Origin of the sequence: Stenotrophomonas sp. B2 (genome assembly GCF_014947095.1) — a bacterium.
GTDB classification, from domain to species: domain Bacteria; phylum Pseudomonadota; class Gammaproteobacteria; order Xanthomonadales; family Xanthomonadaceae; genus Stenotrophomonas; species Stenotrophomonas maltophilia_P.
Genome location: NZ_JADCQA010000008.1, coordinates 1 through 53,556, shown reverse-complemented (window position 1 = coordinate 53,556; position 53,556 = coordinate 1). Strand labels below are relative to the sequence as shown.

Annotated in this window: 61 protein-coding genes and 1 tRNA gene (1 of these 62 only partly in view); 35 read left to right on the top strand and 27 right to left on the bottom strand. The window is 67.2% G+C overall.

All coding sequences use genetic code 11. The features are described 5' to 3' along the window. Together IMX13_RS11160 and IMX13_RS11155 are read right to left on the bottom strand one after the other, a co-directional pair. A protein-coding gene (locus tag IMX13_RS11160; protein WP_065174539.1) for an AI-2E family transporter crosses the window boundary here: on the bottom strand, positions 1–895 show its 5' portion. Its footprint begins 278 nt before the window's first position; 895 of the gene's 1,173 nt are visible here — the first part of the coding sequence; it begins with the start codon at positions 893–895; its stop codon lies off the left edge, out of view. After that, positions 892–2,019, bottom strand: a complete 1,128-nt coding sequence (locus IMX13_RS11155; protein ID WP_227255408.1) for a DUF2066 domain-containing protein — start codon at positions 2,017–2,019, stop codon at positions 892–894. Before IMX13_RS11155 ends, IMX13_RS11160 begins: the two co-directional genes overlap by 4 nt. A 112-nt stretch (positions 2,020–2,131) precedes the next feature. Here IMX13_RS11155 and purM point away from each other — a divergent pair, with 112 nt between their 5' ends. The 5 genes from purM (at position 2,132) to IMX13_RS11130 (ending at position 5,943) form a co-directional block, all read left to right on the top strand. Further along, positions 2,132–3,190: a phosphoribosylformylglycinamidine cyclo-ligase gene (gene purM, locus IMX13_RS11150; protein WP_053519430.1), complete on the top strand. Its 1,059-nt coding sequence runs from the start codon at positions 2,132–2,134 to the stop codon at positions 3,188–3,190. A gap of 19 nt (positions 3,191–3,209) precedes the next feature. Continuing rightward, on the top strand, positions 3,210–3,698 hold the full coding sequence (locus IMX13_RS11145; protein WP_053519429.1) for a hypothetical protein: 489 nt from the start codon (positions 3,210–3,212) through the stop codon (positions 3,696–3,698). Positions 3,699–3,717: 19 nt separating this feature from the next. Next, the gene (gene purN / locus IMX13_RS11140; protein WP_065182432.1) at positions 3,718–4,377 is read left to right on the top strand and encodes a phosphoribosylglycinamide formyltransferase; all 660 of its coding nucleotides are present in this window, start codon (positions 3,718–3,720) and stop codon (positions 4,375–4,377) included. A gap of 67 nt (positions 4,378–4,444) precedes the next feature. Further along, a complete protein-coding gene (locus IMX13_RS11135) occupies positions 4,445–5,257 on the top strand; it encodes a DUF3108 domain-containing protein (protein ID WP_065174536.1) in 813 nt (270 codons plus the stop codon). A 2-nt stretch (positions 5,258–5,259) separates the two neighbouring features. After that, positions 5,260–5,943, top strand: coding sequence for a DUF3108 domain-containing protein (locus tag IMX13_RS11130; RefSeq protein ID WP_053519426.1), 684 nt, complete (start codon positions 5,260–5,262; stop codon positions 5,941–5,943). A gap of 86 nt (positions 5,944–6,029) precedes the next feature. Here the strand turns inward: IMX13_RS11130 and IMX13_RS11125 are convergent, their stop codons facing one another. From IMX13_RS11125 to IMX13_RS11115, 3 genes are read right to left on the bottom strand one after another with little or no spacing between them, the layout of a single operon-like run. After that, on the bottom strand, positions 6,030–6,341 hold the full coding sequence (locus tag IMX13_RS11125; protein WP_053519425.1) for a hypothetical protein: 312 nt from the start codon (positions 6,339–6,341) through the stop codon (positions 6,030–6,032). Continuing rightward, positions 6,338–7,609: a UDP-N-acetylglucosamine 1-carboxyvinyltransferase gene (gene murA / locus IMX13_RS11120; protein ID WP_053519424.1), complete on the bottom strand. Its 1,272-nt coding sequence runs from the start codon at positions 7,607–7,609 to the stop codon at positions 6,338–6,340. The genes IMX13_RS11125 and murA overlap by 4 nt, the downstream gene beginning before the upstream one ends. A 22-nt stretch (positions 7,610–7,631) precedes the next feature. After that, positions 7,632–7,862, bottom strand: coding sequence for a BolA family protein (locus IMX13_RS11115; RefSeq protein ID WP_053519423.1), 231 nt, complete (start codon positions 7,860–7,862; stop codon positions 7,632–7,634). 54 nt (positions 7,863–7,916) lie between these two features. On the opposite strand from IMX13_RS11115, the gene IMX13_RS11110 reads away from it, so the two are divergent. The 16 genes from IMX13_RS11110 (at position 7,917) to IMX13_RS11035 (ending at position 20,986) form a co-directional block, all read left to right on the top strand. After that, complete coding sequence (locus IMX13_RS11110) at positions 7,917–8,918, top strand: KpsF/GutQ family sugar-phosphate isomerase (RefSeq protein WP_065174535.1); 1,002 nt, start codon at positions 7,917–7,919, stop codon at positions 8,916–8,918. 66 nt (positions 8,919–8,984) lie between these two features. After that, entirely contained in the window at positions 8,985–9,533 is a 549-nt protein-coding gene (locus IMX13_RS11105; RefSeq protein WP_053519421.1) for an HAD hydrolase family protein, read from the top strand. Then, positions 9,530–10,105: an LPS export ABC transporter periplasmic protein LptC gene (lptC, locus tag IMX13_RS11100; protein ID WP_193396371.1), complete on the top strand. Its 576-nt coding sequence runs from the start codon at positions 9,530–9,532 to the stop codon at positions 10,103–10,105. The genes IMX13_RS11105 and lptC overlap by 4 nt, the downstream gene beginning before the upstream one ends. 105 nt (positions 10,106–10,210) lie before the next feature. After that, complete coding sequence (gene lptA, locus IMX13_RS11095) at positions 10,211–10,744, top strand: lipopolysaccharide transport periplasmic protein LptA (RefSeq protein WP_053519419.1); 534 nt, start codon at positions 10,211–10,213, stop codon at positions 10,742–10,744. Then, positions 10,744–11,463, top strand: a complete 720-nt coding sequence (gene lptB / locus IMX13_RS11090; protein ID WP_065174533.1) for an LPS export ABC transporter ATP-binding protein — start codon at positions 10,744–10,746, stop codon at positions 11,461–11,463. The genes lptA and lptB overlap by 1 nt, the downstream gene beginning before the upstream one ends. Positions 11,464–11,503: 40 nt before the next feature. Then, positions 11,504–12,928 carry an RNA polymerase factor sigma-54 gene (locus IMX13_RS11085; protein ID WP_193396370.1) on the top strand — a complete coding sequence of 475 codons (1,425 nt, stop codon included), beginning with the start codon at positions 11,504–11,506 and terminating at the stop codon, positions 12,926–12,928. A 58-nt stretch (positions 12,929–12,986) separates the two neighbouring features. Continuing rightward, the gene (gene raiA, locus IMX13_RS11080; RefSeq protein WP_005415556.1) at positions 12,987–13,304 is read left to right on the top strand and encodes a ribosome-associated translation inhibitor RaiA; all 318 of its coding nucleotides are present in this window, start codon (positions 12,987–12,989) and stop codon (positions 13,302–13,304) included. Between the two features lie 21 nt (positions 13,305–13,325). Continuing rightward, positions 13,326–13,778 (top strand): PTS sugar transporter subunit IIA, encoded by a 453-nt coding sequence (locus IMX13_RS11075; protein WP_053519416.1) that lies wholly within the window; start codon positions 13,326–13,328, stop codon positions 13,776–13,778. Next, positions 13,775–14,725, top strand: a complete 951-nt coding sequence (hprK, locus tag IMX13_RS11070; protein ID WP_053519415.1) for an HPr(Ser) kinase/phosphatase — start codon at positions 13,775–13,777, stop codon at positions 14,723–14,725. Before IMX13_RS11075 ends, hprK begins: the two co-directional genes overlap by 4 nt. Before the next feature lie 27 nt (positions 14,726–14,752). Continuing rightward, the gene (rapZ, locus tag IMX13_RS11065) at positions 14,753–15,637 is read left to right on the top strand and encodes an RNase adapter RapZ (RefSeq protein WP_053519414.1); all 885 of its coding nucleotides are present in this window, start codon (positions 14,753–14,755) and stop codon (positions 15,635–15,637) included. 136 nt (positions 15,638–15,773) lie between these two features. Beyond that, positions 15,774–16,166 carry a PTS fructose IIA subunit family protein gene (locus IMX13_RS11060; RefSeq protein WP_053519413.1) on the top strand — a complete coding sequence of 131 codons (393 nt, stop codon included), beginning with the start codon at positions 15,774–15,776 and terminating at the stop codon, positions 16,164–16,166. Then, a complete protein-coding gene (locus IMX13_RS11055; protein ID WP_053519412.1) occupies positions 16,159–16,428 on the top strand; it encodes an HPr family phosphocarrier protein in 270 nt (89 codons plus the stop codon). The genes IMX13_RS11060 and IMX13_RS11055 overlap by 8 nt, the downstream gene beginning before the upstream one ends. Positions 16,429–16,430: 2 nt before the next feature. Next, on the top strand, positions 16,431–18,200 hold the full coding sequence (gene ptsP, locus IMX13_RS11050; RefSeq protein WP_065174530.1) for a phosphoenolpyruvate--protein phosphotransferase: 1,770 nt from the start codon (positions 16,431–16,433) through the stop codon (positions 18,198–18,200). A gap of 211 nt (positions 18,201–18,411) precedes the next feature. Continuing rightward, a complete protein-coding gene (mgtE, locus tag IMX13_RS11045) occupies positions 18,412–19,773 on the top strand; it encodes a magnesium transporter (RefSeq protein ID WP_053519410.1) in 1,362 nt (453 codons plus the stop codon). A 57-nt stretch (positions 19,774–19,830) separates the two neighbouring features. Beyond that, positions 19,831–20,097, top strand: a complete 267-nt coding sequence (locus tag IMX13_RS11040; RefSeq protein ID WP_065174529.1) for a hypothetical protein — start codon at positions 19,831–19,833, stop codon at positions 20,095–20,097. Between the two features lie 70 nt (positions 20,098–20,167). Continuing rightward, positions 20,168–20,986 carry a prolyl oligopeptidase family serine peptidase gene (locus IMX13_RS11035; RefSeq protein WP_193396369.1) on the top strand — a complete coding sequence of 273 codons (819 nt, stop codon included), beginning with the start codon at positions 20,168–20,170 and terminating at the stop codon, positions 20,984–20,986. Positions 20,987–21,088: 102 nt separating this feature from the next. Here the strand turns inward: IMX13_RS11035 and IMX13_RS11030 are convergent, their stop codons facing one another. The 4 genes from IMX13_RS11030 to IMX13_RS11015 form a co-directional block, all read right to left on the bottom strand. Continuing rightward, entirely contained in the window at positions 21,089–21,580 is a 492-nt protein-coding gene (locus IMX13_RS11030) for a transposase (RefSeq protein ID WP_193396368.1), read from the bottom strand. Between the two features lie 101 nt (positions 21,581–21,681). Next, the gene (locus IMX13_RS11025; RefSeq protein WP_053519403.1) at positions 21,682–22,632 is read right to left on the bottom strand and encodes an aspartate carbamoyltransferase catalytic subunit; all 951 of its coding nucleotides are present in this window, start codon (positions 22,630–22,632) and stop codon (positions 21,682–21,684) included. Positions 22,633–22,648: 16 nt separating this feature from the next. Further along, entirely contained in the window at positions 22,649–23,116 is a 468-nt protein-coding gene (gene ruvX, locus IMX13_RS11020; RefSeq protein ID WP_053519401.1) for a Holliday junction resolvase RuvX, read from the bottom strand. Continuing rightward, on the bottom strand, positions 23,109–23,675 hold the full coding sequence (locus IMX13_RS11015; RefSeq protein WP_065182436.1) for a YqgE/AlgH family protein: 567 nt from the start codon (positions 23,673–23,675) through the stop codon (positions 23,109–23,111). The genes ruvX and IMX13_RS11015 overlap by 8 nt, the downstream gene beginning before the upstream one ends. Before the next feature lie 89 nt (positions 23,676–23,764). Here IMX13_RS11015 and IMX13_RS11010 point away from each other — a divergent pair, with 89 nt between their 5' ends. Continuing rightward, on the top strand, positions 23,765–24,310 hold the full coding sequence (locus tag IMX13_RS11010; RefSeq protein WP_053519397.1) for a DNA-3-methyladenine glycosylase I: 546 nt from the start codon (positions 23,765–23,767) through the stop codon (positions 24,308–24,310). Positions 24,311–24,436: 126 nt separating this feature from the next. Here the strand turns inward: IMX13_RS11010 and IMX13_RS11005 are convergent, their stop codons facing one another. Next, positions 24,437–25,144 carry a YitT family protein gene (locus IMX13_RS11005; protein WP_053519265.1) on the bottom strand — a complete coding sequence of 236 codons (708 nt, stop codon included), beginning with the start codon at positions 25,142–25,144 and terminating at the stop codon, positions 24,437–24,439. A 158-nt stretch (positions 25,145–25,302) separates the two neighbouring features. Between IMX13_RS11005 and IMX13_RS11000 the strand changes: the two genes are divergently transcribed. Next, entirely contained in the window at positions 25,303–26,205 is a 903-nt protein-coding gene (locus tag IMX13_RS11000) for a LysR family transcriptional regulator (protein ID WP_053519263.1), read from the top strand. Positions 26,206–26,235: 30 nt separating this feature from the next. Here IMX13_RS11000 and IMX13_RS10995 read toward each other — a convergent pair whose 3' ends face one another. The 3 genes from IMX13_RS10995 to IMX13_RS10985 form a co-directional block, all read right to left on the bottom strand. Continuing rightward, positions 26,236–27,219 carry an aldo/keto reductase gene (locus IMX13_RS10995; protein WP_053519261.1) on the bottom strand — a complete coding sequence of 328 codons (984 nt, stop codon included), beginning with the start codon at positions 27,217–27,219 and terminating at the stop codon, positions 26,236–26,238. 157 nt (positions 27,220–27,376) lie between these two features. Continuing rightward, complete coding sequence (locus IMX13_RS10990; protein ID WP_074900446.1) at positions 27,377–28,519, bottom strand: PilT/PilU family type 4a pilus ATPase; 1,143 nt, start codon at positions 28,517–28,519, stop codon at positions 27,377–27,379. A gap of 99 nt (positions 28,520–28,618) precedes the next feature. Continuing rightward, complete coding sequence (locus IMX13_RS10985; protein ID WP_053519259.1) at positions 28,619–29,656, bottom strand: type IV pilus twitching motility protein PilT; 1,038 nt, start codon at positions 29,654–29,656, stop codon at positions 28,619–28,621. A gap of 87 nt (positions 29,657–29,743) precedes the next feature. On the opposite strand from IMX13_RS10985, the gene IMX13_RS10980 reads away from it, so the two are divergent. Further along, the gene (locus IMX13_RS10980) at positions 29,744–30,421 is read left to right on the top strand and encodes a YggS family pyridoxal phosphate-dependent enzyme (RefSeq protein WP_128989763.1); all 678 of its coding nucleotides are present in this window, start codon (positions 29,744–29,746) and stop codon (positions 30,419–30,421) included. Between the two features lie 18 nt (positions 30,422–30,439). After that, complete coding sequence (proC, locus tag IMX13_RS10975) at positions 30,440–31,261, top strand: pyrroline-5-carboxylate reductase (RefSeq protein ID WP_193396367.1); 822 nt, start codon at positions 30,440–30,442, stop codon at positions 31,259–31,261. Positions 31,262–31,321: 60 nt separating this feature from the next. Here proC and IMX13_RS10970 read toward each other — a convergent pair whose 3' ends face one another. Then, positions 31,322–32,197, bottom strand: a complete 876-nt coding sequence (locus tag IMX13_RS10970; protein WP_111187135.1) for a LysR family transcriptional regulator — start codon at positions 32,195–32,197, stop codon at positions 31,322–31,324. Between the two features lie 100 nt (positions 32,198–32,297). On the opposite strand from IMX13_RS10970, the gene IMX13_RS10965 reads away from it, so the two are divergent. Then, on the top strand, positions 32,298–32,900 hold the full coding sequence (locus IMX13_RS10965) for a short chain dehydrogenase (protein ID WP_193396366.1): 603 nt from the start codon (positions 32,298–32,300) through the stop codon (positions 32,898–32,900). A 41-nt stretch (positions 32,901–32,941) separates the two neighbouring features. Here IMX13_RS10965 and soxR read toward each other — a convergent pair whose 3' ends face one another. Next, on the bottom strand, positions 32,942–33,376 hold the full coding sequence (gene soxR, locus IMX13_RS10960) for a redox-sensitive transcriptional activator SoxR (protein ID WP_053519250.1): 435 nt from the start codon (positions 33,374–33,376) through the stop codon (positions 32,942–32,944). Positions 33,377–33,457: 81 nt separating this feature from the next. On the opposite strand from soxR, the gene IMX13_RS10955 reads away from it, so the two are divergent. Next, a complete protein-coding gene (locus tag IMX13_RS10955; protein ID WP_193396365.1) occupies positions 33,458–34,825 on the top strand; it encodes an MFS transporter in 1,368 nt (455 codons plus the stop codon). 45 nt (positions 34,826–34,870) lie between these two features. Here the strand turns inward: IMX13_RS10955 and IMX13_RS10950 are convergent, their stop codons facing one another. Both IMX13_RS10950 and IMX13_RS10945 read right to left on the bottom strand, forming a co-directional pair. Then, the gene (locus IMX13_RS10950; protein ID WP_193396364.1) at positions 34,871–36,895 is read right to left on the bottom strand and encodes an alpha/beta hydrolase; all 2,025 of its coding nucleotides are present in this window, start codon (positions 36,893–36,895) and stop codon (positions 34,871–34,873) included. Further along, the gene (locus IMX13_RS10945) at positions 36,895–37,869 is read right to left on the bottom strand and encodes a DUF4105 domain-containing protein (protein WP_053519243.1); all 975 of its coding nucleotides are present in this window, start codon (positions 37,867–37,869) and stop codon (positions 36,895–36,897) included. The genes IMX13_RS10950 and IMX13_RS10945 overlap by 1 nt, the downstream gene beginning before the upstream one ends. Positions 37,870–38,043: 174 nt before the next feature. Here IMX13_RS10945 and IMX13_RS10940 point away from each other — a divergent pair, with 174 nt between their 5' ends. The 4 genes from IMX13_RS10940 to IMX13_RS10925 all read left to right on the top strand — a co-directional run bounded on the left by IMX13_RS10940 (position 38,044) and on the right by IMX13_RS10925 (position 41,552). Then, positions 38,044–38,448 (top strand): GFA family protein, encoded by a 405-nt coding sequence (locus tag IMX13_RS10940; RefSeq protein ID WP_053519241.1) that lies wholly within the window; start codon positions 38,044–38,046, stop codon positions 38,446–38,448. Positions 38,449–38,815: 367 nt separating this feature from the next. Continuing rightward, complete coding sequence (locus IMX13_RS10935; protein ID WP_193396363.1) at positions 38,816–39,490, top strand: class I SAM-dependent methyltransferase; 675 nt, start codon at positions 38,816–38,818, stop codon at positions 39,488–39,490. Positions 39,491–39,630: 140 nt separating this feature from the next. Beyond that, on the top strand, positions 39,631–40,407 hold the full coding sequence (locus tag IMX13_RS10930; protein WP_065175969.1) for a DeoR/GlpR family DNA-binding transcription regulator: 777 nt from the start codon (positions 39,631–39,633) through the stop codon (positions 40,405–40,407). 11 nt (positions 40,408–40,418) lie between these two features. Then, positions 40,419–41,552, top strand: a complete 1,134-nt coding sequence (locus IMX13_RS10925; protein ID WP_193396362.1) for an MFS transporter — start codon at positions 40,419–40,421, stop codon at positions 41,550–41,552. Positions 41,553–41,561: 9 nt separating this feature from the next. On the opposite strand, the gene IMX13_RS10920 is transcribed toward IMX13_RS10925, so the two are convergent. The 5 genes from IMX13_RS10920 to IMX13_RS18990 all read right to left on the bottom strand — a co-directional run bounded on the left by IMX13_RS10920 (position 41,562) and on the right by IMX13_RS18990 (position 46,863). Next, the gene (locus tag IMX13_RS10920; protein WP_193396361.1) at positions 41,562–43,067 is read right to left on the bottom strand and encodes a PepSY domain-containing protein; all 1,506 of its coding nucleotides are present in this window, start codon (positions 43,065–43,067) and stop codon (positions 41,562–41,564) included. A gap of 11 nt (positions 43,068–43,078) precedes the next feature. Further along, positions 43,079–45,214: a TonB-dependent receptor gene (locus IMX13_RS10915; protein ID WP_193396360.1), complete on the bottom strand. Its 2,136-nt coding sequence runs from the start codon at positions 45,212–45,214 to the stop codon at positions 43,079–43,081. 120 nt (positions 45,215–45,334) lie between these two features. Further along, on the bottom strand, positions 45,335–45,721 hold the full coding sequence (locus tag IMX13_RS10910) for a DUF2946 family protein (protein ID WP_193396425.1): 387 nt from the start codon (positions 45,719–45,721) through the stop codon (positions 45,335–45,337). A 130-nt stretch (positions 45,722–45,851) separates the two neighbouring features. Then, positions 45,852–46,232, bottom strand: coding sequence for a tautomerase family protein (locus tag IMX13_RS10905; protein ID WP_053519221.1), 381 nt, complete (start codon positions 46,230–46,232; stop codon positions 45,852–45,854). Between the two features lie 235 nt (positions 46,233–46,467). Further along, positions 46,468–46,863, bottom strand: coding sequence for a hypothetical protein (locus tag IMX13_RS18990; protein WP_264464675.1), 396 nt, complete (start codon positions 46,861–46,863; stop codon positions 46,468–46,470). Positions 46,864–46,868: 5 nt separating this feature from the next. Here IMX13_RS18990 and IMX13_RS10895 point away from each other — a divergent pair, with 5 nt between their 5' ends. The 4 genes from IMX13_RS10895 (at position 46,869) to IMX13_RS10880 (ending at position 50,048) form a co-directional block, all read left to right on the top strand. Further along, positions 46,869–47,630 (top strand): Imm52 family immunity protein, encoded by a 762-nt coding sequence (locus IMX13_RS10895; RefSeq protein WP_193396358.1) that lies wholly within the window; start codon positions 46,869–46,871, stop codon positions 47,628–47,630. A 177-nt stretch (positions 47,631–47,807) separates the two neighbouring features. Then, the gene (locus tag IMX13_RS10890; RefSeq protein WP_193396357.1) at positions 47,808–48,569 is read left to right on the top strand and encodes an Imm52 family immunity protein; all 762 of its coding nucleotides are present in this window, start codon (positions 47,808–47,810) and stop codon (positions 48,567–48,569) included. Between the two features lie 458 nt (positions 48,570–49,027). After that, positions 49,028–49,432, top strand: coding sequence for a hypothetical protein (locus IMX13_RS10885; protein ID WP_193396356.1), 405 nt, complete (start codon positions 49,028–49,030; stop codon positions 49,430–49,432). Between the two features lie 52 nt (positions 49,433–49,484). Then, positions 49,485–50,048 (top strand): hypothetical protein, encoded by a 564-nt coding sequence (locus tag IMX13_RS10880; RefSeq protein WP_193396355.1) that lies wholly within the window; start codon positions 49,485–49,487, stop codon positions 50,046–50,048. A gap of 84 nt (positions 50,049–50,132) precedes the next feature. Here the strand turns inward: IMX13_RS10880 and IMX13_RS10875 are convergent. The 5 genes from IMX13_RS10875 to mltG all read right to left on the bottom strand — a co-directional run bounded on the left by IMX13_RS10875 (position 50,133) and on the right by mltG (position 53,347). Further along, positions 50,133–50,207 (bottom strand) — tRNA-Val (locus tag IMX13_RS10875). Positions 50,208–50,320: 113 nt separating this feature from the next. Continuing rightward, positions 50,321–50,674: a PilZ domain-containing protein gene (locus tag IMX13_RS10870; RefSeq protein WP_053520428.1), complete on the bottom strand. Its 354-nt coding sequence runs from the start codon at positions 50,672–50,674 to the stop codon at positions 50,321–50,323. Continuing rightward, the gene (locus IMX13_RS10865) at positions 50,671–51,627 is read right to left on the bottom strand and encodes a DNA polymerase III subunit delta' (RefSeq protein WP_111187151.1); all 957 of its coding nucleotides are present in this window, start codon (positions 51,625–51,627) and stop codon (positions 50,671–50,673) included. Before IMX13_RS10865 ends, IMX13_RS10870 begins: the two co-directional genes overlap by 4 nt. Beyond that, a complete protein-coding gene (gene tmk / locus IMX13_RS10860) occupies positions 51,624–52,289 on the bottom strand; it encodes a dTMP kinase (protein ID WP_111187152.1) in 666 nt (221 codons plus the stop codon). Before tmk ends, IMX13_RS10865 begins: the two co-directional genes overlap by 4 nt. Next, positions 52,286–53,347: an endolytic transglycosylase MltG gene (gene mltG, locus IMX13_RS10855; protein WP_164152176.1), complete on the bottom strand. Its 1,062-nt coding sequence runs from the start codon at positions 53,345–53,347 to the stop codon at positions 52,286–52,288. The genes tmk and mltG overlap by 4 nt, the downstream gene beginning before the upstream one ends. Between the last annotated feature and the right edge of the window lie 209 nt (positions 53,348–53,556).

The window sequence follows — 53,556 nt, the reverse complement described above, 5'->3', positions numbered from 1 at the left end:
AACTCTCCAGCAACTGGCCGACCGTGAACACCACGCCGACCAGTATCAGCAGTTTCAGGTCGAAGCCCTGCGCCTGCACCAGCGCGGCGATGATCGCCATCAGGATGCCGGTGGTCGCGCCCAGGTACGGAATGAAGCTGATCAGGCCCGCGATCATGCCGATCAGCAGCCCCAGCTTCAGCCCCACCAGCGACAGGCCGCCGGCATAGATCACGCCCAGTGCCAGCATCACCAGGAACTGGCCGCGGATGAAGGCCCCCAGCACCTCGTTGGATTCGCGCGCCAGCGCCGTGATGGTGCCGATGTGGTTGCGCGGAATGACCGAGGCGACCCGCTCCACCAGCTTGTCCCAGTCGCGCAGGAAGTAGAACGCCAGGATCGGCAGCAGCAGGATGTTGACCACCCAGGTCACCATCGTGAAGCCCGAGCGCGAGACATATCCCATGAAGGTCTTGGCGAAGCCGCCGGCCTGCTGCCAATGGCTGCGCACCCATTCGATCAGGCGATCCGGGTCCAGCCACTGCATCACCTCCAGGCCGGTCTTCTGCTCGAACCACGGAATGCCGGTCTGCATCAGCCAGGCCTGCGCCTGCGGCACGGCCGCCACCAGGGTGGTGATCTGCTTTTCGATCATCGGCACCAGCACCAGCAGCGCGGCGACGATCACCAGCACCATGGCCACGAACACCAGCACCACGCCGGTCATGCGCGAGCGCCCGGTGGCCTCGATGCGGTCCACCAGCGGATCACCCAGCCAGGCCAGCGCCAGCGCCAGCACGAACGGCGTCAGGATCGGCGCCAGCAGCCACACGATCCAGCCGATCAGGCCGGCAAGCAGGATGTATTTGACCCGGCGCAGGAACTGCGCGATTTCAGCTTCCGGCGTCAGGGTCATCGCAGTCGGTACTCGTTGCTGACCGGCGCCTGCACCGGCACGCCGGTGGTGTCATCGATCGGTGTCGGAAGGGCAGGCAGCGGGGCGTTCGGAACCAGTACGCCGCTGTCACCCAGCATGCGGTTGAAGCCGGCCAGGCCGGTGGTCATTTCCACGGTCAGCTCCAGCCGGCCCGCGCTGGCGTGCAGCGGAGTGACATTGCGCACCACCGGCACGTCGCGCAGGCCCGCGGCCAGTCGCAGGTAGTCATCGGCACTGTTGATGCCGGTGACCACCACCCGGTAGCTGCCCGCCTGGCCGGTGGCCACACCCGCCTTGGCATAACGCTTGACCAGCGCGTCGGCCGCGCCGTCGGCGCCCGCGGCCATCGCGCGCATGGCGTTGGCATCCTTGCTGGTCCATCTGTTCAGTTCACGGCCATCGTCGACGAACACCCAGTCCGCCTGCCAGCCGCCATTGGCACGGTAGAGCTTGCCGATCAGCTGCATCGGCGGCGAGTAGCGCGAAGAGGCGCGGGCCACGGCGGCGCTGTCCTGGCGCCAGATGGCACCGGCCAGCGCCTGTTCGGCAGCGCCCCCACTGGGCAGGCCCAGCTTGTAGCCGCGCTCGATGGCGCGGTTCAGCAGCGGGCGCGCGGCATTGGCCTGCTGCACGCTGACCAGGCGCGGGCCGCTGCCGTCATCGACGGCCAGCCACAGCACCGGCTTCGGTCGGGGCTGCGGCCACAGCGGCAGGCCCAGCGCGGCGACCAGCGAATCGACGTCATCCTCGCGGAAACGGGCCACCAGCAGGGTCCGGAAACTGGGCGCACCGCTGGCGCTGACGCTCTGGTCCTGCTTGTAGTCGTAGCTGGCCACGTAATCCTTGGCATTGCGCAGGGCCTGCACCACGCCGGGCCGGGACATCACGCTGCGGTCGCCCGACAGCTTGCCCAGCACTACGCTCAGGGCGCGTGCCAGCCCGCCATTGCGGTCGGCCTCGGCCTGGCTGTTGACCGGCACTTCGGCCTCGTAGGCCCCACTGGCGGTGGCGACATCCCCCTCGGTGCGCAGGCCGCTCTGGGCCATCGTGGCCACCGGCAGGCTCAACGCAAGAAGCAGGGTGAGAATCAGGCTGCGGCGCATCAGGACATCCATTGGCTCGACGTATCCGGGGGGAATTGTTGCCCGAATACGGCCTGTGCGCCAATGCGGCCTGTTAAAATCGCCCGTTCAACCCCTGCCAGCGCCGACGCCCGTGACCAACACCCCGTCTTCCGCCCCCTCCCCCCTCACCTACCGTGACGCGGGCGTCGACATCGACGCCGGCAACGAACTGGTCGAGCGGATCAAGCCCCTGGTCAAGCGCAGCTTCCGTCCGGAAGTGATGGGCGGCCTGGGCGGTTTCGGCGCCCTGTTCGACCTGTCCAACAAGTACCGCGAACCGGTGCTGGTGTCGGGTACCGACGGTGTCGGCACCAAGCTGAAGCTGGCCCACCAGCTGAACCGCCACGATACGATCGGCATCGATCTGGTCGCGATGTGCGTGAACGACGTGCTGGTGCAGGGCGCCGAGCCGCTGTTCTTCCTGGACTACTTCGCCACCGGCAAGCTGGACGTGGATACCGCCGCGGCGGTCGTGGGCGGCATCGCCAACGGCTGCACCGAGGCCGGCTGCGCACTGATCGGCGGCGAGACCGCTGAAATGCCCGACATGTATGCCCCGGGCGAGTACGATCTGGCCGGCTTCACCGTGGCCGCGGTGGAAAAGAGCGAACTGAAGGATGGCGCCAGCGTGGCGGCCGGCGATGTGCTGATCGGCATCGCCTCGTCCGGCCCGCACTCCAATGGCTACTCGCTGGTCCGCCGCATCTACGACCGCGCCGGGCGTCCGGCCGATCTTGAGCTGGAAGGCGGCGTGAAGCTGGTCGACGCGCTGATGGCACCGACCCGGTTGTACGTCAAGCCGATCCTGTCGCTGCTGAAGTCGCACGGCGATGCCATCCATGGCATGGCCCACATCACCGGTGGCGGACTGACCGAGAACATCATCCGGGTGGTCCCGGACGGCCTCGGCCTGGACATCCAGGCGGCCTCGTGGACGCTGCCGCCGGTGTTCCAGTGGCTTCAGAAGGAAGGCGCGGTCGCCGACAGCGAAATGTGGCGCACCTTCAACTGCGGCATCGGCTTCGTGCTGATCGTCGCGCCGGACCAGGTCGAGGCGGTGTCCGCCGCGGTCACGGCCCAGGGCCTGGATCACTGGACCATCGGCCAGGTCGTCACCACCGAAGGCGCCGAGCGCGTCCGCATCGCCTGACCCCTGCAGAGGAGCCCGCATGGACGCAATGCCCCCATCCCCCTCGAACCCGGTGCCGCCGCCGCTGCTGACGGCACCCGTATTCGGCCCGCAGGACGCCAGCCATCTGCGGGCGCTGTCCATCGGCCACTACGTGGTTGGTGCGCTCATCGCACTGTTCTCGCTGATCTTCATCATCCACATCGTGCTGGGCGTGAGCGCCCTGACCGGGGCATTGCCGCTGAGCTCGGAGGGGCAGCCCTCATCGCCCGCCGAGCAGCGGATGTTCGGCTGGATGTTCACCATCATCGGCAGCGTGATCGTGGTGGGCGGCGTCACCCTGGGCGCCTTCGTCGCCTACGCCGGGCGCTGCCTGGCGCAGCGCCGCCGTTACGTGCTGTGCCTGGTGGTCGCGGGCCTGTCCTGCCTGTTCACCCCGGTGGGCACGGTGCTGGGGGTGTTCACCCTGATCGCCCTGCTCCGCCCCCAGGTGAAAGCCGTGTTCGACACTCCGTCGGCAAGCGTTTGAGCCGCCTGGGTTGCCGGTAATGAACGCACCCCGCCGCATCGCCGTGCTCGCCTCCGGGCGCGGCAGCAACCTGCAGGCCATCCTGGATGCCATCGCATCGGGCCGCCTGCCGGCCGACGTGGTGGGCGTGTTCTCCGACCGCCCCGATGCCGCGGCCCTGCAGCGGGTCGATCCTTCCCGGCGCTGGGCGCATGCACCGAAGGAATTCAGCGATCGTGCCGCCTACGAGCTGGCCCTGGGCGACGCGGTTGCCGCCTCCGCTCCGGACTGGATCGTCTGCGCCGGCTACATGCGCATTCTCGGCGCTGGCTTCGTGCAGCGCTTCAACGGTCGCCTGGTCAACATCCACCCGTCGCTGCTGCCGCTGTACAAGGGCCTGCATACGCACGCCCGGGCGCTGGAAGCCGGCGATGCCGAGCATGGCGCAAGCGTGCATCTGGTGGTGCCGGAGCTGGACGCGGGTACGGTGCTGGCGCAGGCGCGCGTGCCGGTGCTGGCAGGCGACGATGCACAGACCCTTGCCGAGCGCGTGCTGGCGGTGGAACACCCGCTGCTGATCGCCAGCCTGCAGCTGCTGTGCGATGGCCGGCTGGCTGAACGGGAAGGACAGGCGTTCTTCGACGGTCACCCCCTGTTTAGGCCGCTGGCCCTAGATTCCGCCGGAAACCTGAACCGATAACGTTCTGCACACGCCCCGCTGACTGCGGGGCTGGCATCCTGCCCCACTCCTGCGGCCCCTGTCCCCCATGAAGACCACGACGCTGCTGTGCACGCCCCTGCTGTTGTCGCTTGCCGTGTTGCCTGGCGTGGGCTGGGGCCAGGCACAGCCCTCTGCCGACCCGGCAGCTCCGTCGCAGGCCCCGGCCGCACCGGCCGTGCCCATGCTGCCCGCGCTGGCCTGGGAACCGCCGCCGCTGCAACCGTTCACCGCTACCTACCAGGCCTTCTACAAGGGCAAGGAAGCCGGCGATGCCACCATGCAGGTCACCCATACCGGCGGCAACCAGTGGCGGGTGGACATGCAGGTGGTGGGCCGCCGCGGCTTTGCCAGCGTGCTCGGCCTGAACATCGAGCAGAGCACGGTGTTCGAGGAGCGCGGCGGCGTCTATGCGCCGCTGAGCCAGAGCACGGTGCGCAAGGGCCTGTTCCTGGGCAAGAAGGCCGTCGGCACCTATAACTGGCAGGCCGGCACCGCGCAGTGGACCGGCGATGTGAAAAAGGATCGCGCGCAGCCCATTCCGCTGCAGGCCGGCGATCAGAGCGCCCTGCTGATCAACCTGGCGATCATGCGTGATGCCCGCCCGGGCGTGGCCATGCACTACCGCTACGTCGACATGGGCAAGGTGCGCCAGCACGACTACCAGGCCGCGCCGCAGACCGAGAACGTCGAGGTCGGCGACCTGTCCTACAACGCGCTGCGGGTATACCGCAGCAACGGCGGCAACAACGAAACCATTCTCTGGATCGCCAACGGTGTCCCCACCCCGGTGCGCATCCTGCAACGCGAAGATGGCGAAGACCGCGTCGATCTCCGCCTGATCGAATACCAAGGAGTCTGAGCATGAACACCCTCTCCCGCCCCCTGACGTGGATCGCCGCTGCCACCCTGTCGATGGCCAGCCTGCCGGCGATGGCCCTGGAGCCGTTCAAGGCCGACTATCTGGCCAGCTACATGGGCATGCAGGCCAACGGCACCATGACGCTGGCCAGTGAAGGCAGCAACAAGTGGCGCTACAGCCTGCAGGTGAAAAACCAGCTGGCCGACCTGAGCCAGAGCACCGTGTTCGAGGAAGTGCGCGGCCAGCTGCGTCCACTCAGCAGCCAGGACCGCTCGGCGCTGCTGGTGAAGAAGCGCAACGTGCAGGCCAACTACAACTGGACCAGCAACCAGGCCACCTGGACCGGCGACATCAAGCCGGACCGCGCCGGACCGATCGCCCTGAAGGCCGGCGACATGGATGCGCTGCTGATCAATCTGGCCATCGCCCGCGACCTGGCAGCCGGCAAGCCGTTGACCTACCGCATGGTCGACGAGGGCCGGATCAAGAACATGACCTACCGTGTGATCGGCAAGGAATCGATCACCGTGGGCGGCAAGAGCTACGAGGCGACCAAGGTGTCGCGTGCCGATGGCAACAAGGAGCTGATCGCCTGGATCGTGCCGGAGTTTCCGGTGCCGGCGCGCATGCTGCAGCGGGAAAGCGGCCGCGACGCGCTGGACCTGACCATCCGATCGATGAACTGAGTGCCGGGGGTCGGATCCCATCCCCTCGGGGATGGGCTCTGACCCCGGCCCCGCACAAGGAAAACGCCCGCTTGCGCGGGCGTTTTTCATTTCTTCTCTTCGGCCGGTTTGAACTCGGTGCGGCAGTCCACCCGGATCTGCTCACCGCTTCCGCGCCAGACGAAGGTGCGGCAATGGCGGTTGCCTTCCTGGCTGTCGTTCACCGACACGGCATAGAACGACTGGATGATCTCGTCACGCGATACCGTGCCGTCACCGTTCCAGTCCATGTCCTTCTGCTCGATGCCGCGGGTGATGGCGATATCGGCGTACCAGGCATACCCCAGCCACGCCAGCACGATCAGCACCAGCGCCAGCAGCGCCTTGCGACGCGGGCTGAATTTTCCGCGAAGGATCATGGCACGCGCCGGATGGTGGCACCGAGCGAAGACAGCTTCTCTTCGATGTTCTCGTAGCCGCGATCGAGGTGGTAGATGCGATCGATGGTGGTATCGCCGCTGGCCATCAGGCCGGCCAGGATCAGCGATGCCGATGCACGCAGGTCGGTGGCCATGACCGGCGCGCCGCTCAGGTGCTCGCTGCCACGCACGATCGCGGTATGGCCTTCGACCTGGATGTCCGCGCCCAGGCGCAGCAGCTCGTTGACGTGCATGAAACGGTTCTCGAAGATCGTTTCGTTGATCACGCCGACGCCGTCGGCCACGCAGTTGAGCGCCATGAACTGCGCCTGCATGTCGGTCGGGAATGCCGGATACGGCGCGGTGGTCAGGTTGACCGCCTTCGGCCGCTTGCCCTGCATGTCCAGGGTGATGCTGTCCTCGGTGGTCTCGATCCGGGCGCCCGCCTCGACCAACTTGGACAGCACCGCGTCCATGGTGTTCGGACGTGCGCGGTTGACCGTGACCTTGCCGCCAGTCATCGCGGCGGCCACCAGGAAGGTGCCGGTCTCGATGCGGTCGGGCAGCACTTCATGACGGCCACCGGAGAGGCGCTCCACGCCTTCGATCACCAGGCGGGCGGTGCCGAGGCCTTCGATCTTCGCACCCAGAGCGATCAGGCAATGGGCCAGATCGGTCACCTCCGGCTCCATCGCGCAGTTGTCGAGGATGGTGGTGCCTTCAGCCAGCACCGCGCCCATCAGCACGTTCTCGGTACCGGTCACGCTCACCATGTCGAAGGTGAAGTGGCCCCCCTTCAAGCGCTTGGCCGAAGCCTTGATGAATCCGTTCTCGACCACGATGTCGGCACCAAGCGCCTGCAGGCCCTTGATGTGCTGGTCGACCGGACGCGAGCCGATGGCACAGCCACCGGGCAGCGACACTTCGGCCGCACCGAAACGGGCCAGCAGCGGACCCAGCACCAGGATCGACGCACGCATGGTCTTGACCAGTTCGTACGGCGCCACATGCTGGTTCACCGCACGCGGGTCGACCACGATCGCGCTGCCGCGCGACAGCGTGCCCTGGTCGATGGTGACCTTGGCGCCCAGTTCGCCCAGCAGCTTCACCGTGGTGACCACATCGTGCAGGTGGGGCACGTTGGTGATCTCCACCGGCTCATCGGCCAGCAGGGTCGCGCAGAGGATGGGGAGGACGGCGTTCTTGGCGCCGGAGATGCTCACTTCACCGTGCAGCGCAGCGCCGCCGGTCACAACGATCTTGGCCATGGAGTTCGGGATCTTCTGCGGTTCAGCCGGCTTCGGCCGGGGTCACGGTTTTCAGCGCCAGCGCGTGGATCGCGCCGCCCATAAGGTCGCCCAGCGTGGCATAGACCATGCGGTGGCGGGCCAGCGGCATCTTGCCGGCAAAGGCGTCGCAGACCACGGTCGCTTCGAAATGCACGCCATCGTCGCCCCGCACATCGGCGCGGGCGCCAGGCAGGCCGGTTTCGATCAGGTTGCGAATGGTGTCGGCGTCCAACGGGCTTTCCTAATAAAATGAACCCTCATTCTACTTCCGCTGCGTGGCGTCCGCATGGCCGAGTCCCTCCCGCCCCCCCGTTCCGTCGAGCCGGCCGCCCTGGTGGCCAGCGGCCGCCGCGTGTTCGAGATCGAGCAGCAGGCACTGCAGGCGGTCGCCGAGCGCCTGGGCGAGCCGTTCCAGAAGGCCTGCCAGGTGATCCTGGGCAGCCGCGGGCGGGTGGTCGCCACCGGCATGGGCAAGTCAGGCCATGTGGCGCGCAAGATCGCCGCAACCCTGGCCTCCACCGGTACCCCGGCGTTCTACGTGCACCCGGGCGAAGCCGGCCATGGCGACCTGGGCATGATCACCGAAGCCGACGTGGTACTGGCCCTGTCCTATTCGGGCGAATCGGACGAAGTGCTGATGCTGCTGCCGGTGCTCAAGCGCCAGGGCAACGTGCTGATCTCCATGACCGGCCGCCCGCAGTCCAGCCTGGCGACCGCCGCCGACGTCCACCTGGACGTCAGCGTGCCGGCCGAGGCCTGCCCGCTGGCGCTGGCTCCGACCTCGAGCACCACCGCCTCGCTGGCGATGGGCGACGCGCTGGCGGTGGCCCTGCTGGATGCGCGCGGCTTCACCGCTGACGATTTCGCCCGCTCGCATCCGGCCGGCAGCCTTGGCCGTCGCCTGCTGCTGCATATCACCGACGTCATGCATACCGGTGCCGATCTGCCCAAGGTCGATGCCGGCGCCAGCCTCAGCGAGGCCCTGGTGGAGATGAGCCGCAAGCGCCTGGGCATGACCGCCGTGGTCGATGCCGAGGGCGTGCTGATCGGCCTGTTCACCGACGGTGACCTGCGCCGGGCACTGGACAGTGCGCTGGACGTGCGCACGGCAAAGATCGCCGATGTGATGACGCGCAACCCCCGCACCATCGGAGCCGACCAGCTGGCGGTGGAGGCCGCCCGCCAGATGGAAACCCAGCAGATCAACGGCCTGATCGTGGTCGATGACCAGGGCCGCGCCGTCGGCGCCCTGAACATTCATGACCTGTTGCGGGCCCGGGTGGTTTAACCGACAGTCCGTAGACCCCATTCAGTCTGTAACCCCACACCTGCCCTGATCGAGTCCAACGTCCTGATGCCCTGGTCCCCCCTGCCCGCCTTCCCTGCCCACCTGCATGCCGCTGCGGCGCGGATCCGCATGGCCTGCTTCGACGTGGACGGCACCCTCACCGACGGTCGGCTGTACTACGACCAGGACGGCAACGAGAGCAAGGCGTATTTCGTGCAGGATGGCCTGGGCCTGAAACTGCTGCAGCAGCACGGCATCCACCCCGTGCTGATCACCGCGCGCAACAGCCAGTCCGCGCTCAGGCGCGGTGCCGATCTCGGCATTGATACCCACATCGCCGTGGGCGACAAGCTGGCCAGCGTGCAGGCCCTGTGTGCCCAGCGCGGCATCGGCCTGGAACAGGTCGCCTTCCTTGGCGATGACCTGCCGGATCTGGCGCCCCTGGGTGCGGTCGGCCTGGCCGTGGCGCCGGCCAATGCCCATCCGTGGATCGCCGAACGCGTGCACTGGCAGACCCGTTCCGAAGGCGGGCGCGGCGCGGCGCGTGAGCTGTGCGACGTTCTGCTGGCCGCGCAGGGTCATGTTGCGTCGGTCCTGGCGAGGTATGGCGCATGAACGCACCGACCGTGAACTGGCGCACCGTGCTCGGCATCGGCCTGCTGCTGGCGGCCCTGCTCAGCAGCTGGGCCGCGCTGCGCAACCGCGACAAGGGCCCGATCCAGAGCGGCCAGGAGGTCGGCGTGGATTACATCCTGCACGACTTCCAGATCGTCGCCCTCGACGAGCAGGGCAAGGAATCGACCACCCTGCGCGCGCCGCGGCTGGAGCGGCAGCGCGGCGACCAGACCATCAACATCGCCACGCCACTGTTCGAGATGCCCGACAAGGACGGCAGGCACTGGACACTGCGCGCGGAGACCGGCTGGCTGAGCGCCAAGGGTGACGAACTGAAGCTGCGCGGCAAGGTGGCGGGTGACAGTCCGGCTGCCCCCGGCGTCGTGCCGACCACCTTCCGCACCGACCACCTGGACGTGTTCCCCAAGGAGAGCCGGGCCCGGACCGACGCCCTGGTGACCATGACCCGCCCCGGCATGGAGCAGTCCGGCGTCGGGTTCGAGGTGGATTCGAAGAACAACACGTATCATTTCCTCAGCCAGTCCAAGGGTCGCTACACGCCCAGACGCTGATTCCGCCGCCCGGCCCGCGACGTCCCTGGACAGGCGCGGCGCCGGCAGCCCCCACCCGCCGCTGCCCTCCTGACCGGGCAGCCACCACCGGCAGAACGGACCCCGATGAAGATCCCCTTTGCAGCCATGCTCGCACTCAGTCTTCTTGTCCCCGCCCTCGCGCAGGCGAAGTCGACCGACCGCAACGAGCCCATGAACATCGATGCCGGTGCACAGAACGGCATGCTCACCGGCGACGGCAAGACCGTGTTTTCGCAGGGCGTGGTCATCACCCAGGGCACGCTGGACCTGCGCTCGTCCGAAGCGGAGATCTATCTCAAGGACGGCGACCCGGTGCGCGTGGTGTTCACCGGCAAGCAGGCGAAGTTGAAGCAGCAGCTCGATGACGGCACCTGGATGGATGCGCTCGCCGACCGCATCGACTACGACATCAAGACCGAGATCATCACCCTCACCGGGAACTACAAGGTCACCAGCGCACGCGGCACCAACGCCGGCCAGCGCATGGTCTACAACACCCGTACCGGCGAGATGAACTCCGGCGGCGACGGCAGCCGCGTGCGTACCGTGATCCCGCCCAAGAACAAGACGCCTGCCGCCACCACCACGCCGGCGCAGCCGGCCGGGAGCCGGAAGTAATGCTCGTCGCCAAGGGCCTGCGCAAGCGCTACAAGCAACGTGAGGTCGTCAAGGACTTCGGGCTCACCCTCGAAGCGGGCGAAGTGGTCGGCCTGCTCGGCCCCAACGGTGCCGGCAAGACCACCTGCTTCTACATGATCGTCGGCCTGGTCGCCGCCGATGCCGGCAGCATCGTGCTCGATGGCAAGGACATCACCGGCGACCCGATGTACACCCGTGCCAAGCAGGGCGTGGGCTACCTGCCGCAGGAGCCCTCGGTGTTCCGCAAGCTGACCGTGGCCGACAACATCCGCTTGGTGCTGGAACTGCGCGAGGATCTGGACTCGGCCGGCCGCGAGCGCGAGTTGAGCAGCCTGCTGGACGAACTGCAGCTGGGCCATGTGTCCGAACAGCTTGGCGCCAGCCTGTCCGGCGGCGAGCGCCGCCGCTGCGAGATCGCCCGCGCGCTGGCGGCGCAACCCCGGCTGATCCTGCTCGACGAACCGTTTGCCGGTGTCGATCCGATCTCGGTTGGCGAGATCCAGCGCATCGTCACCCACCTCAAGCAGCGCGGCATCGGTGTGCTGATCACCGACCACAACGTGCGCGAGACCTTGGGAATCTGCGACCGCGCGTATATCCTCGCCGAGGGCACCGTACTGGCCCAGGGTTCGCCGGAATCGATCCTGGACAATGCCGACGTACGTCGCGTCTACCTTGGGGACTCGTTCAAGCTGTGACCGCAGCTGCCGGGTTCCATTCCCCCTCTTCGGCACAGGCATGAAGACTCGGCAGCAGACATCGTTGGGACAGCAGCTGGTGCTCACGCCCCAGCTGCAGCAGGCGATCAAGCTGCTGCAGATGTCCAGCACCGAGCTGGAACTGGAGATCGCCCAGGCGGTGGAGAGCAATCCGCTGCTGGACTGGGCCGAAGGCAACGAGAGCGATGCCGCTGCCGGCGACGATGGCAACGGCGATGACGCCCCGCCCGAACGCACCGACGCCGGCCAGGAGGACGACTGGGCATCGGCCGAACCGGACTGGAGCACCGCCGGCAGCGGCGGCAGCTTCGACGACGATGACGAAAGCGGCAGCGCGGCCGAACGCGTGGCCGAAACCGAGACCCTGGCCGACCACCTGCTGTGGCAGCTGCACCTGTCGCATCTGTCCGCACGCGACCGCAGCATCGGGGCTGCCCTGATCGATGCCCTGGACGACGATGGCTACCTGCGCGAACCGCTGTCCACCATCGCCGAGACCCTGCTGCCGGCGATCCACGCCGGCGAGGACGAGATCCTCACCGTACTGCACCAGATCCAGCGCTTCGATCCGGTCGGAGTAGCGGCACGCAGCTTGGGCGAATGCCTCCAGCTGCAACTGGACGTACTGGCGGCCGACACACCTGGCCTTGCCCTGGCACGCCAGATCGCTGCCGGGCCGCTGGAGCGGCTGCCGCGCAGCGGCGTGGTTGGGCTGGCGCACGAACTCCGGCAGCCCCTGGCCGATGTCGAGACCGCCGTGGCCCTGCTGCGGTCGCTGGACCCGCGCCCAGGCACCCAGATCGCGCCGCTGTCGCCGGACACCTACGTGGTGCCGGACGTAGTCGTCTGGCGGCAGAACGGCGTGTGGCGCGCCGCGCTGGCCGGCCATGCCGGGCCGAAGGTGGTCATCCACCGCGGTTACGAACAGATGATCCGCCGCTGCGGTGAGGCCGACGCCGGCTACCTGCGCGCCCAGCTGCAGGAGGCGCGCTGGCTGCTGAAAGGTCTGCAGCAGCGTGGCGAGACCCTGCTGCGAGTGGTGCGCTGCCTGATCCTGCAGCAGTCCGGCTTCCTGGAGTTCGGCGAACAGGCACTGCGCCCGCTCACCCTGCGTGAGATCGCCGCCGAACTGGGCCTGCACGAATCCACCATTTCGCGGGCGATCGCCCGCAAGCATGTCCGGACCCCACGCGGCACCCTGCCGCTGCGCGCCTTCTTCGCGTCGGGCATCGATACCGAAGGCGGCGGTGAGGCATCCAGCACCGCCATCCAGGCAATGATCCGGCGCCTGATCGATGACGAAAACCCGCGCAAGCCCCTTTCTGACGCCAAGCTGGCTGACCTGCTCAAATCGTCGGGAATTCCAGTGGCGCGACGCACCGTGGCGAAGTATCGTGAAGCCATGAACATTTCCGCCTCGCACGAAAGGGTCAGAATCGCTTGACGCACCGCCGCGCCCGGCGGAGAGGTTCATTGGCACATCCGAACACAGGAGAAACCCGATGCGCATCGAAACGTTTGGCAAAGACGTCGAAGTCACCCCGGCCCTGCAGTCCTATGTAGAGGAGAAGCTGGCCCGGATCGGAAAGCACTTCGACCAGCACTGCGAAGCGCGGGTGACCCTCAAGCTGCAGAAGACCGAACACCATGTCGACGCCAGCCTCAACATTCCCGGCCAGACCCTGCACGCCGAGGCCGGCGGCCAGACCATGTATGCCGCGATCGACCTGCTGGCGGACAAGCTTGACCGCCTGGTGATCAAGCACAAGGAGAAAAAACAGCAGCACGCACCGCTGCCGGTGGGTGACAATGGCGGCTGATCGCCACCGTTCCCCGCAGACATGCCCCTGACTGACCTCCTGGCGGCCGTGCAGACCCAGCTCTGCACGGCCACCGACCGCGACAGCGTCCTCAAGGCCGCGGCCGGGTTGCTGGCCTGCCGCCAGGCCAATGCCGAACAGATCTATCTGAACCTGTGCCAGCGTGAGGCGCTGGGCAGCACCGCGATCGGTTGCGGCATCGCCATTCCGCATGGCCGCGCGCCGACCCTGGACCGCCCACGCGGCGCCCTGCTGCGACTGGAGACCCCCGTCGACTTCGGGGGCGACGAGCCGGTCGACCTGGTGTTCGCGATGGCCGTTCCGGCCCACTACACCCATCAGCACCTGATGCTGCTGTCCGAACTGGCCGAACTGTTCTCCGCCCCCGCCATCCGCGAGGCGCTGCGCGCCGCCGGCGACGCGCGGGCACTGCGTCAGGCCCTGGATCTCACGCCCCCGGCGAGTGCCGCATGAATACCAGCATCACCGCACGCGAACTGTTCGAACAGCAGCGCGAACGCCTGGGCCTGCGCTGGGTGGCGGGAAAATCCGGCGAGAAGCGCGAGCTCGAGGCCGGCAACACCGTCTCCCGCCGGCCCTCGCTGGCGGGCTACCTCAATGCGATCTACCCCAACAAGGTGCAGATCCTGGGCACCGAGGAACTGTCCTGGCTGGACGCGCTGGAACCGCGCCAGCGCTGGGAGACGATCGAAAAGCTCATGCAGTCGCACCCGCTGGCGCTGGTGATTACCCGCAACCAGCCCTGTCCGGAAGACCTGCGCGCGGCCGCCGACGAGTCGGGCACGCCGCTGTGGGTATCTCCCAAGCGCGGCCACGAACTGCTCAATCATCTGTCCTACCACCTGGCACGCACGCTGGCGCCGCGCGTGATCCTGCACGGCGTGTTCATGGAGATCTACTCCATCGGCGTGCTGATCACCGGCGAAGCCGGGTCGGGCAAGAGCGAGCTGGCGCTGGAACTGCTCAGCCGTGGCCACCGCCTGGTGGCCGATGATGCACCTGAATTCACCCAGATCGCGCCGGACGTGCTCGACGGCACCTGCCCGGAACTGCTGCAGGACCTGCTGGAAGTACGCGGCCTGGGCGTGCTGAACGTGCGCGAGATGTTCGGCGACACGGCTGTAAAGAAGAACAAGTACCTTCGGCTGATCGTCCACCTGACCAAGCCGATGACCGAGCCCACTCCGCATGGCTACGAACGCCTGACCGGCGATTCCGGTACCCGCCATGTGCTGGACCTGGACGTGCCGCTGATCACGCTGCCGGTGATGCCCGGCCGCAACCTGGCCGTGCTGACCGAGGCGGCCACCCGCCTGCATATCCTGCGGACCAAGGGCATCGACCCGGCCGCGATGTTCATCGCGCGCCACAGCAACCTGCTGGAACGGCGAACACCCTGATTTCCCTGGCCTTCGAAGAGTCTGTCCATGAGCACCGCTGCCCCCACCGCCCCGACCCTGATCATCGTCAGCGGCCTGTCCGGCTCGGGTAAATCCGTCGCCCTGAAGACGTTCGAGGACCAGGACTACTACTGCTCGGACAACCTGCCGATCCAGCTGCTGCCGGACTTCGTGCGCAGCCTGCTGGCCCACCATGACGGCGCCGCGCCGCGCCGGCTGGCGGTCGGCATCGACGTGCGTGGCCAGGCTGACCTGAGCCAGCTGGCCAACTGGCGGCAACTGGCCACCGATGCCGGCGTGGAAACAAAGGTGCTGTTCTTTGAAGCCAGCGACGAGGCGGTGCTCAAGCGCTATGCCGACACCCGTCGCCGCCATCCACTCAGCCAGCTCGGTCTGTCATTGCCGGAAGCGATCGCCCGCGAGCGCGAACTGATCGCACCGCTGCGCCAGGAGGCCGACGCCATCATCGACACCAGCGCGCTCAACGTGCACCAGCTGCGCCGCCGGATCATCACCGAGTTCACGCTGGACCATGCAACCCGCCTGTCGCTGCTGTTCGAATCGTTCGCCTACAAGCGTGGCGTGCCGGCCGAAGCGGATTTCGTCTTCGATGCGCGGGTGCTGCCCAATCCGCACTGGGATCCCGAGCTGCGTGCGCTCAGTGGCCGCGAGCCGGGCGTGCGCGACTACCTGGAAGCCCAGCCGGACGTGCAGTGCTACCTCGCACAGCTGATGGGGTTTCTCGACACCTGGCTGCCGAAGCTGGGCGACGGCACCCGCAGCTACGTGACCGTGGCCTTCGGCTGCACCGGCGGCAAGCACCGCTCGGTCTATCTGGCCGAACGGATGGCCCGGCATGCCCGCGAAATGGGCTGGGAAGACGTGGCCACCTATCACCGCGAGCAGGATTGAGAGGCCCGGCCGGGGTGCGCCCGACCGCCCCGCGGAGAGGCGGCATGCGCCGGCAGGCGGGGGACGCTGAATACGGGACACAGTGCCCCTCATCTGCGGCTATCGCCAATTCACCTTGACCTGTTAACGTGCAGTAATGACCTGTGGCATTCTCCTCGTAACACATCCCGGGGTCGGCGCCGCCCTGCTTGACGTGGCGACCCGGCTCCTGCGGCAGCTGCCGTTGAAGACCGAAGCTTTCGAAGTACCGTTCGACGCAGACCTGGATGCTCTGCTCCCCCTCGCCTCGGCCGCGCTGCGGCGGGTTGATGGTGGAGAAGGCGTGCTGATCCTGACCGACCTGTACGGCGCCAGCCCCGCCAACCTTGCCGGGCAGCTGGCCCGGCTGGGGACCCCGGTTCGCCGGGTGTCGGCGCTGAGCCTGCCGATGTTGCTGCGGGTGATGAATTATCCGGAACAGGGACTGGATCAACTGCCCGCCACCGCTGCGGCGGGTACCCGTAATGGAGCGATAGTCGACGATGCTTGAACGAGAACTCACCGTCAGCAACCGCCTGGGCCTGCATGCCAGGGCCACCGCCAAGCTGGTGCAGACCCTGGCACCGTTCCGGTGCAACGTGACCATGGCTGCCAAGGGCCGCGAGATCAACGCCAAGAGCATCATGGGCGTGATGCTGCTCGCTGCCGGCCAGGGCACCCCGGTCACCGTGCGCATCAGTGGCGAAGACGAAGCCGCCGCGATGGACGCGGTGGTCGACCTGTTCGAACGCCGCTTCGACGAGGACAGCTGATCGTGCCGCGCGCCCGCGCCGGCCAGCTCCCTTCCGGCCAACGGCCGGTCCAGCTGCTGGCTGGTCATGGCGCTGCGCGGGGTTCGGCGATGGGGCGTGCACGCGTGCGCCTGCCGCATGCGCTGGACGTTGCCGAACAGCGCGTGGCACCGCAGCAGATCGAAACCGAGCTGACGCGCCTGCATCACGCCGTGGATGCCGCGCGCGCGGAGATGCATGAGCTTCGGCAGCGCCTGCACGGCGCACTGAACCAGGAAGTAGGCGAATTCCTCGATCTGCACGCGCTGCTGCTGGACGACCCGGAGCTGCTGTTCGGCCTGGATGAGCTGATCCGCAGCGGCCCGTACAGCGCCGGATACGCCCTGCGCCTGCAGCGCGACCGCCTGGCCAAGGTCTTCGATGGCATGGACGATGCCTACCTGAAGAGCCGCATGGACGATCTGGATCATGTGATCGGCCGCATTCACGCCTTCCTGCAGCCGGAGCGTGCGCCGGTGATGAAGGGGCTGGCCGGCGAGATCCTGGTCTGCGACAACATCGCGCCGTCCGAGCTGGCACAGCTGCAGGCACAGGGCGTCGTAGGGATCGTCACCGCCGCCGGCAGCGCGCTGTCGCACAGCGCCATCCTCGCCCGCAGTCTGCACCTGCCACTGATCGTCAACGTTCCGCAGCTGCTCAGCCGCGTTGCCGATGGCGACGTGCTGATCGTCGATGGCGCCGACGGCAGCATCACCGTCAACCCGCAGGCCGACAACCTGCGTGACTATCGCGCACGGCTGAAGGAACACGCCCGCGAGCAGCGGGAGCTCGGGCGCCTGCGCAGCAAACCCAGCCGTACCCGCGACCAGGTCGACATCGCCCTGCTGGCCAACGCCGAATCGCTGGAGGACGTAACCCAGGCCCACGCCCTCGGCGCGCAGGGACTGGGTCTGTACCGCACGGAATTCCTGTTCCTGCAGCGCAACGAACTGCCGGACGAGGAAGAACAGTTCCGGACCTACCGCGACGCCGCGCTGGGCATGAGCGGGCGGCCGGTGACCATCCGCACCCTCGATCTGGGTGCGGACAAAGCGGATCGTACCGGCCTGACCCTGAGCAACGAAGAGAACCCGGCGCTTGGCCTGCGGGGCGTGCGCCTGTCGCTGGCACGGCCGAAAGTGGCCGACACCCAGCTGCGGGCGATTCTGCGTGCTTCGGCCTATGGCAAGCTGCGGGTGCTGGTGCCCATGATCAGCACGCGCGAAGAGCTGCTGGCCGTGCGCCGGCGCATGCTCAAGCTGTCCGAACAACTGCGCGCGGAAGGGCACATGGTGGCCGACCACGTGCCGCTGGGGGCGATGATCGAAGTACCCGCCGCTGCCCTAGCGCTGGAGAGCTTCATCGACCTGGTCGACTTCCTGTCGATCGGCACCAATGACCTGGTGCAGTATCTGCTCGCGGCCGACCGCAACAACGAGGCGCTGGGCGAACTCTACTCGCCGCTGCACCCGGCGGTGCTGCGCCTGCTGCAGATGGTGATCGAGACCGGCGCACGCCATCGTGTGCCGGTGGCGGTGTGCGGCGAGATCGCGGGGGACGCACGCATGGCGCCGCTGCTGCTGGCACTGGGCCTGACCGAGTTCAGCCTGCATCCGGGCACGCTGCTGGAAGTCCGCCGCGCGATCCGCGAGGCCGACCTGGCATCCCTGCGCGCCCGCGCTCCGAAGCTGCTGGCCGCGCGGGACCGTCGCGGCATCGAGCGCTGGCTGGCACTGGTGGCCGATACGCCCTGACGGCCGCGCTGCGCGCTCGCCGGGCATGGCCCGGCGCTACCACCCCACGCATCCCGCTCGCCGGGCATGGCCCGGCGGAATTCATGGACCCCGCTGGCCGCAGACACCGGGGTATGCGTTGAAACATCCCCTTGCGATAATGACGCGCTGAACACCCCTGTTGCCGCATCCTTGCCAGGATCGCGGCTTTTCTTATCCCGCGGGAGCTGCGATGGCTGAAGCTGTACGCCACGACAAGACTGCGCGCCAACTGCGGATGCTGTCCGATGCACTGGACAGTGGCCGGCTGGGACCGGTGCGTCGCCTGGTCAATACTCTGGCCCCCGCCGAGATCGGCAACCTGCTCGAATCGCTGCCGCCGGGAAAGCGCGAAGTCGTGTGGGGCCTGGTCGATCCGGAAGATGACGGCGAGGTGCTGGTCCACGTCGGCGACGACGTGCGCGAGAGCCTGCTCGCGGACATGGACCCGGACGAGATCATCGCCGCGGTCGAAGACCTGGACATCGACGACCTGGCCGATCTGGTCGAGGACCTGCCGGACACGGTCATCGACGAAGTCCTCAAGTCGATGGACCGCGAGAACCGCGAGCGCCTCGAGCAGGTCCTGTCCTACCCCGAGGACAGCGCTGGCCGCCTGATGAACCCGGACGTGGTGACCGTGCGCGCCGACGTCAACGTCGACGTGGTGCTGCGCTACCTGCGCCTGCGCGGCGAACTTCCGGACCATACCGACCACCTGTTCGTGGTCAGCCGCCGCCATCAGTATCTTGGCCGTGTCTCGCTTGCAGCGCTGGTCACCCATGAAGACACCACGCCGATCAACCGGTTGATCGACGACGAACAGCCGGCGATCGATGTCGGCGAGAGCGACCAGGAGGTCGCCCGCCAGTTCTCCGACCATGACTGGATTTCCGCGCCGGTGGTGGACGACAACAACATTCTGGTCGGCCGCATCACCATCGATGACGTGGTCGACATCATCCGTGGCCAGGCCGAGCACCAGGCGCTGGGCGCCGCCGGCCTGGACGAGGACGAGGATCTGTTCAGCCCGGTGTGGCGCGCGATGCGCCGTCGCCTGATGTGGCTGTCGGTGAACCTGTGTACCGCCTTCCTCGCCTCCAGCGTGGTCGGTCACTTCGAAGGCACGATCGACAAGCTGGTGGCGCTGGCGGTGCTCATGCCCATCGTCGCCGGCCTCGGCGGCAACGCAGGCACGCAGGTGCTGGCGTTGATGGTGCGCGGCCTGGCGCTGGGCCAGGTGGGCGCATCCAATGCACGCACCCTGCTGTGGAAGGAAGTGCGGGTGGCACTGCTCAACGGCCTGTTGCTGGGTTCCGTGCTGGGCCTGATCGTGCTGGCCTGGTTCCATTCGCCGGGGTTGTCGGCGGTGATCGCCATCGCGCTGACCTTCAACCTGCTGTTCGCCGCGCTGGCCGGTGTGCTGGTGCCGCTGACCCTGAAACGTTTCGGCTTCGATCCGGCCTTGGCCAGCGGTATTTTCCTGACCGCCGTGACCGATTCGATGGGCTTCTTCACCTTCCTCGGCCTGGCCACCCTGGTGCTGCTGCACTGACCGACCTGCGCCCTGCCCCCAGTCGGGGCGCGGGGCCCATTCCCACTGGAACACCCCATGGCAACCACGATCGAAAACTACTTCCAGCCGGGTTGGCGCGACCAGCTGCATACCTGTGCCGCGTGCGAATGGAAGGGCAGTTCGCGGGCAATGGTGATGGAGCTGGACGAGGACGCCACCGAGTACGACTGCCCGGTGTGCGAGAACCCGATGCTGGTGGTGCTGCACCCGGATCTGGCACAGGTACGGGCCGCCGCCGCCGAAGGCAACGCTGAAGCGCAGGAGCAGCTGGACATCGTCGCCAGCGCCCCCCGGCCCGAGTGACGCGCTGCACGATGCTGGCCAGGTGCGACTGGACTACCATGAAAACGATTCCAGATCAGGAAACGCGCTCATGGTTCGTCTGCTTGCACGCTGGTTGCCGCTGCTGCTGGTCCTGATGGTAGGAGGCTGCGCCAGCACCGCCGAACGGACGCACGGACGCTTCGAGGCGCGTGCGGTGAAGGTGGATGGCCGGACGGCCTATTACCAGGTGTTCATTCCCGCGGGCCTGCAGCCGCGTGGTCCGGCGCAGCAGGGTGCCGCGCCGGTCGATGTGCCCGTCATCCTGTTCCTGCACGGCTCTGGCGAGCGCGGCGGCGATGGCGTGAAGCAGACCCACGCCGGGCTCGGCCCGTACCTGCGCGACCACCGCGACTTCCCGGCGCTGGTGGTGTTCCCACAGGTTCCCGGGCACGAGGAATGGAGCGGCCGCAACAACCGGGTGGCCCTGGCCGCACTCGACGCCACCCTCGCCGAGTTCGGTGCCGACCCGGCCCGGCAGTACCTGACCGGCATGTCGATGGGCGGCTACGGCAGCTGGAACATCGCACTGGATGACCCGCGCCGTTTCGCGGCGATCGTGCCGGTCTGCGGCGCGGTGCTGGCCCCCCGCGCGGTGCGGCCGACCCTGTTCGTGGAGCAGGTCGCCAACGAAGCCGATCCGTATGCCGCGATTGCACAGCGCCTGCGGCACACGCCGATCTGGATCTTCCATGGTGCGCTTGACGATGTGGTGCCACCAGACGACGACCGCCGCCTGCACGCCGCATTCCAGGCCACCGGCGCCGCCGACGTACGCTACACCGAGTATCCGCAAGGCAACCACAACGCCTGGGATGCCACCTACGCCGATGCGGCGATGTGGACGTGGTTGTTCAGGCAGAAGCGATGAGTTTCAGCTCCTGGTAGTTGCCACCCTGGGTTGAAGCCTGGCTTCAGCAGATGCCCACCGAAGTTGGAGGCAGGTTCCGGTGGGTGCCAACCTTGGTTGGCACTATCTGCCCGCGCCCATGAACTCCGCCTTGGCACAGGAACCTTCGAGTTCCCACTCACACCACGCATGCGGGTACTCACCCAGCTGCGTTGCCAGCCCCGCCCTGATCGGATTCGCCATCACATACATGGCGTGCCGGAACAGCGACTCATCAGAGCGGATCGCATGATCGTGATAGCAGGACTGCCAGAAGCGCCCCACCCTGCCCAGTACCCGGTTTGCGTGCACGGCTGTACGCGACTTGAAGCGCTTCATGACAACGTCGAGCGATGCGGCGCGCAGCTGCATTAACCAGTGAACGTGATCCGGCATGACCACGTAGGCGATCGAATGGGGCAGACCTTCCAGATCCAGACGCTGGAACTCCTGCATGGCGGCAACCGCAACGGCTTCATTGGCGAACAGAGCCGCCCGGCCATGCACGTTCGTCGTGAGCATGTAGCTCTGGCCGACACTGGAATGACGGCCTAGCAGGAGGCGGGTGCTGTTCATGCAGAAGAGCATGGGCCGGCGCATGTTCCCTGAACATAGGGAAATCACCTTCGCCCGGGTAGGCCAGTGCCAACCAAGGTTGGCACCTGCCAAAGCGGGGTTCAGCCCAGCAGGGTTTCCAGCACGGCCATGCGCACGGCGACGCCGTTGGCGACCTGGCGCAGCACCCACGACTGTGGGCCATCGGCCACATCGTCGGTCACTTCCACGCCGCGGTTGATCGGGCCGGGGTGCAGCACCGCGGCGTCCTTGCCGGCGCGGGCCAGGCGTTCGCGGGTCAGTCCGTACTGGTCGTGATACTGCTCCAGCGACGGCACCAGCCCTTCTTCCATGCGCTCGCGCTGCAGGCGCAGCATCATCAGTGCGTCGACCCCTTCCAGCATCGCGTCGAAATCCTCGCCCACTACGCAGCCCTTCAGGGTTTCGTCGTCCGGCAACAGGGACTGCGGGCCACAGACGCGGATCTCGCCCACGCCCAGCGTGCGCAGTGCGTGCAGGTCGGTGCGGGCCACGCGCGAGTGCTTCACGTCGCCGACGATCACCACCTTCAGCTTCGAGAAATCCGGGCCCTTGGCCTGGCGCAGGGTCAGCATGTCCAGCAGGCCCTGGGTGGGGTGCGAACTGCGCCCATCGCCGGCGTTGACGAGGGCGGTGCCCTCGCCCGCCGCTTCGGCCAGTGCGGCCACGGCACCATCATCGGGATGGCGCACCACGAAACCGCGCACGCCCATCGCTTCCAGGTTGCGCAGCGTGTCGCAGGCGGTTTCGCCCTTGCGCGTGGACGAGGTCGACGCATCGAAGTTCAGCACGTCGGCGCCCAGGCGCTGCGCGGCCAGCTGGAACGAGCTGCGCGTGCGGGTGGACGGTTCGAAGAACAGCGTGCACACCGCGGAACCGGCCAGCACGTGCCGCTTGTTGCCGACGCGGCCGACCGCCGCGTCGCGGATCTGCCCCGCGCGGTCGAGCAGCTGCAGCAGGGTGTCGCGGGGCAGGCCCTCAAGAGTCAGCAGGTGGCGCAGGCGGCCGGAGGCATCGAGTTGCTGGGCGGTCATGGCGGGAATCGTGCAGTCAGGGAATGGGAGTGGCGTCGTCCGGCGAGGACAGCCAGCGGTCGATGATCACCGCCGCAGCCACCGCATCGAGCGCGGCCGCATCACGGCGGCGCTTGCGCCCTTCGGCGCGCTCGACGGCGAAGCGGCGGGCGGCTTCCACCGAGCTTGAGCGCTCGTCGATCATCACCACCGGCAGCTTGAATCGTTCCCGCAGCTGGCGGGCGAAGCCCTGCGCGCGCTTGCGGTTGGGTTGGTCCTGGCCGTCGAGCGTCAGCGGATCGCCGACCACCAGGCCATCGGGCTTCCATTCCTTGATGAGGCGTTCGATCGCCGCCCAGTCCGGGCCGTTGCCGTGCACGTCGACCACGGCCACGGCACGCGCGTGCGCGGCGAAGGCACTGCCGATGGCCACGCCGATCCGTCGCGCGCCGACATCGAAGCCGAGCACGGTGCCATCGCGACGGAGGGCGGCCGGCTCAGACATGGCCGCTGTAATCGGTGAGCCGGAACAGATCCACGCCGATGCGCGAGGCCGCGCCCTGCCAGCGCTGCTCCAGCGGCAGCTGGAATACCAGTTCGGCGTCGGCCGGCACGGTCAGCCAGCTGTTCTCGGAAAGCTCGCTCTCCAGCTGCCCGGCGCCCCATCCGGCGCAGCCAAGGGTCACCACGGCATTGGCCGGGCCTTCGCCGCGGGCCATTGCTTCGAGGATGTCGCGCGACGTGGTCAGGTACAGGCCATCGCCCACCGTCAGGCTGGAATCCCAGGGCCGCGCATCGTCGTGGATGACGAACCCGCGCTCGGGATGTACCGGCCCGCCGTTGAGCACCATGCGCGCCTGCAGGTCGCCATCGCTGGTGGCGATGTCCATCTGCGACAGCACCTCGCCCAGCGTGTACTCGGACGGCTGGTTGACCAGCACGCCCATCGCCCCGTTCTCGTCGTGCTGGCAGATCAGCGCGACGCTGCGGGCAAAGGTCGCGTCGAGCAGCGACGGCAGCGCGACGAGCAGGTGATCGGCAAGGGAAGTGGGAGTTGCGGGCATGCCGCCATTCTAGCCGCTGGCCGCCCCCGATGCCTGCACCTGCCGGTCACGGCGCGCATAATGACCACCCCGTACCGCAGGAGTTCGCCTTGTCCGGATATTGCCTGATCGCCCCCGGCCACCCGGTGCACGACTACTACCACGCGCACGAGTACGGCTTCCCGCAGCGCGACGAACGCGAGCTGTTCGAGCGGCTGGTGCTGGAGATCAACCAGGCCGGCCTGAGCTGGGAGACCATCCTGAAGAAGCGGGAAGGATTCCGCGCGGCCTACGATGCCTTCGACGTGGACCGGGTCGCGGCCTATGCCGAGCAGGACATCGAGCGCCTGCTCTCGGACCCGGGCATCATCCGCAACCGCCTGAAGGTGCTTGCCGCGATCCACAACGCACAGGTGATCCAGCAGCTGCGTGCGGACCACGGCAGCTTCGCCGCCTGGCTGGACGCGCATCACCCACGCAGCAAGGCCGACTGGGTGAAGCTGTTCAAGAAGACCTTCCGCTTCACCGGCGGCGAGATCACCGGCGAATTCCTGATGAGCCTGGGCTACCTGCCGGGTGCGCACGCCGCGGACTGCCCGGTGCATGCGCGGCTGCTGAAGCTGTCACCGCCCTGGCTGCAGGCCGTCGCCCGCTGAACCGGACCCGCCGGGCATGGCCCGGGGCTACCACCCGCTGATCTGCATCCGCCGGGCATGGCGCGGCGCTACCACGTACCAGTTCCGGTAGCGCCGGGCCATGCCCGGCGAACGCGGAAGGCGCGCTCACACGCCCATGTAACGGCCGGGCCGGTGGTTGAACATCAGCACCAGGCTGAGCACCACCGCGCCGATCGCCGAATACATCACCTTGGACGGCGAAAGCACGAAGAACGCGGCGATCATCAGACAGGCATCGTAGGACATCTGCACCTTGCCGGCGCTCCAGCCACGGGTGCGCTGCAGGTAGACCGCCAGGATGCCGATGCCGCCCAGGCTGGCACGGTGGCGGATGAAGAACAGGATGCCCAGCCCCGACAGCGCGCCGCCGACGATCGCCGAGTACAGCGGATGGATGTGCGAGAAATCGATCCAGCGCGGCAGCAGATCGGTCAGTACGCCGCAGGCGGTAACCGCGGCAAAGGTCTTCAGGGTGAACTCCCAGCCCATGCGCCGCAGCGCCACCCAGTAGAAGGGCAGATTGACCAGCACGAACACCAGCCCGAAGTTCCAGCCCATGGAGTAGTGCAGCAGGAAGGCCATGCCGGCCATGCCGCCGATCATCAGCCCGCCCTTGGCAAAGATGGCCAGGCCCAGCGAGGCCACCATCGTCGCCAGCACCATGCCCTGCACGTCCTCGGCCACCGAGTGGCGCAGCGCTTTCTCGTCGGCGGTGGTACCGGCGCTGTCCGGCGGCGGAGTCAACGGACCGGCGGTGACCAGGTGGCCGTCAGCGTCGTCGCACGGCGCGGGGCCATGGGAAGGATGGGACATGCGAGTGGGGGGACAGCGGGGGGAGGCGGTATTAGACACGATCCGCATGACAGTTGCAGATGAAATCGTTCAGCTGGATGCGCCGCCCTGCCTGAGGGCTCCCCGGAAAGCATCAGCCTGCGCGGCAGCGGGCAGCGGCGGCGCCGTATCATTCCCGCATGCCGCGCGAAAACCTCAACGACCTGCAGGCCTTTGTCCACGTCGCCCGCGAGGGCAGCTTCACCCGCGCGGCCGCCCAGCTGGGTGTCTCCCAGTCCGCGCTCAGCCACGCCATGCGCGGCCTCGAAGAGCGGCTCGGGGTGCGCCTGCTGACCCGGACCACCCGCAGCGTCTCCACCACCGAGGCTGGCGCCCGCCTGCTCGCCACGCTGGCACCACGCCTGGCCGAGATCGAGCACGAACTGGCCGCGTTGGCCGAGTACCGAGACCGCCCCGCCGGGACCATCCGCATCAACGCCACCGGCCACGCCGCTGAGTATCTGGCGTGGCCGCGGCTGGCCCCCCTGCTGCAGCGCTTCCCCGACCTGAAGATCGAATTGACCACCGACTATGGCCTGGCCGACATCGTCGCCGAGCGCTATGACATCGGCATCCGCCTCGGCGAGCGCCTGGCACGCGACATGATCGCCGTGCCCATCAGCCCCCCGCTGCGGATGCGCGTGGTCGGTGCCCCGGGTTACTTCCGTCAGCACGCCGCCCCCGCGCATCCGCACGACCTGGCCAGCCACAACTGCATCACCCTGCGCCTGCCCACCCATGGCGGACTGATGCCATGGGACTTCGGCCAGGATGGCCACGAACTGAGCGTGCGCGTGAGCGGGCAGTGGACCTTCAACACGATGGGCATGACCCGCAGCGCGGCACTGGCCGGCAGCGGGCTGGCCTGGCTGCCGGAAGACCAGGTCCTGCCGATGCTGGACGATGGGCGCCTGCAATCGGTGCTGGACGACTGGTGCCCCCCGTTCGATGGCTACTACGCGTACTACCCCTCGCGCCACCACGTGACCCTGGCGATGCGCACTGTGCTCGATGCCCTGCGCGGGCCGATGATGGACCGATGAGTGCGGGCCCAAGGCCCGCACCCACCACGATCAGCCCTTGACCTGCGCCGCACGCTGGGCGTTGTAGCGCTCGCCGACGATCGACACTTCATCCAGCGCCTGCGCGATGCGCTGCCGTTCTTCGCTCGACAGCTGCAGGTCCACCGCTCCCAGGTTCTCTTCCAGGCGATGCACCTTGGTGGTACCCGGAATCGGCACGATCCAGTCCGCCTGCGCCAGCAGCCAGGCCAATGCCACCTGTGCCGGGGTGGCACCGCGGGCGGCGGCAATGGCGCCGATCCGGTCCACCAGCACCTGGTTCGCCCGGCGCGCTTCGACTTCAAACCGCGGCACGGTGTTGCGGAAGTCGTCGGCCTCGAACGTGGTCTCTGCATTGATCGTACCGGTCAGGAAGCCCCGGCCCAGCGGACTGAACGGTACGAAGCCGATGCCCAGCTCCTGCAGGGTCGGCAGCAGTTCGCGCTCCGGCTCGCGCCACCACAGCGAGTACTCGCTCTGCACCGCAGCCACCGGCTGCACGGCATGTGCGCGGCGCACGGTGGCGGCACTCGCTTCGGAGAGCCCGAAGTGGCCGACCTTGCCTTCGGCAATCAGGTCGCGCACGGTACCGGCGACGTCCTCGATCGGCACGTTGGGATCGACACGGTGCTGGTAGAACAGATCGATGTGGTCGGTACGCAGGCGCTTGAGGCTGGCTTCGGCCACGGCACGGATGTTCTCCGGGCGGCTGTCCAGCCCGGTATCGGCCTGGGCATTGCGGAAACCGAACTTGGTGGCGATCACCAGCCGGTCCCGATGCGGCGCCAGCGCCCTGCCCAGCAGTGCCTCGTTGGTGTACGGGCCGTACACCTCGGCCGTGTCGAAGAAGGTGACCCCGCGCTCCACGGCTGCGTGCAGCAGCGCGACGCCCTGCTCCAGTTCCACGGGCTTGCCGTAGCTGTGGCTCAGGCCCATGCAGCCCAGGCCGAGGGCGGAAACCTTCAGGCCGCTGCGGCCGAGTTCACGTGTCTGCATTGTCATGCTCCAGAGGGGGAGCGCTGACGATACGCCTGCGGCCCCATCGGATTGAACCGGCTGCGCCGCAGTCGGTCATGACTGGATTTCATGAATCCGCCCGACCCGGTGACCTTCCGCGGCGCCGGGCGATGCCCGGCTGCCGTCCCCTGCTGCTTCAGCGGATCTCGGAGATTTCCACGCCGTCCAGCCCCTGCGACAGGGTGCGCGCGTCACCGCCCTGACTCAGCTTGATGCGCAGCCGCACTTCATTCTGCGAATCGGCATACCGCAGCGCATCCTCGTAGCTGATCTCACCGGCCTGGTACAGCTCGAACAGGCTCTGGTCGAAGGTCTTCATGCCCAGCTGGACCGATTCCTTCATCACTTCCTTCAGCTTGTGGATCTCGCCGTCGCGGATGTAGTCCTGCACCAGCGGCGTGCCCAGCAGGATCTCCATCGCAACCTTGCGCGAGCGGCCATCCGGGGACGGCACCAGCTGCTGGGCGACCACGCCCTTGAGGTTCAGCGACAGGTCCATCAGCAGCTGGTTGCGACGGTCTTCCGGGAAGAAGTTGATGATGCGGTCCATCGCCTGGTTGGCGTTGTTGGCATGCAGCGTCGCCAGCACCAGGTGGCCGGTCTCGGCGAAGGCGATGGCGTGGTCCATGCCTTCGCGGGTACGCACCTCACCAATCATGATCACGTCCGGCGCCTGGCGCAGCGTGTTCTTCAGCGCGGCCTCCCAGCTGTCGGTATCGATGCCCACTTCGCGCTGGGTGATGATGCAGCCCTCGTGCTTGTGCACGAACTCGATCGGATCCTCGATGGTGATGATGTGGCCGGTGGAATTCTGGTTGCGATAGCCGATCATCGCTGCCAGCGACGTCGACTTGCCGGTACCGGTCGCACCGACGAACAGGATGATGCCGCGCTTGGTCATCGCCAGCGTCTTGATGATCGGCGGCAGGCTCAGTTCTTCCACGGTCGGGATGCGCGTCTCGATGCGACGCAGCACCATGCCCACCTGGTTGCGCTGATAGAAGCAGCTCACGCGGAAACGGCCGACACCGGACAGGCCGATGGCGAAGTTGCATTCGTGGGTCTTCTCGAACTCCTCGCGCTGTGCCGGCGTCATCACGTTCAGCACCAGGTCGCGGCTCTGCTGCGGCGTCAGGGGGGTCTGCGTGATCGGCGCGATCTTGCCATTGACCTTCATCGCCGGCGGCATGCCCGCGGTGATGAACAGGTCCGAGGCGCGCTGGTGCGCCATCAGCTTGAGGAAGGAGGTGAAATCGATGGTGGTGGCGGTGGTGTTCACGGCAGGCTCCCAGGAGGCATGTGCCAGGCTTCAGTCGATGGTCGGAACATCGCGGAGTCGCCGGCGCGGTCGCGCGCCGGGGCCCGCTTCTGCCTTGCCTTACTCGAACAGTCGCTTGTCCTTGGCGTACTCGCGCGCCTGGTTGCGGGTGATCAGGCTGCGCTTGACCAGGTCCTGCAGGTGCTGGTCGAGCGTCATCATGCCCTGCTGCTGACCGGTCTGGATCGCCGAGTACATCTGCGCCACCTTGTCTTCGCGGATCAGATTGCGGATGGCCGGCGTGCCCACCATGATCTCCCACGCTGCGGTACGGCCGCCGCCCACCTTCTTCAACAGTGCCTGCGAGATCACCGCGCGCAGCGACTCGGACAGCATCGAGCGCACCATCGGCTTCTCGCCGGCCGGGAACACGTCGATGATGCGGTCGATGGTCTTGGCCGCCGAACTGGTGTGCAGGGTGCCGAACACCAGGTGGCCGGTCTCCGCGGCGGTCAGTGCCAGGCGGATGGTTTCCAGGTCGCGCAGTTCGCCGACCAGGATGATGTCCGGGTCTTCTCGCAGTGCCGAGCGCAGTGCCTCGTTGAAGCCATGCGTATCACGGTGTACTTCGCGCTGGTTGATCAGGCACTTCTGCGAGGTGTGCACGAACTCGATCGGATCCTCGACAGTGAGGATGTGGCCGTATTCGCTCTTGTTGATGTAGTCGATCATCGCGGCCAGCGTGGTCGACTTGCCCGAACCGGTCGGGCCGGTCACCAGGATCAGGCCCTGCGGCTGCTGGATCAGTTCGCGGAAGATCGGCGGGCAGGCCAGATCCTCCAGCGTCAGAACCTCCGACGGAATGGTACGGAACACCGCGCCCGCACCCCGGTTCTGGTTGAACGCATTCACGCGGAAACGTGCCAGCGACGGGATCTCGAACGAGAAGTCCACTTCGAGGAATTCCTCGTAGTCGCGGCGCTGCTTGTCGGACATGATGTCGTACACCAGCGCATGGACCTGCTTGTGGTCCAGTGCCGGGATGTTGATGCGGCGAACGTCGCCGTCCACGCGGATCATCGGCGGCAGGCCTGCGGACAGGTGCAGGTCGGACGCTTTGTTCTTTACGGAAAACGCCAACAGCTCGGCGATATCCATGAGCGGCTACTCCCCAATAACGGCTTCGACTGGAAGGATCTTTCCCCGGGCGGCAGTATAGCCTCCTGATCGATTGGAACGCGTTACGTGGCCACTGCCCTGCCCCAGATCCTGAGCACCCTGCACGCTGCGGCGGAGGCCGCCGGACGTGCGCCGCCGCGCCTGCTGGCGGTCTCCAAGACCCAACCGGCCGAGGCCGTGGCCGCCCTTGCTGCACAGGGCCAGCGCGCCTTCGGCGAAAACTACGTGCAGGAGGCGCTGGCCAAGATGCAGGCGCTGCAGCACCTCGACCTGGAATGGCACCTGATCGGCCATCTGCAGTCCAACAAGGCCGAAGCGGTGGCCACGCATTTCGACTGGGTTCAGAGCGTGGACCGTCCCAAGCTGGTGACTGCGCTGGCCCGCCATCGACCGGCGGCGCGCGGAGCGCTGAACGTGCTGATCCAGGTCAACATCGATGATGAATCGAGCAAGCACGGCTGCGCGCCAGAGGACGTCCAGGCCCTGGCCGAGGCCATCGCCGCCGAGCCTGGCCTGCGGTTGCGGGGTCTGATGGCGATCCCGGCGCCGTGGCCGGAGGCGGAACGCCGCCGCGACGCATTCGTGCGCATGCGCACACTTTTCCAGACACTGGCCGACCGCTTCCCGCAGGTCGATACCCTTTCGATGGGCATGAGCAGCGACTACACCGAGGCCATCGCCGAAGGCGCCACCCTGGTGCGCATCGGCACCGCCCTGTTCGGCGCCCGTCCGCGGCCGGCCTGACATTCCGAGGAGACTTCCATGGCAGCAGATTCCATCACCTTCATCGGCGGCGGCAACATGGCACGCAGCCTGATCGCCGGCCTGATCCGCCAGGGCGTGCCTGCCACGCGCATCCACGTGGCCGAGCCGGTCGCCGCCGTGCGCGATGCGCTTGCCAGCGACTTCGGCGTGCATACCCACGACAGCGCCAGCGCGGCCGCCGCGCAGGGCCAGACCTGGCTGCTGGCGGTCAAGCCACAGGTACTGCGCGACGTCTGCCAGTCGCTGCAGCCGCTGGCGCAGGACAACCGACCGCTGGTGGTCTCGATCGCCGCCGGCATCACCAGCACGCAGCTGCAGCGCTGGCTGGGCGGCACGTTGCCGGTGGTGCGCGCGATGCCCAACACGCCCGCGCTGATCGGTGCCGGCGTCACCGGTCTGTACGCAACACCGGCAGTGGATGCACCGCAGCGGGCCCAGGCCGAGCACCTGCTGGCCAGTGCCGGACGCACGGTATGGATCGACAGCGAGCCGTTGATGGATTCGGTCACCGCTGTCTCCGGCAGCGGTCCGGCCTATGTGTTCCTGCTCGCCGAAGCGATGGAAGCGGCAGGCATCGCCCAGGGTCTGCCCGCCGACGCCGCACGCACGCTGGTGGTGCAGACGCTGCTGGGCGCCTCGCGCATGCTCGATGAAGCGGGCGAAAGTCCCGCCGAGCTGCGCCGCCGCGTGACCTCGCCCAACGGCACCACCCAGGCTGCGATCGAAAGCTTCCAGGCCGGCGGCTTCGAGGCACTGGTGGATGCCGCGCTGCGCGCCGCACAGGTGCGCGGCCAGGAACTGTCAGCGGCAAACGACTGATTCCTTGGGGTCAGATCCCTCTGCCGGGGCAAAGGGATCTGACCCCATCTCCCCCGATGCTCATTGCCCCAACGTGGTCATGACGAAGTCGACGAAGCACTGCAGGCGCGGGCGCGGGCGACGGTCCGGCAGATAGATCAGGTGCATCGGCCGCGGCGCCGGCAGATGGTCGCGCAGCAGCGGTTTCAGCCGGCCCGCAGCGATCTCAGTGGCCAGCAGCGCCGTCGGTTGCAGAATCAATCCGGCACCCGCCACGGCAGCCTCGCGCAGCGCGAAGCCGTCATTGCTGGTGAGCCGTGCCTCCCAGTCCACATGCTCGCCACTGGCCAGCTGCCAACCGTGCCCGCCACGCCACGCCAGGTGGCTCAGACAATCGTGCCCCTGCAGATCCGCGGGCGTCCGCGGCGTGCCTCGACGGCGAAGGTACGACGGCGCTGCGCACAGGCTCATCGCATAGGGAGGCAGCGGACGCGCCACGATGTCCGCCGAGGGCAGCGGACCGACCCGGATCGCCGCGTCGAAGCCGTCTTCGATCAGGTCCACCCGCCGATTGCTCAGATCCAGTTCGATGTTCAGCAGCGGCTGTGCACGCAGCAGTTCGGCCAACCGGGGCGCCAGCACGCAGCTGCCCCAGGTGGTGGGAGCACTGACCCGCAACACACCGCGCGGCTGCAGCTGCAGGCCGGCCACGTCCGCCTCGGCCTGCTGCACCTGTTCCAGCACCTGCCGGCAACCGGCCAGATAGGCGCTGCCCGCTTCGGTCAGGCGCTGCCGCCGCGTGTTCCGCTGCAACAGCGCGGTGCCGAGGTGGCTTTCCAGCTGCTGGATGTACTTGCCCACCATCACCGCAGACACCTGCAGGTGCTCGGCGGCAGCGGCGAAACTCCCGCGCTCGGCCACGGCGACGAAGGCCTGCATGCAGCGCAGCATGTCCATTGCTAAGTCCTGATTAGTAATCAGCGAATCATACGCGGCTTACCAAACCGCGTCGTCACGGCGCAGACTGCGCTTCGTCTCCCCCAAGCAAGGAACCGTCATGAAGATTCTTCTCGTGGGCGCCAGCGGCACGCTCGGCCAGGCCGTAGCGCGCCAGCTCGGCCAGCAGCACCAGATCCTGGACGCAGGGCGCAGCAGCGGCACGCTGCGCGTCGATCTGACCGACGATGCCAGCGTCAACGAACTGTTTGCCCGCACCGGCGCGGTCGATGCGGTGATTTCCACAACAGGCAAACTGCATTTTGGTCCCCTGCGTGACATGACGCCCGAACGGTTCAACGTCGGCCTGCAGGACAAGCTGCTCGGGCAGGTACGGCTGGCACTGGCCGCCCAGCATCACCTCACCGCCGGTGGCTCGATCACCCTGACCAGCGGCATCGTCAGCGCCCAGCCGATCCGCGACGGCGTCAATGCAACCTCGGTGAACGCCGCGCTGGAAGGATTCGTGCGCGCAGCGGCCCTGGAGCTGCTGCCCCGCGGGCTGCGCATCAATGTCGTCAGCCCGAATGTGCTGGTCGAATCAATGGATGCCTACGCGCCCTACTTCCCCGGCTTTGAAGCGGTCACCGCCCAGCGCGCGGCACTGGCGTACCAGCGCGCGGTGGAAGGCATCCTGAGCGGTGAAACGATCACCGTCTGGTGATGCATGATCCAGCCTGGCGTGCCCTCCGATGTGCCGGGGCCTCAGCCCCAGCGCATCGGACCGTCACCACGTTCCCCGAGGACATCTTCTGGGTTGGCCAGCCGGCAGCGCTTCAGTGACAGGCAGCCGCAACCGATGCACCCGGTCAGTTCGTCACGCAGCAGCTGCAGCATGTGGATGCGCTCATCCAGCTCGGTCCGCCAGCGTGCGGACAGCGTGGCCCAGTCGGCCTTGGTCGGTGCCCTGCCCTGCGGCAGGCTTTCGAAAGCGCGCGCCACCGCCTCCAGCGGCATGCCCACGCGCTGTGCAACGCGTATCACCGCCAGCCGGCGCAGCACGTCGCGGCTGAAGCGGCGCTGGTTGCCCGAGGTACGCAGGCTGCTGATCAGGCCCTTGCGCTCATAGAAGTGCAGTGCGGATACGGCCACGCCGCTGCGCTGCGACACCTCACCCACACTCAGTTCCTGCGACACCATTGCTTGACCTCAACTATAGTTCAGGTGTCATGCTGCGGTCTTCGCCGCCGGATGACAAGCGCGGCCTCCCAGACTTTCCGCATGACCCCGACTCCACCTGCTGCCGACGCCGCCCCTCCTGCCGAAACCTCCATCCTCTCCGCGCGCTATCGTGCGACCACCCTCGGCATGGTCGCCCTGGTTTCGCTGCACGCCTTCGAAGCGCTGGCGGTGGCCGCAGCCATGCCCACCGTCGCCGCCGCGCTTGACGGGCTTCGCCTGTACGCGCTGGCCTTCGGCGGGACCCTCGCCACCAGCGTCATCGGCATGACACTCGCTGGCCTCTGGGCCGACCGGCACGGGCCCGCGCGGCCGCTGTGGTGGGGCCTGGCGTGCTTCGTACTGGGCCTGCTGCTGGCCGGCCTGGCCACGCACATGGGGATACTGGTGGCCGGGCGGCTGCTGCAGGGCCTGGGCGCGGGTGCGATCTCGGTCTCGCTGTATGTGATGGTCGGCCGTACCTACCCCGAACCGCTGCGCCCGAAGGTGTTCGCAGCATTCTCCGCTGGCTGGGTGGTGCCGTCGATGATCGGCCCGGCTGCGAGCGGGCTCATCGTGCAGCACCTGGGCTGGCGGTGGGTGTTCCTGGCCGTGCCGCTGCTGGCGCTACCCGCTGCATTGATGCTGCGACCTGCACTGTCACGCCTGCAGCCCTCGCCTGCGGGCGACAGCGGCAATCGCAGCCGGGTGGTGCGCTGGGCCAGCGGCGCGTCGCTGGCAGCGCTGCTGCTGTATCTCGGCGGGCAGCAGCAAGGGATGGCGGCAGTGCTGTGCATCGCTGTGGCGATGCTTGCGCTGCTGTTCTGCGTGCAGCGGCTGCTGCCCGCCGGCACCTTGCGCCTGCATCGCGGCCTGCCCAGTGTGATCGCCCTGCGCGGCATCGCCGCTGCGGCATTCTTCGCCTGCGAGGCCTACCTGCCACTGCTGCTGCAGCGCGAGCGCGGGCTGTCACCCAGCGGGGCCGGCGCGGTGTTGAGCCTGGGGGCATTGGGCTGGTTCGCCGGGTCGTGGCTGCAGGGCCACCAGCGCAATGGCTGGTCACGCCAGCAGCTGCTGCGCGCGGGAACGCCGCTGATGGCGATCGGTATCGCGGCCACGCTGGCGGTGCTGTTCCGCACGGTACCGCTGCCGGTGGCTCTGATCGGCTGGACGCTGACCGGCTTCGGCATGGGCATGATCTACGCCAGTCTTTCGGTACTGACCCTGTCCCTTTCGGCACCGCACGAACAGGGAGCCAACACCTCGGCGCTGCAGTTGAGCGAGGCGCTGGCGGTCACCACCGCACTGGCCGTCTCCGGCGCGCTGTTTGCCCTGTTCGTGGACGACAGGCCGCACATCGGCTACGTGCTGTGCCTGGCGATCACCCTGGGCCTGGCTCTGCTGTCCACGCTGATTGCACGCCGGGTGTAACGCCATCGGTTGATTCGGCCGGGCGTGGCCCGGCGATCAGTGCGGTCATGGCGTGGCCGCCGCGTCCACGTCATCGATGTCCCGGTGCAGGATGCGGCGCACCTCCAGCACGGCCTGCGGCGATTCCTGCACGCTGTGTCCGGAGATGATGACCTTCTCCGACAGCGCCCCCGGCAGGTGCGCGCTCCAGTACGGCACCAGCCCATCGTCGGATTTCGCCAGCGGCAGTTCCGGTTTTCGCTGGGCGATGATCGAGTGGTACTTCAGGCCTGCTTCGATCGGCAGCTGTGCGGCCGCCTTCACGAACGGATCGCTGGCCTTGAGGTTGTCGATGCTGTTGGGAATCTTCGGCTTGGCGGTGCCGTCAACCTGCTGCTCGGCCTGCGCCAGCGCCAGGAACACATCCTCGAATTTGCCCAGGATGGTCAGCGGCAGGCGCACCAGGCGGCCGATCAGGCGGCCAACCCTGTTGCCGGCGATGTCGGTGCCCTGATGCGGAGCGGCGATGAAGATCGCCCGTTCCACATTCGGCTGCGCCTTGAAGTGCAGCAGCGGGCCCAGCTTGTTCTGCACCCGCTTCAGTCGTTCACCCTTCAGGTCATAGTTGGCCAGCAGGTCGTTCCACAGCACATCGCCCGAGTCGCTCACCAGCAGGCGGGCCAACACGCCGCCCATGCTGTGACCGATGTAGACCATGTCCTTCGATGCGCGCGTGCTGCCATCCGGGTCGAAATGCTTCAGCGTGTCGTTGAATGCAGTAGCGATCTCATAGCGGTTCAGCGCGATCGGCGCGTTGGTCGGGTAATACACCTGCCACACCTGGAACTGCTGGCGCAGCTCGGGATCGCCCATGATCTCGTTGGCCAGGTTCACCCACGCTTCCGGGCTGCTGGCCAGGCCATGCAGCATGAAGATGATGCGGCGGTTCGGATCCCACGGCTGCATCAGGTAGATGTGCGGCTCACCGATACCCTCGCTCATGCCGAACAGCGTGCGCAGCGATTGCCGGGCGAAGCCACTCTGCGCCAGCCACAGGCCGTAGGCGGCAGTGAAGTTGCCGGCCAGCGGCACCTGCTCGCCGTGCAGGGTGATGCGCTCGGTCGCTTCGGGCGAATAGGCGTCCAGCTCGACCCGGCGGGTACGCATCACGTCCTCCAGCGTGCTGCCCTCGAAGCGCAGCAGCGCGGTGACGTTGATCGAGGACATCTCGCTGAACTCCGGCACCGCATCATCATGGCGATGGCGGCGACCACGACGCGCATCGCTGTCGTCGTCCTGCCCGCCGTCCGCCTTCGGGCCATCTGCGGAGACCGCCGGAGCAACCAGCTTCGGCGGGTCCATCACCATCACCAGCTCCGCACCGAAACCGTCGCGTCGATAGGTACTGCGCAGGCCGACGAAGCTGACCGTGCCAGCGGGTACCAGCTGCGCCGGAATGCTCTTCAGGGCCAGCTGCTGGTAGTCGGAGGCCAGCGACCAGCTGCCGACCGTGATCGGCTTCGTATAGTCCTCGCCGGCGAGCGCGGCGGCGCGCGCCCGCACGAACAGAACCACCGCGGCCTTCTCGGCTGCATAGTTGTAGTAGTCGCGCACCTGCGTCTGCCGGTCCTCGAACGCCCGATCGGACGGCGAACGGCCGCTGTAGAACAGGTAGGCGTAGGCATAGCGCGCCGCTTCCAGCCATGCGTCCAGTGCCGCATCGCTCATCGGTGGATCGCCCGCCGCCGTCTTCTTCGGGGTCAGCGCCAACGCTGCCTTCACCCACAGCTCCGACAACGCGGACAGCCGCTGTTCGACGTTGAGATCGTCGGTCATCAACAGCGTGCTGCGACAGACCACGAAGTCCTTCTCGCACTGCGACTCATCCAGCCCGGCTGCACTCAGCGTTTCCCGGGCCGCCGGGCTGAGCCTGCCGGTGTTGAGCACATCGGCACGCTTGTTGACCAGCGAGTCACTGGATTTCACCTGCTTGACGGTGACCATCGCGCAGCCGCTGCCGGCCAGCAGCATGAAGATCGCCAGCGACGCCGGCAGCACGCGCTGCCAGCGGGAAAGCATGGACATGAGCATCACTGCGGGTCCTGCTCGGTGCCGGGCACGCCCTGGCGGATCACGGTGGAAAAGTTGCCGCCGTCACCCAGGTCCAGCGCGCGCTGGGTGATCCGGCCCTTGGCATGCAGCACTGCGTACGGCACCCCCGGCGTCAATGCCCCGACCTCCTGCGCGTACTCGGCCAGATAGCCGGACAGCAGCAGGCGGTAGTCCAGCGGCAGCCGCGGCGCGATATGCCTGGCCAGATCGAAGACGATGGTGGTGCAGTTGCTGGTCAGCGTGTTGTAGAAGCCGGGCTTCGCATCCAGCTCGCGCGCCTGCGCGATGTAGGCAGCGAACAGTTCCTTCAACTGTGCGCGGTCCATGCCATGCAGGCGGTACAGATAGACATCCTCGCCACGCGCGTTGGTACGCGTGCGGATGATGTCGGTCTCTTCGGAGGCCACCAGGGTCATCTCGAACTTGCGGAAGAATCCCCCCAGTGCCGAGAACGATTCCCCGCGTTCCTTGCGGATCTCCAGCGAGAACACGACATGGCGGCCATCGTCGAAGCCGAACGAGATCAGGGTGTGGGCGATCGCCGGCCCCATCCAGTACGAAAGCACCAGGTCGGCCGAACGCAGCTGGTCCAGGTCGTACGTGCGGCGCACCCAGCGCGCGTCATAGTCGGTTTCGCTGCGCCAGGTGAAATCGCGCACGTTGTCCAGCACCACATGCCGCCCATCGAAGGAGACCACGTGCAGGCGTTGCGCTACGTCATCGGCCCAGACGCGATCCTGGCGCGGGGTCAGCAGCATCCACCACCCCAGCGCCAGGGCCAGCGCCACGCCGAAGGCCATGCCGAGCCGTCGCGTGCCATGGCCACGGGCAACCCGCCAGGACGCCCACAGGGCGGACAGCACCCACAGTACCGCCACGGCCGACGCCAGCCAGCCCGGCCCCGGCAGCTGATAGAGCAGCAGGCCAGCCACCCACAGTGCCAGCAGTGCCATCACACTTCCTGTCATCCAACGTCCTGCGGCTTTCACTGGCGTCCTGTCGTGGTCCCGGGGGCGCATAGTTAGCCACAAGCGGGTTCGCCCTGGCATCTACGGCCCGTTCAGGCTGCTGGGTGCACCGTCTGCAACGCGGTTTTCCACATACCGTTCCCTCTTCCAGGAGCATCGATGGGCATTACCTCCGTGGCCGGTGTTGCGGTCCAACCCCAGCACAGCGCCCGCTGTCATTGCGGTACGGTCGAACTGCTGCTGGACCTGCCGGACGGCATCGTCGACCCGCGCCGCTGCGACTGTTCGATGTGCCGCCGCCGCGGCGCCATCGCCGCCAGCGTCGCCCTCGCAGGGCTGCAGGTGGTGCGAGGGCGGGACCATCTGCGGCTGTACCAGTTCAACACGCATGTGGCCGAGCACTACTTCTGCGATGTGTGCGGCATCTACACCCACCACCGTCGGCGTTCGAACCCCGACCAGTACGGCTACAACGTCGCCTGCCTGGAGGGCATCGATCCCTTCGCGCTGGGCGTGATTCCGGTCAGCGATGGCGTGAACCATCCGGCCGACCGCCCGGCCTAGTGCCGGGTACGGCGTGTCGGCGCGGTGACCTTCTGCCAGGGCGCCATGCCGCTGCGGCCGGCCCGCGCGGGGCGTTTGCGCCAGGGCCGGCGTGGCGCGGGCTCCGCTTGAACGGGGCGCGGCGGAGGCGCGGGCCGGCGTGCAGGCCAGAGATGATCAAGCAGCCACATGGTCGGTCTCCGTGGGGGCGGGGACGATCAAGCGTGGACGCTGGCCTGCATAGCCGGCGTGAGGCATCGACGACACCACGATGACAGGCGGCGAAGCCCTGCGCGCGCACCACGCCGCAGCCGCATCGCGGACTGGGCGGCACCTCTTGACGCCTGCGCTACAGTGACAATTCCCCTCCTGCTGCAGGTGCCCCCGGATGCCTTCGTTCTCCGATGCCCAGGCTGCGGCCCGCTATCACGAGGGACCGCTGCGGCAGGTACCTGGATTCCTCGGTCTGCAACAGATGGCCCACCTGCTGCTGGCCGAGCACGTGCCCGAGCACGGCCACGTGCTGGTGCTCGGCGCCGGTGGCGGCCTCGAGCTGAAGGCCTTCGCTGACGCCCACCCGCACTGGCGCATGCTCGGAGTCGATCCGGCCGGCCCGATGCTGGCGCTGGCCCGCGAAACGCTCGGCACACGGATGAACCACGTGGAGCTGCTGGAGGGCTACATCGAGGATGCCCCGGCCACGATCTTCGATGGCGCCAGCTGCCTGCTGACACTGCACTTCCTCGATATCGACCAGCGCCGGCATACCCTGCGCGAACTGCGCAGGCGGCTGCGTCCGGGCGCGCCATTGGTGGTGGCCCACCACAGCGTCCCGCGGGAGCCGGAGGCGAAGCTGCGCTGGTTGAGGCGCTATGCGGCCTTCGGCGAGGCTTCCGGCATTGCCCGTGCGGATGCACAGCGCGCGATCACCGCCATCGCCGAGCGCCTGCCGCTGCTGTCACCGGAACAGGAGGTGGAGGTGCTGCAGGAGGCAGGCTTCAAGGACATCGAGCTGTTCTACGCCGGATTCACCTTCAAGGGCTGGGTCGCCTACGCGGCCTGATGAACCTGCAGAGCCGGCGCTCGCCCGGCCAAGCCCCGCACCTCGCACTTTTCCAGGGCCGCCCGGGAGAAGGGGCTCCCGTGCGTCGACCCGGAATGCACGTTATTGCATATTCATGCACGAATATGCACACTTATCCCATGAACGCCGATTCCAGCCCCCTCCCCGCCGAACGTACCCGGCAGATCCTCGAGGAACTGCGCCAGCAGGGCCGCGTGATCGCCGCGGAACTGGCGCGTCGTTATGCGGTTTCCGAAGATTCGATCCGCCGCGACCTGCGTGAACTGGCCGCCCAAGGCCTGTGCCAGCGCGTGTACGGCGGCGCCGTGCTGCCGCCGCCGAAGGAGCGCCCGCTGCGCGAGCGCCTGACCCGCGATCGTGGCGACAAGGCCGAACTGGCCGCGCGCGTCTGTGCCCTGCTGCAACCTGGGCAGGTGGTGCTGCTCGATGCCGGTTCGACCAACCTGGCCATCGCCCAGCAGTTGCCGCCCGAACTGGCACTGACGGTGATTACCAACGCGCCGCAGATCGCCACCGCCGCCAGCGTGCATGAAGGCACTTCCGTGCAGCTGATCGGCGGCCGCCTGGCCAGCGGCGGCGGGGCGGTCGGTGCTGAAGCACTGGCCCAGGTGCAGCGCCTGCGCGCCGACGTGTACCTGCCCGGCCCGTGCGCGGTGGACGGCGACACTGGTGTGTGGGCGATGGATGCCGAAGAAGCCACATTGAAGCGCGCCATGGTGGCCTGCAGCAGCCGCGTCATTGTCGCCGCCACCACCGAAAAACTCGGTGCCCGTGGCCACTGGCAGATCGCCGGCCTCGACGAGATCGACGACCTGGTGCTGACCACATCAGCCCCGCCCGCACTGGCAGCGCGCTTCCTCGCTGCCGGTATTGCGGTGCACCCCACCCCGCCCTGACCGAACCGCCCATGTCCGTTGCCTACCGCGCGCGTGCCGAACAGCACGCGACCCGCGCTGCATTCTTCATTCCCGGCTTCGCCACGGCACTGTGGGCGACGCTGGTACCGTTCGCCAAGGCACGCGCGGACCTCAACGACGCCACGCTCGGCCTGGTGCTGCTCTGCCTGGGTGCCGGTTCGCTGCTGGCGATGCCAGTGGCGGGCGTTCTGGCCGCGCAGCTGGGCTGCCGCCGGGTGATGGTGGCCAGTACGCTGTTGATCTGCCTCACCGTGCCGGGCCTGGCCCTGGCCGGTTCAGCGTGGCTGCTGGGCCTGGTGCTGTTCGTGTTCGGTGCCGCGGTAGGCGCGATGGACTGCACGATGAACGTGCAGGCCGTGGTGGTCGAGCGCGAAGCGCGGCGTGTGATGATGTCCGGCTTCCACGCCTTCTTCAGCATCGGCGGCTTCCTGGGCGCGGCGATGATGACCGTGCTGCTGTCCCTGCAGCTGCCACCGCTGGCGTCGGTGCTGATCGGCGTGGGCGCGATGCTGCTGGCGATGCTGCTGTCGGCGTCGTACTGGCACCGCGAGCGCATGCCGCAGGACACGCCGATGCTGGCCATGCCGCACGGCATCGTGCTGTTCATCGGCGTGCTGGCCTTCGTCGCGTTCCTCGGCGAAGGCGCGATGCTGGACTGGAGCGCGGTCTTTCTCAGTGACGTGCGCAGCGTCGATGCGCGCATGGCTGGCATCGGCTATGTGATCTTCACCCTGACCATGACCGTGGCCCGCCTGCTCGGCGATGCACTGGTGGCGCGGGTGGGACGCGAACGCGCCATCGTGTTCGGTGGCCTGCTCGCGGCCAGTGGCGTGCTGGTGCTGACGCTTGTCACGCCCTGGCAGGTCTCACTGGCCGGTTATGTGCTGGTCGGCCTCGGCTGCGCCAACATCGCGCCGGCGCTGTTCTCGCTGGCCGGCCACCAGACCCGCATGCCCGGCGCGCTGGCGATCACCGCCGTGTCCACGCTGGGCTTTGCCGGCATTCTCGCCGGCCCGGCACTCATCGGCTTCGCCGCCAATCATTTCGGCCTGATCGCTGCATTCATCGGTGTGGCCATCGCGCTGCTGCTGGTGGCGGTGTCCACGCGCTGGCTGCGGGTGTAGCGCGCGGCATCAACGGCGCCGACGCCGGACCTTCATCCGCAATCGTCGATAACCGATCACCATAGCCGTCCCGCACAGCGCGGTGCCGGCGGTGCTCAACAGCAGCAGCACGCCCAGCCGGGCCGTCTCCTGCCGCAGCATTGCCGGCAGGTCCCAGCTGTGCAGGAAGTAGAACAGCCAGCGCCCGACGCGCTCACGATGCCCCAGGATCAGCAGTGGATCGCCGCTGGCCAGATCGAAGTAGACGCGCGTCGCCTCGGCATCACCGAAGTCCGCCACCGCCACCGGGAAGCGGCGCACCGCCGCGCCGTTCATCGCCTCCGGCGCACGTGGATAGAAATAGGCATCCGCTGCATGCAGTAGTGCGAACCGATGCATCGGCGCGGCAGACATCGCCTGCGCCTTCTGCTGCAGCCATGCCACCGGCAGCACCTGCATCATCCGGAGATGCCCTTCGTCTGCGGATACGATGCGCGTATCGCCCTGCCCGTCCAGCAGCAGCGCGAACAGCTCACCGCCGATGCGCCGCCACTGGATCTCCACCGGCATGAACAGCCCATCATGGGCCGCAGCCAGCAGAGCTGCTGGTTCGCCCAGTGCGCCGTTCACTGCCACCGCATCGCCGCGATACTGCGCCGTGTCGATCGCCGCGCGCGTACTGCTGAACACGCCCAGCGGATTCATCGACATCAGCCCGCTGAAGATCCAGGTGAACACGAACGCCGCAGCCGCCAGACCGATCAGATGATGCCAGCGCATCCACGGCTCGACGTACGGCGTCTTCGCACCGGAACGATAGTGGCCAGCGAAGCGCCAGCGCCACACCCCCACCACGATGCCGCTCACCGCCACCACCGTGCACAGTGCGGACAGCACGATCACCACCCACGTCCACACCGGGTCCACCGACTGCATGCGCAGGAAGTACAGCCAGTGCAGCCAAGCGCCCACATAGTTCCAGCGCTGCTGCACATGCGGTGCATCCAGCACCACCTCGCCGGTGCGCGAAGACACATAGAGGTCACCCGGCCGCGCACCGCCCACCTCGACCCGGTACAGCGGCCGATGCGCATCCAGCGCACGCGAATGCGTCCAGCGGTCCTCATCCACGCGCATCGCACCCACGAATGCCGGGCCGCCGGCAAACTGCGCCGCCGAGGCTTCGGCGCGCTGTGCCGATACTGGCAGCAGGACCTGCCCGGTGCGCGCCGACCAGGCTCCCACGTGGCTGCCACTACGCACCACATAGGCGGGCTCGCCACGCAGCGTGGTCAGCGCCACGCTTTCCGGCTCAGCCTGCACGGCCGCTGGCAACGCCGACAGTCCCAGCAGCCCATGCGCGTCGCCCAGCACCGGCAACGCCGCCAGCCGCTCGCCGGGCGTCAGCTTCGGGTAGCCGACGAACAGCATCACCATGCCGCTGACAAACCACAGCAGCATCAGCAGGCATCCGCCGATGCCCAGCCAACGGTGCACCAGGTAGGTCCAGCGCTTGGCAGTGGATCGCAGCGACATGGCGTGCGTCCTCAGAAGCGATGATCGAGGGTGAACTCGACGCGGCGATCCGCACCCAGCAGCCACTGCGTACTGGTGTAGTACGCCGTGGCGTAGTACGCCTTGTCGAACACGTTGAACACACGGGCTGTCACCCGCGTGCGCGGTGCCGCCTGCCAGGTCAGCGCCAGATCGGTGGTGCCGTAGCCCGGCAGCTCCAGGGTGTTGGCGTTGTCGGCGTAGCGCTTGCCGACGTAACGCACACCTGCGGCCGCGCTCCAGTCGGGCAGGAACTGCCAGCTCAGCCACACATTGGCCAGTCGCTCGGCCACGTTCGGCGGCACATTGCCATCGCGCGAGACCAGCACAGCCGGCGAACCGGTGGCTTCCAGGAAGTCCTCGAACTCGGCCTTCAGAACCGTCGCGTTGGCATCGAGCGTCCATTGCGGCGCGAAATTCCAGTTCAAGGACGCCTCGATTCCGCGCGAAGTCTGCGCGCCCACCTGCACCCGACGATCCGGCAGCAGCGGATCACGGCTGAGCAGCCCGGTCTTGCGGATCCGGTACGCCGCCAGCGTCCACTCGCCACCGTCGAAGGCCTGCTTCAGGCCGACTTCGACCTGACGCCCCTTGGCCAGGTCGAAGGCACCGTTGGCCGGACTGATCATCAACAGGCCGCTGACCGGGTCGGCCGCCTGCGAATACTGCGCGTACAGGCTCAGCGTCGGCTGCAGCGCGAATACCGTGCCTGCTCGCCAGCCGGTGCTGCTGTAGGTCTTCGAGAATGCCTTCTGGCCGCTGATCAGATCGGTACGATCGATGCGCGCGCGGTCGTGGCGCAGCCCGCCCAGTACCGACCAGCGCTCGCTCAGGGCCAGCCGGTCTTCCACGAACAGCGCGTACTGCTCGGCACCGTTGCGGTAGCGCGGCAGGTTCGGCGCATCGCTGGCAAACTGCCCCGGCACCGGATGGAACGGATCGACCGGGCCGGAGCTGCCGGCATAGGTGTTGTTGGTGTGCTTGAAGTGCGCGCGGTTGGCATCCATCCCCAGCGCGAAACTGTTGGCAAGACCGCCCACCTCACCCTGCATGCGCAGCGTCGAGGTCAGCCCGGTCTGGTCCTGGTTGTGGGTGATCTGGGTGTTGCCCGAGCGGTCAATCAGGCCAGTGCGCGGGTTGTAGACATAGGCCTCGGCGTTGCGCCAATCGCGCTGGCTGTCGATCTGGTAGACGCGGGTACGCCACTCCACCTTCGCGTTCGGCGTCCACAGCGCATCGAGCTGCGTCCAGCGGTCACGGAAGCGGATGTCACTGTCTTCCACGTTGTAGTTGCGGTGGCGCAGTGCGTCCCACTGTCGGCCATCCACCAGCGGCGTGCCGAAGTAGCGCATCGGCTGCTGGTAGCCCTGCGCATGGGTGAGCGTCAGCTGCAGGTCCGCACGCGGCTGCCACAGCAACGCCCCAGAGAAAGTCGCGTCACTGTTGCGACCACGGTCCACCCAGCCGCCGCTGTAGTTGCCGCTCACATCCAGCCGGTAGGCCAGCTCGGGCGTCAGCGCGCCACCGCTGCCGAAGCCCAGGCGCGCGGTGTCCTCGCTGCCCACCGTCACACTGATCTCGTTCTCGACGGCACCGCGCGAAGGCTTCTTCGGCACGATGTTGATCACACCGCCGATCGCACCGTCGCCGTGGATCACCGAGGCCGGCCCGCGCAGCACTTCGATGCGCTCGATGGACCAGGTATCGAACGGGAACGTGATGCCCACGCCCCCGTACTGGCGCAGGCCATCGTACAGGCGCATCACCGAGGCGCCATCGGTGAAGCCCCGGCTGGACAGTGCGCTGAGGCCATTGCCCGGATGCGGCATCGCGCTGATCGCACCCGCGCGGCTGATCGCATCGTTGAGGCTGGAATCACCGCGCTGCTCCAGCTGGTCGCGGTCGATCACGGTAAGTGCGGCAGGTGTCTGCAGCACGTTCAGGCCCAGCGCGGAACCTGCGCCGGGGGTGGCCGACAGCGCACCGTGCCGGGTATCGACTACGCGTACGGTGTCCAGGGTGGTCGGGCCCGCCGCTTCGGCACGGGCAGGTGCAACAGGCAGGGCGCAGGCGCACAGCGCCGGCAGCGTCGCCCAACGCAGGGCAACGCGCTTCGGATGTCTTTTCATTTTTTCACGGCATGCAATGCCACCCCGCACTGCGGGGCAGCAGGAAGGAAAGCGCACGCGGTAGCGCCAGGCCATGCCTGGCGGCTTCCATCAGAGGGAATGCACGGCCGCGCGCGCGGCTCAGCCCGCCAATGCCGCCGGTGGTCCCCGCGCCCCGAGGGTTCCCGCCAGGCGCGCGGGCACTGCCAGCACAGCGCCCAGCCGCGCCCGGCAGACCGGCGCCAAGGGCACCAGCAGCAGGAACGTCGCCACCAGCAGGGTGATCAGCCGCGCCGCGATCAGGCAGTAATCGCAATCCACGCCCATTTCGTGATCGGCGTGTGGATCGGCGGGCGGATTCTTCGCGGCCTCACCGTGCGGCGTTGCCATCGCATGATGGCCGTGATGGCCTTCCATCGTGTGCTGCGCATGCAGCGAATGATCCATCGCCGCCACCGGCGTCGCCGCTGCCACGCGGCCATGCGCCACCCAGCGGCTCACCAGCGGGGCAAGCAGCACCAGCAGCAGGGCGAGCCATGCCAGGGCCTGGAACCGGCGGTGGAATCGGGGGCGGTGCACCCGGGCATTCTACGGCGCGGCGCCGCAACCTTGGACCACGTTCAGGGTTTTGCCCCTGCGACAGGGTGACGCAGGTGCCTCACGTCGCGTACTGGGCAACGCCATGCCCGAACGACCAGTTCTCCTTCTTCACTTCCACCAGATTGATGAACACGTCCTCGCGGCGGATGCCCACTGCCGCATGCAGGCCGTCAGCGATGCCCGCGTACAGCGCCTTCTTCTGCTCCAGGGTGCGGCCCTCGTTCCAGGTGATCTGGATGCAGATGAAATCGTCGGAGCGCTGCACACCGAGGTAGCTGGGGTCGTAGACCAGGGTGGCGGCGTCGTGCTCCTGGAAGATCTGGAAGCGGTCGTTCTCGGGCACGCCGACAGCGCGCATGGCCTGGTAGATGGCCTCGCCGACGCGCTGCAGGTAGTCGGCGGATTGGCCTTTGCGAAGATCGATGCGGGCGAGCGGCATGGTGGGGCTCCCGGGTGGAGGGTTGGGAGACGATGCGCCGGGCTGCTGGATTTCTGTGTGAAATGTCGCGCGAACGCGCGTCCCGTTTAGAGCCCTGCAATTTCCTCCCCTAGGAGGGCGCACTTCTCAGCTTCCCTGCCGCTCCGCGTTCGCCCTCTGATTACGAGGGTGCATGTCGCTTCTCGCAGGTTTCTGAACTCATCAACGCAGCGTCGCGCAGACCACGTCCCTGCCCTCATTGACTGAATCCCGCGACCCCAAATTTCTGGAAAGCTCTTGTTTCTCCAGCAGAAACGGGAGAAGCGATCACAATCAGCAGCTGCATGGAGTGCCATAAGTGACAGGTCCGATATCTCAACGTGATGGATTCTGGCGCGCTCAGTGCACTGTGGTAGAGACCAAGGGCCACTACAAGCAGTTCTTTGAAGATGATGGCGAGTTGCGCTTCTGGGCCCAGCTTGATCGAACTCGACCCACCATCCTGGAGAGCTGGCTCAGACAATTTCATAGACAGCGCGCACATGTTCTCGCGCTTGGCCGACCCGCAAAGCTGGAATGGCACTTCCTTGAGATCGAGTGCTTCGACATCGCGGTCAGGCTGTTCAAAGATGATTCCTTCCGCTGCAGGCACTCACCATGACGCCCATGTTCAGAACTGTCGTAGACGCGTGGATCGCCACTGAGACGCTTGACGCGCAAACTGTCTATGGCCGGCTCCAACCGCTCGTTCGATTGCTCCAGGACGTGCATCCTGCGTTCCACCGCTGGATTGAGCATTCACGCTCGAATGGGACAATTCCATATTCCGATGAAGAGCGCTTCGTCCAGATGCTGGCGTCCCATGCCGAGCAGGACGGACAGGAATTCCCTGATGACCCGGATGCCGGTGGCGCGGGCGCCAACCTCACCACTGCCATGACCGCCAGGGAGTGGAAAACCCCTGGAAGGGCTTCCATCGAGTATTACCCATGGGCGGGACGACTGACGATGACGATCTTCAGGCCCATCGAAGCATTCTCTGCGGAAGGCGCCACTTCGGTGGTACGCCAGTGCGTTGCGGCGCTATCAACCGCCATGGTTGCCGATCATGTAGCTACAGACGTTGTATGTCCCCTTCCAACCGGCAAGGGCTATGACACCTACTATGCCAATCATCGCCTCTTCCCCCATCGACGCTGGCTGGGCTGGATGGGTTTTGTACCCCACCTCGTGCCGAAGAAATTCATTCCTGAAGCGGCGTCCATGGAGGTCGTGAAAGGCAAGGGAACGATGATCGTAGCGCTGGACGAACCCTTCGATCTGCGCAACCCGGAACATCTGAGGCGCGTGCATCAGGTTGAGCTGCGGATGGCGAATGCCGGGCTGCTGGACATCACCGATCCGACGCTGCTCGAGTGATTCGGGCATCCGTGCACAATGCAATGTAGCTGACCTGCCACTTGTGCTGCTGTCGCGATGAGCATTAGCCGAAGTACAAGGAATGGTGAGAAGGATCGTGCATCCCGCATCATGCGGAAAGGACGAGATCTGCGAACTTGCACCTGCGTTGATCCAACATCCCCCTAGAAAATCACAATGCCCGAGATGTACAACGCATTCATAGATACAACTGTGCCGTTGGAGGTGCTGAGTGCTGAAGCGGCCTATCGGCAACTGTTGCAACTTACCGAAGAGCTTGGCGAGATACATCACCTTTTCCAGAACTGGGCGCTTCGTGATTCCTCTGGCAGACCGGTACCTCTAAGCGACAAGGCAAGGTTCATCGATGCAGTCGCCGAGAACGCCGCCTACTACCATAGAAAGTACCCAACTGCGGCCAATTCAGGCGGTGCCGGCGCTTCCATTACTCCCGCCTTGAGCCAGAAAGCTCATGATCAACCTGGCTGTCCTACGCTGGATTACAGGCCGTGGTTCGGCAGGGTTACCCTGAGCATCAACGCCCCCGTCCAGGCGTTTGGTCCGGATGGCACATCCGGAATCATTCGATCCTGCGTCCGAAGCATTGCAACCCGTTTGGATGCCGTGTTCGTTGCGACAGACGTTACGTCCCCACTCCCGGACGGAGAGGGATATGAAACCTACGCACACTTCCATCAACTGTTTCCCCATCGACGCTGGCTGGGCTGGATGGGATTTGTACCCCACCTCGTGCCGAAGAAATTCATTCCTGAAGCGGCGTCCATGGAGGTCGTGAAAGGCAAAGGAACGATGATCGTAGCGCTGGACGAACCCTTCGATCTGCGCAACCCGGAACATCTGAGGCGCGTGCATCAGGTTGAACTGCGGATGGCGAATGCCGGGCTGCTGGACATCACCGATCCGACGCTGCTCGAGTGATCCGGGCATCGTGCGCAGCGTGACGCAAACAACCCGCGGCGCGTACCGCGTTGTCGCGAAGTGCACCGACAGCCCGTGCAGCGCGTCGCATCGGAAGTGACGTTGCTCGCAGCGCGCCCGTGCACTGTCGCACAGATCGAGACCTCCCTCCTCCGCATTGGCATGAAAGAGAATTTTCCTTACAGACCGATGTGATTGCGCAGCCGGATGATCGCCGCGCCGAGGCAGATTGCCTTGGCCGGGATTGGCGTCTCGAATAAACGAACGAACTTCCACCGCTGCGGTTCACGCCTCAGCAGAGAGAATGCACCGATTGCCTTCAATGGCGGCCGGTGCGTGGGGATCGACAGATCCGCCAGGCCTTCCTCTCGGTGGAAGTTCGTTTGCCTTGGTACGCCAACCCGCACCGTCCGCCACCTTCACTCGGAAGGTGGCCCCACGCCAGTGAGGGTTTCGCCATGACCAACCGCACCGCTGTCCATCCCCGCCTGCACGCCCTGATCGGCGACATCGCCGCCGACGTGCCCGAGGACCTCGCACGCGAGATCGAGTGCGCCTTGCACGAACAGAGTCTGCCCGTGCAGTCGCCTGCCTTCTTCACGTACCTCAATGCCATCAGCCGCGCCGACGGCGATGACGGACAGCCGTGCAAGAGCCTCACCCTCGTTGCCAGCAATCACGCCTCGCTGCGCCGCTCGATGTCTGGGCTTACCGCACTGCTCGATCTGCTGCAGGCCGCCGACCATGCACGCAACGAAGGCGGCCCGGACGAACAGTTGGGCGCCTTCCATATCGACGGACTGATCGTGGCCGCACGACAGCTGGTGCGCGAGGCGAATCATTGCCTCTCCGGCGCTGACTGACCGGCCCGGATGCCCTCCCGCTACAATCGCGCAGGGATCGCAGGAGGCCGCAATGGACGCCGAACACCTGGACTACTTCAAGGCCGCACTGGAAGGCCGCGCAACCGTGGGTTGGAACGTATGGTTTGCCGCCAACCAGCACGCGCTGTCCCAACAGATGAGCCGCCCTGCACTGCTGCGGTTGAAGTTCAGAAAACTGGATGAAGCCGAGTGCCTGCTCGCCGAGGCCGGCATCGTGCCTCGCAGTACGGCGGGCAAACGCTACGAAATGTACTGCGCCCAGTTCTCGGCGGACGTGGTGGACGCGAACGGTCGCCCGCTGCCGGCCATCTGGCGCGCAGCGCACGGCGGTGCCATCGGCCTGCTGGCCGAGGGTGAGCAGGAGGCCGGCCAGGCGAAGCTGCTGGCGGAATTTCGCCGCATCCGCAAGCGCGGGCTTCAACAGGCCCACGAATGGCTGGCCGATCTGTGCTTTGAAGGCGAGATGGAACTGACCAGCGGCAATGCCGAGGTGGGCCGTGGTCTGTTGGCGGTGGTGGTGCAGGCCGGCAGCGGCCACGACCTGTTGGATGCGACGGCGATGATCGCGCGGGATCTGCTGGATCAGCACGGCTGATGGCAGCCGCAGCAGCGACGCTGGCACGCATCATCAGATAACAAAAAAGCCCCCATTGCTGGAGGCTTTTTTCGTTCTGCAACATGGTGGGCGGTACAGGGATCGAACCTGTGACCCTTGCCGTGTGAAGGCAATGCTCTACCGCTGAGCTAACCGCCCGGTGTGTTGCTGAGCCGCTCATTATAGGAACTTTTCAGAGGCCGTCAACAGTTTTCACATCCGTCTTCACGTGTGTTTTCGAGGCGTGCCGCCGGGCGTGGCCCGGCGCTGCCTCACATCGTGTGGGTGGGCTTGTCCGAGCTGGTCAGGCCGGCCAGCTGGGTCTCGATCTTATGGCGCACGCCCTCGCCTTCGGCGCCGTCGGCCAGCTGCACGCCGATGCCCGCGGTACGGTTGCCCTGCGCCCCTGCCGGGGTCACCCAGATCACCTTGCCGGCCACCGGCAGGCGCTCGCTGGAATCGGGCAGGGTCAGCAGCAGGAACACCTCGTCGCCGAGGAAGTAGCGCTTGGGCGTGGGCACGAAGATGCCGCCATTCTTCACGAACGGCATGTACGCGCTGTACAGCGCGGCTTTGTCCTTCACGGCCAGGGACAGGATGCCCTGGCGGGCGTTGCTGGCACTCATCGATTTCCCCTTGCGGCAGGCCGCTCGTTCACCTTGTTCCAGGCCAGCAGCAACTCGACCACCGCAAGGTCTGCACGCACCGTGGTGCGCAGCAGGTCGCGGGTGCGGTTGGCAGCGTCGAACCAGGCTGCCAGCTTGTGCAATCGCTCCGGCGCGGTCAAGGCGTCCGTGCTGGCCTGGGCCAGCGCCAGGTCGGCGGCGAAGCGCAGGCGCAGCGCCGCGTTGTCGTCACCGCACCATTTCTGCGCCAGCTCCACCGCGCCGGTCCTGCCGGTGGCCAGCTGCTCCAGGTCGCGGGCCACCTCACGGCGCAGGCTCAGCCCGTCCTCGCGCAGCCAGTTGTCGGCCTGGCCGGGATGGCCGCGCGCGGCGTCCAGCGCTTCGCGTGCGGAGGCGTCGCTGTGGCCCTGCTGCTGCAACCAGGCCAGCGCTTCCTCGTGCGGCGGCAGCTTGAACTCCAGGCGCTGGCACCGGCTGCGGATGGTCTGCGGCAGGCGTGCCGGGTCGCTGCTGATCAGCCACAGGTAGCGGCCGGGCTGCGGTTCTTCCAGCGTCTTGAGCAGTGCATTGGCCGCGGAGCGGTTGATCGCATCGGCCGGATCGACGATCACCACCTGGGCCACGCCGTACTGCGGGGTCAATGCCAGTTTGTCGGTGATCTCGCGCACCTGCTCGATGACGATCTCGGTGCGCAGCTTGTCGCCGCTCTTGTTCGGAATGAAGCTCACCAGCTGCAGGTCCGGGTGGGTACCGGCAGCGATCAGGTGGCGGGTGCGCGTGGCGTGCGCGGCATCGCCCTGCGCCAGCACGTGGTCGGCCAGCGCCAGTGCAACCTCGCGCTTGCCCAGCCCGGCCGGGCCGCAGATCAACAGGCCATGCCCCAGCCGGCCCGCGTCGAGCGCGGCCACGGTCTGATCGAATGCGCGCTGCTGCCAGGGCGAGAAGGTGCTCATGCGCCCTTTCCTTCCTGCAGCCAGCGCTCGACCTGCGCGATCACGTCGGCGGCCACGCGTTCCTGCACCTGGCCCGCGTCGATCACGGCGAAGCGCTGTGGATCCTGCTGGGCGCGGCTGCGGAACACTTCACGCACGCGCTGGAAGAAATCGTCCTGCTCGCTCTCGATGCGGTCCGGCCACAGGTCGCGGCCATTGGCGCGCGCGCGACCGACCGCCACGTCCACATCCAGCAGCAGGGTCAGGCCCGGCAGCAGGCCAACGGCACGGCGCTCCAGCTCGGCAATCCACTGCGGGTCCAGGCCACGGCCCCCTCCCTGGTAGGCGTAGCTGGAATCGGTGAAGCGATCACTCAGCACGTAGGCACCGCGCTGCAGGGCCGGCTGGATCACCTCCCGCACGTGCTGCGCGCGGGCGGCGAACACCAGCAGCAGCTCGGCCTCGGCGCTGAGCGGCTCGGCGGCGATCTCGGCATCGGGCTTCAGTATCAGGCTGCGGATGCGCTCCGCCATCGGCGTGCCGCCCGGTTCGCGGGTCAGCACCACCTCATGGCCATGCTGGCGCAGGCACGCGCGGATGGCATTGATCGCGGTGGTCTTGCCGGCGCCCTCGCCGCCTTCCAGGCTGACGAAACGCGGGTGGCGTAGCAGCGCGGGACTCATTGCGCCGGGGTCTCCTGGGTGCGTTGCTGGCGCAGCTGCTGCAGGTAGCGCGCTACCGCAGCGTTGTGCTGGTCCAGGCTGGACGAGAACACGTGCGCGCCACTGCCATCGCCAACGGCGACGAAATACAGTGCATCCCCCGCTGCCGGCTGTGCCGCGGCCATCAGCGCGTCGCGGCTGGGCATGGCGATGGGGGTCGGGGTCAGGCCCGCACGGGTATAGGTGTTGTAAGGCGTATCGGTGGTCAGGTCGCGGCGGCGGATGTTGCCGTCATAGGCCGCGCCGATGCCATAGATCACGGTGGGATCGGTCTGCAGGCGCATGCCGATCTGCAGGCGGCGCATGAACACGCCGGCAATCTGCGGGCGCTCGCTGGCCAGCGCGGTTTCCTTCTCGATGATCGATGCCAGCGTCAGCAGCTCGTACGGCGTGTTGATCGGCAGGTCCGGTGCACGGCTCTGCCAGGCCTCGTCCAGCGCCTTTTCCATCGCCGCATGCGCACGCTTGAGCACATCCACGTCGCTGTCACCGCGCTGGTAGATGTAGGTCTCCGGCAGGAACCGGCCTTCCGGATGCTGGCCGCCGAAGCCCAGGCGCTGCATCAGTGCCGCATCATCAAGATCATCGGTGGTGTGCAGCAGTGGATCGGCACGCTTCAGCGCCGCGCGCAGCTGGCGGATGTTCCAGCCTTCGATGATGGTGACGCGGTGCTGCAGGACCTTGCCGGCGCGCATGCGCAGCAGCAGCTCGCGCGGGGTCAGCTGGTTGTCCAGCGCGTACTCACCCACCTTCAACTTGCCGGCGGCGTCGAGCTGGCGCGCCAGCAGCTGCCACTGTGCGTCCTGGCCTTCGTCCACGCCTGCCTCGCGCAGCTTGCGCAGCACGGTGTTCAGGCCATCGCCGCTGGCGATCACCACGGTCTCTGCGGAGGGGGAGATCCGGGCATCGGCGAACTGGGTCTGCTTGTAGAAGAACCACGCGCCCGCGCCGGCCACGACCGCGACCAGCACCACCAGCAGCGTTACCACGAACAGACACCCGCGCTTGGCTCCCGCCATGGATTACCTCAGAACTCGATTCCGTCGTGCAGGATACCGTGCCGGTGGTGTGGGGTCATGGCCGGGTGAAGCGCTCAACCCCGTTTCGCTCGCCGGGCATGGCCCGGCGCTACCGGGAGGGTGATGCATCGGTAGCGCCGGGCCATGCCCGGCGGGGGTCGATCGCCTACCCATGCTGGCCCAGGGCGCGCCGCAGGCCCCGCGCTTTG

Bases quoted from the DNA above. Each gene is read 5' to 3' on its own strand.
- IMX13_RS11155 (WP_227255408.1), bottom strand. From the start codon at position 2,019: ATGCGCCGCAGCCTGATTCTCACCCTGCTTCTTGCGTTGAGCCTGCCG.
- IMX13_RS11145 (WP_053519429.1), top strand. From the start codon at position 3,210: ATGGACGCAATGCCCCCATCCCCCTCGAACCCGGTGCCGCCGCCGCTG.
- purN (WP_065182432.1), top strand. From the start codon at position 3,718: ATGAACGCACCCCGCCGCATCGCCGTGCTCGCCTCCGGGCGCGGCAGC.
- IMX13_RS11135 (WP_065174536.1), top strand. From the start codon at position 4,445: ATGAAGACCACGACGCTGCTGTGCACGCCCCTGCTGTTGTCGCTTGCC.
- IMX13_RS11130 (WP_053519426.1), top strand. From the start codon at position 5,260: ATGAACACCCTCTCCCGCCCCCTGACGTGGATCGCCGCTGCCACCCTG.
- IMX13_RS11125 (WP_053519425.1), bottom strand. From the start codon at position 6,341: ATGATCCTTCGCGGAAAATTCAGCCCGCGTCGCAAGGCGCTGCTGGCG.
- murA (WP_053519424.1), bottom strand. From the start codon at position 7,609: ATGGCCAAGATCGTTGTGACCGGCGGCGCTGCGCTGCACGGTGAAGTG.
- IMX13_RS11110 (WP_065174535.1), top strand. From the start codon at position 7,917: ATGGCCGAGTCCCTCCCGCCCCCCCGTTCCGTCGAGCCGGCCGCCCTG.
- IMX13_RS11105 (WP_053519421.1), top strand. From the start codon at position 8,985: ATGCCCTGGTCCCCCCTGCCCGCCTTCCCTGCCCACCTGCATGCCGCT.
- lptC (WP_193396371.1), top strand. From the start codon at position 9,530: ATGAACGCACCGACCGTGAACTGGCGCACCGTGCTCGGCATCGGCCTG.
- lptA (WP_053519419.1), top strand. From the start codon at position 10,211: ATGAAGATCCCCTTTGCAGCCATGCTCGCACTCAGTCTTCTTGTCCCC.
- lptB (WP_065174533.1), top strand. From the start codon at position 10,744: ATGCTCGTCGCCAAGGGCCTGCGCAAGCGCTACAAGCAACGTGAGGTC.
- IMX13_RS11085 (WP_193396370.1), top strand. From the start codon at position 11,504: ATGAAGACTCGGCAGCAGACATCGTTGGGACAGCAGCTGGTGCTCACG.
- raiA (WP_005415556.1), top strand. From the start codon at position 12,987: ATGCGCATCGAAACGTTTGGCAAAGACGTCGAAGTCACCCCGGCCCTG.
- IMX13_RS11075 (WP_053519416.1), top strand. From the start codon at position 13,326: ATGCCCCTGACTGACCTCCTGGCGGCCGTGCAGACCCAGCTCTGCACG.
- hprK (WP_053519415.1), top strand. From the start codon at position 13,775: ATGAATACCAGCATCACCGCACGCGAACTGTTCGAACAGCAGCGCGAA.
- rapZ (WP_053519414.1), top strand. From the start codon at position 14,753: ATGAGCACCGCTGCCCCCACCGCCCCGACCCTGATCATCGTCAGCGGC.
- IMX13_RS11060 (WP_053519413.1), top strand. From the start codon at position 15,774: ATGACCTGTGGCATTCTCCTCGTAACACATCCCGGGGTCGGCGCCGCC.
- IMX13_RS11055 (WP_053519412.1), top strand. From the start codon at position 16,159: ATGCTTGAACGAGAACTCACCGTCAGCAACCGCCTGGGCCTGCATGCC.
- mgtE (WP_053519410.1), top strand. From the start codon at position 18,412: ATGGCTGAAGCTGTACGCCACGACAAGACTGCGCGCCAACTGCGGATG.
- IMX13_RS11040 (WP_065174529.1), top strand. From the start codon at position 19,831: ATGGCAACCACGATCGAAAACTACTTCCAGCCGGGTTGGCGCGACCAG.
- IMX13_RS11035 (WP_193396369.1), top strand. From the start codon at position 20,168: ATGGTTCGTCTGCTTGCACGCTGGTTGCCGCTGCTGCTGGTCCTGATG.
- IMX13_RS11030 (WP_193396368.1), bottom strand. From the start codon at position 21,580: ATGAACAGCACCCGCCTCCTGCTAGGCCGTCATTCCAGTGTCGGCCAG.
- IMX13_RS11025 (WP_053519403.1), bottom strand. From the start codon at position 22,632: ATGACCGCCCAGCAACTCGATGCCTCCGGCCGCCTGCGCCACCTGCTG.
- ruvX (WP_053519401.1), bottom strand. From the start codon at position 23,116: ATGTCTGAGCCGGCCGCCCTCCGTCGCGATGGCACCGTGCTCGGCTTC.
- IMX13_RS11015 (WP_065182436.1), bottom strand. From the start codon at position 23,675: ATGCCCGCAACTCCCACTTCCCTTGCCGATCACCTGCTCGTCGCGCTG.
- IMX13_RS11005 (WP_053519265.1), bottom strand. From the start codon at position 25,144: ATGTCCCATCCTTCCCATGGCCCCGCGCCGTGCGACGACGCTGACGGC.
- IMX13_RS11000 (WP_053519263.1), top strand. From the start codon at position 25,303: ATGCCGCGCGAAAACCTCAACGACCTGCAGGCCTTTGTCCACGTCGCC.
- IMX13_RS10995 (WP_053519261.1), bottom strand. From the start codon at position 27,219: ATGCAGACACGTGAACTCGGCCGCAGCGGCCTGAAGGTTTCCGCCCTC.
- IMX13_RS10985 (WP_053519259.1), bottom strand. From the start codon at position 29,656: ATGGATATCGCCGAGCTGTTGGCGTTTTCCGTAAAGAACAAAGCGTCC.
- proC (WP_193396367.1), top strand. From the start codon at position 30,440: ATGGCAGCAGATTCCATCACCTTCATCGGCGGCGGCAACATGGCACGC.
- IMX13_RS10970 (WP_111187135.1), bottom strand. From the start codon at position 32,197: ATGGACATGCTGCGCTGCATGCAGGCCTTCGTCGCCGTGGCCGAGCGC.
- IMX13_RS10965 (WP_193396366.1), top strand. From the start codon at position 32,298: ATGAAGATTCTTCTCGTGGGCGCCAGCGGCACGCTCGGCCAGGCCGTA.
- soxR (WP_053519250.1), bottom strand. From the start codon at position 33,376: ATGGTGTCGCAGGAACTGAGTGTGGGTGAGGTGTCGCAGCGCAGCGGC.
- IMX13_RS10955 (WP_193396365.1), top strand. From the start codon at position 33,458: ATGACCCCGACTCCACCTGCTGCCGACGCCGCCCCTCCTGCCGAAACC.
- IMX13_RS10950 (WP_193396364.1), bottom strand. From the start codon at position 36,895: ATGCTCATGTCCATGCTTTCCCGCTGGCAGCGCGTGCTGCCGGCGTCG.
- IMX13_RS10945 (WP_053519243.1), bottom strand. From the start codon at position 37,869: ATGGCACTGCTGGCACTGTGGGTGGCTGGCCTGCTGCTCTATCAGCTG.
- IMX13_RS10940 (WP_053519241.1), top strand. From the start codon at position 38,044: ATGGGCATTACCTCCGTGGCCGGTGTTGCGGTCCAACCCCAGCACAGC.
- IMX13_RS10935 (WP_193396363.1), top strand. From the start codon at position 38,816: ATGCCTTCGTTCTCCGATGCCCAGGCTGCGGCCCGCTATCACGAGGGA.
- IMX13_RS10930 (WP_065175969.1), top strand. From the start codon at position 39,631: ATGAACGCCGATTCCAGCCCCCTCCCCGCCGAACGTACCCGGCAGATC.
- IMX13_RS10925 (WP_193396362.1), top strand. From the start codon at position 40,419: ATGTCCGTTGCCTACCGCGCGCGTGCCGAACAGCACGCGACCCGCGCT.
- IMX13_RS10920 (WP_193396361.1), bottom strand. From the start codon at position 43,067: ATGTCGCTGCGATCCACTGCCAAGCGCTGGACCTACCTGGTGCACCGT.
- IMX13_RS10915 (WP_193396360.1), bottom strand. From the start codon at position 45,214: ATGAAAAGACATCCGAAGCGCGTTGCCCTGCGTTGGGCGACGCTGCCG.
- IMX13_RS10905 (WP_053519221.1), bottom strand. From the start codon at position 46,232: ATGCCGCTCGCCCGCATCGATCTTCGCAAAGGCCAATCCGCCGACTAC.
- IMX13_RS10895 (WP_193396358.1), top strand. From the start codon at position 46,869: ATGACGCCCATGTTCAGAACTGTCGTAGACGCGTGGATCGCCACTGAG.
- IMX13_RS10890 (WP_193396357.1), top strand. From the start codon at position 47,808: ATGCCCGAGATGTACAACGCATTCATAGATACAACTGTGCCGTTGGAG.
- IMX13_RS10885 (WP_193396356.1), top strand. From the start codon at position 49,028: ATGACCAACCGCACCGCTGTCCATCCCCGCCTGCACGCCCTGATCGGC.
- IMX13_RS10880 (WP_193396355.1), top strand. From the start codon at position 49,485: ATGGACGCCGAACACCTGGACTACTTCAAGGCCGCACTGGAAGGCCGC.
- IMX13_RS10870 (WP_053520428.1), bottom strand. From the start codon at position 50,674: ATGAGTGCCAGCAACGCCCGCCAGGGCATCCTGTCCCTGGCCGTGAAG.
- IMX13_RS10865 (WP_111187151.1), bottom strand. From the start codon at position 51,627: ATGAGCACCTTCTCGCCCTGGCAGCAGCGCGCATTCGATCAGACCGTG.
- tmk (WP_111187152.1), bottom strand. From the start codon at position 52,289: ATGAGTCCCGCGCTGCTACGCCACCCGCGTTTCGTCAGCCTGGAAGGC.
- mltG (WP_164152176.1), bottom strand. From the start codon at position 53,347: ATGGCGGGAGCCAAGCGCGGGTGTCTGTTCGTGGTAACGCTGCTGGTG.